Below are 55,887 nucleotides of genomic sequence, written 5' to 3' on the forward strand. Positions count from 1 at the left end.
GGCGCGCCGCCACCAGGTCTAGATTCCGTCGGCCACCCGCTCCAGGACCCGCAGCGAGCCCTCGGCGCGCACCTCGGTGAACGCGCCGGACTCCAGCGCGCGCCGGTAGACGCGGTAGGGCGCCTGCCCGCCGTCGGCCGGGTCGGGGTAGACGTCGTGGAAGACCAGGGCGCCGCCGATCACCACGTGCGGCGCCCAGCCCTCGTAGTCGCGGGTCACCGGCTCCTCGGAATGGCCGCCGTCGATGAACAGCATGCCCAGCGGCGTGGCCCAGAGCGCGGCCACCCGCTCGGACCCGCCGACGATCGCGATCACCTCGTCCTCCAGCCCGGCGGCGGCGATCGTGGCGCGGAAGGTGGGCAGCGAGTCCATCTTGCCGAAGCGCAGGTCGACGAGCGTGGGGTCGTGGTGGGCCCAGCCGGGCTGGATCTCCTCCGAGCCCCGGTGGTGGTCGACGGTGATGACCACGGACCCGGTCTGCCGGGCCGCCGCGCCGAGGTAGATGGCCGACTTGCCGCAGTAGGTGCCGATCTCGCAGATCGGCCCGCGCGGGCCGTAGACGCAGGCCGTCTCGAACAGCGCCAGGCCCTCCTGCGACGGCATGAATCCCTTGGCGTGCTCGGCTGCGTAACGCAGCGCGGGGGGCATCGTCATAGCCCTGCACCCTAGTCGAACCGAACAACATTCCGTCGCCCTCTTGCCCGGCATAATGCAACCTGTTCTACTGGCAGCGTGAATCAGCGCGCTCGCATCGCGATGCCGGACGACGAGGTCACCGCGTTGCTGGAGGGGGCCAGGAAGCTGCAACTGGCGACCATCAACCCCGACGGCACCCCGCACCTGGTGACCATGTTCTACGGGCTCGACGGCAAGGGCCGGATCACCTTTTGGACGTACGCCAAGTCGCAGAAGGCCCGCAACCTGGCGCGCGACCGCCGGGTGAGCTGCCTGATCGAGGCCGGCGAGGACTACGCCGAGCTGCGCGGGGTCCTGATCTACGGCGAGGCCGTGCGGCTGGACGACCCGATGGAGGTCGGCATGGCCGTCGCCCGCAGGACGACCCCGGGCGTGGCGGACGACCTCCTGCGCCCCTATGTCGAGCAGACCGGCCGGAAACGGTTCGCGTACGCCGTGGAGCCCGGCAAAGTGGTCTCATGGGATCACCGGAGGCTCACATGAAGATCAACGTCGACTACCTGGTCTGCGAGGCCAACGCCGTGTGCATGGGGCTCGCGCCAGAGGTGTTCGAGGTGGACGACAACGACGAACTCCACGTCCTGCTGCCCGAACCGCCCCCCGAGATGCTGGACCGCGTGCGTCACGCGGTGCGGTCCTGTCCCAAAGCCGCACTTTCCCTAGAGGAATAGCCCGACAGGAGGAATCCCCCATGCGCGCCGCGCTTCTGCACGCCGTAGGCGATGACAAGCTCGAGATCCGCGACGACGTGACCCTGGCCCCGGTGGGCCCGGCGGACGTCCGGGTGCGGATCCGGGCGACGGGCGTCTGCCATTCGGACCTGTCGGCCATGTCAGGCGTGCTGCCGCAGCCCGTGCCGCTCGTCCCCGGCCACGAGGGCGCGGGTGAGGTGGTGGAGGTCGGCGCCCACGTCACCTCGGTCGCCCCGGGCGACCACGTGGTGATCAGCTGGCGCCCCGCCTGCCAGGAGTGCGACCTGTGCCTGGGCGGCCAGCCGTTCCTCTGCCCGAAGTACATGATCGAGTCGTTCACCAAGGGCAACTTCCGGTTCGGCGGCGACACCACGGCCTTCGGCATGGCCGGCTGCGGCACCTGGGCCGAGGAGATCGTGGTGCCCTGGCAGGGCGCCATCAAGATCGACCCGGAGGTGCCGTGGGAGGCGGCGGCGCTGATCGGCTGCGGCATCACGACCGGCGTCGGGGCCGTGGTCAACACCGCCAAGGTGCGGCCCGGCTCCACGGTCGTGGTGATCGGCTGCGGCGGCGTCGGCCTGTCGGTCATCCAGGGCGCGCGGGTGTCCGGCGCCAGGACGATCCTGGCCGTCGACCCGCTGGAGTCCAAGCACGAGCTGGCCAGGAAGGTCGGCGCGACCCACGCGGTCACCCCCGAGGGCGTCCCCGGCGCGCTGGCCGAGCTCACCGGCGGCCAGGGCTTCGACTACGGCTTCGAGGTCGTCGGCAAGGCCGCCACGATCCAGAGCGCCTGGCAGCTCACCCGGCAGGGCGGCGACGTCGTCGTGGTGGGCGCGGGCGCCACGGACGACATGGTGTCGATCTCCGCCTTCAGCCTGCTGTTCGAGGGCAAGAACCTGCTGTCCAGCCTGTACGGCGAGGCCGACGTGCGGCACGACTTCCCCTACTTCGCCAAGCTCTACAAGGCCGGGCAGCTCGACCTGGAGTCGCTGATCAGCTCGCGGATCCGGCTGGCCGACCTCAACGACGCCGTGGCCGCGCTGCGGGGCGGCGAGGTGCTGCGCCAGATCGTGGTGATGGACTGACGGCTCAGCGGTGCGCCCACAGGTCGCGCAGCAGCGCGACCTCGGCGCCGTGGTGGATGACCTCCCGGTTGATGTGGAGCACCAGGGTGGCCAGCGGCCGGTCGGCGTACGGGCCCTCCGAGGGGCCGACGGGCCGCGCCAGGTCGCCCGGCCCGAGCGAGCGCACGCCGCTCGACCAGCGCTCGTACGCCTCGTCGAGCTGCTCCAGCGCGCCCGCCGCCGTCGTCGCGTACGGGAACGTGCCGTAGTCGACGGCGGGGCCGCCGAACTGGGCGGCCGTGCGGGCGCCGAGGACGCCCACGACGACGTGGGCCAGCCGCCAGGCGATCGTGGTGACCGGCGCGGGCTCCGGCGGCGGGTAGGCCCAGTCGATGACGCCGTCACGGATGCTCCAGGAGCCGGGGACCGGCTCCCAGAGATACTCCTCGTCGCTCAGGCCGTCGAGGCGGGGACGGAGCTGCCTGGTCCAGTGCCAGGAGAGCTGCTCGTGCAGCTCGGCGGTCCAGTCGAGATCCATCCCCCAGTCCTACCCGAGCTAGCGCCAGTAGACGACCGCCAGCGTGGGCGGCTTGACGCCCTGCTCCTTGTTCTCGGAGGCGGCGAACGCCCGCCAGTTCGTGGCCTCGCTCTCGTCGGCGCCGCGCAGCTGGATGCCGTGGTTGGGGGCGCCCTTGGCCCACGCCTGCGCGATGCCGGTCACGCCCCACGTCAGGAACCCGGGGCCGCCGGCGCAGGGCTCGGTCCAGGTGCGGCCAAGCCCGGCGCGCACGGTGGAGGAGCCCTCCTTGACCGTGGGGGGCTTGTTGTCCCAGTTGAGGTTGTTCTCGTCCCACGGGCCGGTGACGCGCTCGGCGGTGAGGCCGGAGCCGACGCGCAGGCCGCAGGCGTTGGTCTCGACGTTCCACATGCCGAGGCCCGCCCACAGCACCCGCTTGCCGGTGAACGCGCTGGTGTCGAACTTGACCAGGCTGCGCATCACGTCGCCGCCCTGGCCGTTCTCCCACGGCATGGTGCCCGCGATGATCATCGCGTCGCCGGGGTGCGAGGCCCAGGAGGTGGCCACGTCGGTGTCGACCTCCACGCCGGGCAGCGTGATCGTCGGGTCGACGGTCACCGGGTAGACCCGCTTCGGGTCCGACAGGAACTCCGCGTCCGGCGTCAGCACCAGGACCTTGGCGCCGTTCTCGGTCCGCACGGCGGCCTCGACCGGGGCGATGGCGTCGCCGCGCGGCTTGCCGCGCCCACTGGCGTCCCACATCACCGGCTTGGCGCCGGCCGCGACGACCTCGCCGGCGTCGCTCCTGAGCTCCAGCCGCCCGTCGGCGGCCTCGCCCAGCTCCACCCCTTCGGTCCGTACGGGGATCCGCAGCTCGATCGGCCCGGACGGCTTCGTACGGAGGACCACGTCGTGCCGGAAGCCCGTCGGCAGGACGGTCACCACCAGGTCGGCGCCCGGCCCGGCGGCGTCGGCGAACGTGGCGACGTTGCCCGCGACCTTGGGCGCGGGCAGCGCCTGCGGCCACTGGAGGGAGAACTTCCGCCCCTGCTCGTCGACCATCGTGGCCAGCGGGCCCTCGCCGCCGGCGGACACGGTGACGTCGGCCTTGGCGGCCTTCGGCTTGAGCACGCCGCCCTCGGCGACGAGCGTGGTGTCGATCGGCACCCACCGGTCGCCCTGCTTCACGTTGGACGGGCCGGAGGTGATGGTGGCGGTGAGGGTGCCGTCGGGGTTGGCGACGGTGGTGCTGTTCGCGTCGGTCAGGCTCGGCACGGGCACGGCCTGGCCGGTCTTGGCCGCCTGCGCGGAGGCGGCCTCCACGGCGGTGGGCGGCTCGGCCGCGTGGGCGGCGGGAACCCCCGAGAGAGCGGTTACGGCGGCGACCCCGAGCGCCAGTTTGCCGACAGTGCTCTTCATGACGGTGCGCAAATGGTTTCCTCACGTCAAGTGCCTGGCGACGTGCGACCGCGGAGGGGCGTAGTACGGTGTCACGCCCCTCCGTCCCCTGATCGCACGGCGTCACAGAAGTATCACGACCGCATATCAGGGTGAAATAGGAAAAAGAGAATGCGACCTAGATCACAAAGCGCTGAGTTACCAATTTAAGCGCACCGTCATAAAAAGGTTGGTGTTTAAAGCACTTTTTCCGAAATATCCGTAAAAAGCACGGGCCGCGCCCCCGTACTGGACGCGGCCCGTGCGGGGAGAGGTCGTCAGCCCGACGAGAACGCCGCGTCGAACGCCGTCGCCGGCGGCGTGATCGCGTTGAGGTCACGGATGTAGGCCAGCGCCTCCCGGGCGCCGTCCAGCCGGTCCATGCCCGCGTCCTCCCACTCGATCGAGATCGGGCCCGCGTAACCGATCGAGTTGAGCGCCCGGAAACAGTCCTCCCACGGCACGTCACCCCGGCCCGTCGAGACGAAGTCCCAGCCCCGGCGCATGTCCGCCCACGGCATGTGCGACGACAGCCGGCCCCGGCGGCCGTCGCCCACGCGCATCCGCGTGTCCTTGCAGTCGACGTGATAGATCCGGTCGGCGAAGTCCAGGATGAACGCCACCGGATCGAGGTCCTGCCACACCATGTGCGACGGGTCCCAGTTGAGGCCGAAGGCGGGCCGGTGGCCGATCGCCTCCAGTGTGCGGACAGTCGTGTAGTAGTCGTAGGCGATCTCGCTCGGGTGGATCTCGTGCGCGAACCGCACCCCCACCTCGTCGAACACGTCCAGGATCGGGTTCCAGCGGTCGGCGAAGTCCTGGTAGCCCGCGTCCACCATCGACGCCGGCACCGGCGGGAACATCGCCACCGTGTGCCAGATCGACGAGCCGGTGAAGCCCACCACCGTGTCGACCCCCAGCAGCGCGGCGGCCCGCGCGGTGTTCTTCAGCTCCTCGGCCGCCGCCTGGCGCACCGACTCCGGATCGCCCGACCCCCAGATCCGGGCCGGCAGGATCGCCTTGTGCCGCTCGTCGATCGGATGGTCGCAGACGGCCTGGCCAACCAGGTGGTTGGAGATCGTCCACACCTTGAGGCCGTGCTTGTCGAGCTGGGCGCGCTTCTGCTCCACGTACGACGGGTCGGCGACCGCCTGCGCCACGTCGAAGTGGTCACCCGAGCAGGCGATCTCCAGGCCGTCGTAGCCCCACTCGGCGGCCAGCCTGCACACCTCCTCGAACGGCAGGTCGGCCCACTGACCGGTGAACAGCGTGATGGGTCTCATGAGTCCTCCACAGCGGTGAAACGGCTCCCGTCGGCCGCGCTCCGCTCGACCGCCGCGAGCACGCGCTGCACCCGCAGCCCGTCGGCGAACGACGGCGAAGGGTCGCGCCCCTCGGCGATCGCCTCCAGGAAGTCCTTGATCTCGTGCGTGAACGTGTGCTCGTAGCCGAGCCCGTGACCCGGCGGCCACCAGGCTCCGACGTACGGATGGTCGGGCTCGGTCACGAGGATGCGCTCGAAGCCCCGGCCGCCCTCGCTGAACCACAGCTCGTTCATCGACTCGAAGTCGAAGGCGAGGCTGCCGAGCGAGCCGTTGATCTCGATGCGCAACGCGTTCTTGCGGCCCGTGGCGAACCGGGTGGCCTCGTACGAGCCCACCGCCCCGCCCGACAGCCGCGCGGTGAACAGGGCGGCGTCGTCCACCGTGACCGTCCCCCGGCCGGAGCCGCCCCCGGCCGACAGCCCCGACGACGACTCCGGCAGCGGCCGTTCCTTGACGAAGGTCTCCATCAGCGCGGACACCCCGACGATGTGCTGCCCGCTGATGAACTGCGTGGCGTCGATGATGTGCGCGCCGATGTCGCCGAGCGCGCCCGAGCCCGCCTTGTCCTTGCGCAGCCGCCACACCAGCGGGAAGTCCGGGTCGACGATCCAGTCCTGCAGATACTGGGCCCGCACGTGCCGGATCTCCCCCAGCCTGCCCTGCTCCACGAGCTGCCTGGCCAGCGCCACCGCCGGGACCCGCCGGTAGTTGAAGGCCACCATGCTGCGCCCCGTCGCCGAGGCGGCGGCCTGCACCATGGCCTCCGCCTCGGCCACCGTGTTGGCCAGCGGCTTCTCGCAGATGACGTGCTTGCCCGCGCGCAGGGCGGCGATCGCGATCTCGGCATGTGTGTCGCCGGGCGTGCAGATGTCGACCACGTCGACGTCCGCACGCGCGATCACCTCACGCCAGTCGGTCACCGCCTCCGCCCAGCCCAGCTGCTCGGCGGCCGCCTCGGTCGCCTCCTTCGACCGGCCGGCGATCACCCGCATCCGCGGCACGGCCGGCACGTCGAAGAAGGCGGCGACGCTGCGCCAGGCCTGGGAGTGGACGCGGCCCATGAAGGCGTAACCGATCATGCCGACGCCGACGGTTCTTGCTGACATGCAACCCCCGATCAGGATTCGAAGCCGAGGTCCAGATACTTCTCGACGTTCTCCTTGGTAATGGTCTCGGACGCGAGCGTGATGGACTGCGGAACCTGGTTCTCCACGAGGTCACTCATGCCCTTGCCTTGGGCGATCAGGCGCGCCAGTTTGATGGCCGAGGAGGCCATCGTGGGGCTGTAGGTGACCGTGGCCTGCAGCACCGACGTGCCCGACTGGATCTCCCGCATGGCGTTGGCCGACCCCGCGCCGCCCACCATGACGAACTCGTTCCGTCCCGCTTCCTTGATCGCCGCCAGCACGCCGACCCCCTGGTCGTCGTCGTGGTTCCACATCGCGTCGATCTTCTTGTGCGCCTGGAGCAGGCCGGTCGCCACCTGGTTGCCCGTCTCCACGGTGAACTTGGCGTCCTGCTTGGCCGTCACGCTGAACCCGTACGTCTTCAGCGCGTCCTCGAAGCCCTTGCTGCGGTCCTGGGTGAGCGGGAGCGTGGCGATGCCCTGGATCTCCACGATGACCGGGTTCGACACGCCCTTGTCCTTGAGCGCCTTGCCGATGTGGTGACCGGCGGCCACGCCCATGCCGTAGTTGTCGCCGCCGATCCACGTCCGGTAGGCGAGCTTGTCCGGGAAGACGCGGTCGAGGTTGATCACGGGGATGCCGGCCTCGGTCGCGCGCAGCGCGATCTGGTTGAGCTGCTGGCCGTCGTTGGGCAGGATGACCAGCGCGTTCACCTTGGCGGCGATGAGCGACTCGACGGCGGAGATCTGCTGGTTGATGTCGTTGGTCGGCTCGACCGGCTTGAACTCGATGTCGGGATACTGCTTGGCGGTGGCTTCGGCGTTCTTGGCGATGGCGGCGATCCAGCCGTGGTCGGCGGCGGGCGCCGAGAAGCCGATGACGACCTTGTCGCCGGGCTCGTCGTTGCCGCTGGCCGCCGGGGCGGGCTGCGGCGCGGCCGTGGTGGGCGAGGCCGACGGCTCGTTGCTGGTGCAGCCCGCCGCTAAGAGCGCGGCGCCGCCGAGACCGCCGACGAGGAATCCCCTGCGCGCGACGTTGTTGCTCATGGTGCTCTCTCCTTCAGGTTTCGCCGCTGGAGAAGGACGGCGACGACGATGATCAGGCCCTTGGCGATCAGCTGGTCGCTGGTGTTGAGGCCGTTGAGGATGAACAGGTTCGTGATGAGCGTGAAGATGAGCAGGCCCAGGATGGAGCCGATGATCGTGCCGCGGCCGCCGGTGAGCAGGGTGCCGCCGATGATGACGGCGGCGATGGCGTCGAGCTCGTACAGGTCGCCGTGGGTGGACGAGCCTGTGGTCGTGCGCGCCATGATCAGGATGGCGGCGATGCCGCAGCACAGCCCGGACAGGGCGTAGAGGAGCATCGTGTGCCGCCGGACGTCGATGCCGGCGAGCCTGGCGGCCTCCGGGTTGCCGCCGACGGCGTAGGTGCGGCGGCCGAAGGTGGTGCGGTTGAGCAGGATCCAGCCGAGCACCACGACCAGCGCGAAGATGTAGACGAGCAGCGGGATGCCGAGGATGCGGGTGGTCGACAGGGCGGCGATGGCGCCTTCGCCGTCGATGAGCTGGGTCTTGCGGTCCGACATGCGCTGGGCCAGCCCGCGTGCCGCCACCAGCATGGCCAGCGTGGCGATGAACGGCACGAGCCGCCCGTAGGCGATGAGCAGGCCGTTGACCAGCCCGGTGCCGGTGCCGACGAGGATGGCGCAGACGGCCATGACGACGGGCCCGAACTCCTGGGTGGCCACGGTGGTGGCCCAGACGGACGCCAGGGCCATGATCGCACCGACGGACAGGTCGATGCCGCCGCCGATGATGACGAAGGTGGCGCCGACGGTGATCACGCCGATGGTGGCGGCGAGCGAGAGGATGCTGACGAGGTTGGAGGCGGTGGCGAAGTTCTCCGGCCGGGTGACGAGGCCGACGACGACGAGCAGGCCGAGGGCCACGAGCAGGCCCAGGTGGCGGGCTCCGGTGAGGGAGTTCAGGGTGGCGCGGGCCGGTGGTGGCGCGGCTCCGCCGGTCTCGGGGACCGCCGCGGACGGTCTTCGGGCGTCGCTCATCAGGCCGCTCTCCCATTCATGATCATGTCGAGCACGCGGTGCTCGTCGAGTTCTCCGGCGGCGGCCTCGTGGATGACCGCGCCTTCGCGCACCACCAGCACGCGGTCGGCCAGGCCGAGCACCTCGGGCACCTCGCTGGACACCAGCAGGACGCCGATGCCCTGGTCGGCCAGGTCGCGGATGACCGCGTACAGCTCCGCCCTGGCGCCCACGTCCACGCCTCTGGTCGGTTCGTCGAGCAGGAGCAGGCGGCGGCTGCCGAGCAGCCAGCGGGCGAGCACCGCCTTCTGCTGGTTGCCGCCGGACAGGGTCTTGACCGGCCGTTCGGGGTCGGGCGGCCGGATGTCGAGCGCTTTGACCAGGCGTTCGGCTTCGGCGCGCTCGCGGGCCCGGTTCATCCAGCCGAACCTGGCGAAGCCCGGCAGGCTGCCCAGCGTGATGTTGGCGGTGACGCTCTGGTCGAGGAGGAGGGCCTGGGCCTTGCGTTCCTCGGGGGCCAGGCCCATGCCCCGGCGGACGCTGGTGACGACGCCGCCGCGGCGTAACCGCTTCCCGGCGAGCACGACGCTGCCAGAGGCGGGACGCGCGCCGTACACCGCTTCGAGGATCTCCGAGCGGCCGGAGCCGACCAGGCCGGCCAGTCCGACGATCTCGCCGGCGCGGACGCTGAAGCTGACGTCGTGGAAGGCGCCGGGCGAGGTCAGGCGCTCGACCTCCAGCACCTGGTCGCCGGGAGGCCGGGCGGCGCGGGGCGGGAAGACGTACTCGACGTTCCTGCCGGTCATCAGCGAGACGATGCGGGAGGTGGGGGTGTCGCGGGCGGGCAGGCCGACGGCGACGGTGCGGCCGTCCTTCAGCACGGTCACGCGGTCGCCGATCTCGCGGATCTCCTCCAGCCGGTGGGAGATGTAGACGACGGCCACGCCCTGGCCGGTGAGCTCGCGGATGATGCGGAAGAGGTTGGCGACCTCGTCGTGGGCGAGCGCGGCCGACGGCTCGTCCATGATGATCAGGCGGGCGTCGTGGGAGAGCGCCCGCGCCATCGAGACGACCTGCTTGGCCGCGGGTGAGAGCCTGCCGACCTCGGTGGAGGGGCGGATCTCGCCGTGGCCGAGGCGTTCGAGCACCTGGCGGGCGGCGCGGTGGCCGGCGCCGGTGTTGACGAAGCCGAGGCGGGCGTGCTCGTGGCCGAGGAAGATGTTGTCGGCGACGCTGAGCCCGTCGACCAGGTCGAGCTCCTGGTAGATGGTGGCGAAGCCGAGCCGGATGGCGTCCATCGGGCCTGACGGGCGCACCTGCGCGCCGTTGAACTCCACGGTGCCCTCGTCCGGCTGGTGGACGCCGGCCAGGACCTTGATCAGTGTCGACTTGCCGGCGCCGTTCTGGCCGAGCAGGCAGTGCACCTCGCCCGCCCGCACGTCCAGGTCGACCCCGTCCAGCGCGCGCACGCCGGGGAACTGCTTGACGATCCCCCTCATGACGAGCATCGGGCTCCCTTTCACACGGTTTCAGGCGTTGACGATGCGGTTGATGTTGTCCGGTGACAGGTAGTGCTCGATCGCGAGAATCCCGGCGCCCAGTGCGGCGGCGTTGATCCCCATGCGGCTCGGCACGATCGACAGGTGGTGGGTGGCCAGCGGCAGGGAGCGGCGGTAGACGGTCTCCCTGATGCCGGCGAGCAGGTGTTCGTGGACCCGCGAGAGGGCGCCGCCGATGACGATGACCTCGGGGTTGAAGAAGTTGACCAGGCTGGCCAGCACCTCGCCGATGAGCCGGCCGGCCTCTCTGACGAGCCGCAGCGCCTGGGTGTTGCCGGCCTGGACGAGCGCGACGACGTCGGCTCCCGACTCGGCGGCGACGCCCAGCTCGGTGAGGCGGCGGGCGACGGCGGCGCCGCCTGCCACGGCTTCCAGGCAGGCGCTGTTGCCGCAGCGACAGCCCGCCTCCTCGTGGCCGTTGACGCGGATGTGGCCGATGTCGCCGGCCGAGCCCTGCGCTCCCCTGTGGAGGGTGCCCTCGGCGACGATGCCGCAGCCGATGCCGGTGCCGACCTTGACGAACAGCAGGTGGCGGATGTCGCCGAAGGCGTTGCGGTGCTCGCCCAGGGCCATGACGTTGACGTCGTTGTCGACGAGGACGGCGGTGCCGCCGAAGTATTCAGGGATCGGGTACTCGTTCCAGCCGGGCATGATCGGCGGGTTGTTCGGCCGCCCGGTGGCGAACTCGACCGGGCCCGGCACGCCCATGCCGATGGCCCGCAGCGCCGCCCTGGGCCGCCCGGCCTCGGCGAGGAGCCGGTCGAGGCGGCCGTCGACGTGCGCGAGCACGGTCTCGGGGCCCTCCTCGATCAGCAGGGAGTCCTCGCACTCGGCGAGCACGTCGCCGGACATGTCCATGAGGGCGATGCGGCAGTGGGTCGCGCCGAGGTCGACGCCGGCGAAGGCGTGCTCCTCGGTGTGCAGGCGGAGCTGGCGGGGCGGGCGTCCGCCGGTCGACTCGCCGCTCTCGGTCTCCTCGACCAGGCCGCGCTCGATCAGCGCGTCGACGCGCTGGGAGATCGTGGATCGGGCCAGCCCGGTGAGCCGGGCGAGGTCGGAACGGGTCGTCGCGGAGCCTGCGCTGATCAGCGTCAGGACGTCGCCGGGCGAGCCCGGGGCGGGGGTCATGCCGCGACAATAAGATCACTCATCCGGCAATTCAAGAGTGCGAGCCGCCCAAACTCGCCGTACTTCTGTCGATGATCGAACAAAGCCCGATTTTTCGGCATAAAACAGGGCACCGACCCGTACGGATCGGCGCCCCCGAACGTGAACCCTCTGGAGCCCTGCCAGAGCCCTGCTAGAGCATCGCCTTCATCGAGTCGCCCGCCGTGAGCACGTACGGCTGCTCGGCCATGACGTACGCCCAGTTGTCCGCCAGCGCCTCCGGCGTGAGGTCGTCGCTCTTCCAGCCGGGCCCCTCGGCCACGAACACCCGCGCCACGCGCCCGCCGCCGACGCTGAAGACCTCGCCGCTCGCCTCGCACGAGTCGTGCACCAGGTAGGCGACGAGCGCGCTGACCCGCTCGGGCGTGAACTTCGCCTCGAACTCGGCGGGCAGCAGCGCCTCGGTCATGCGCGTCCAGGCGATCGGGGCGATGGCATTGGCCTTGATGCCGCTGCGCGCGCCCTCGATGCCGAGCGTCTTGGTGAGCCCGACCAGGCCCATCTTGGCGGTGGAGTAGTTGGCCTGGCCGAAGTTGCCGAACAGGCCGGCCGGGCTGGAGGTGTTGACGATCCGTCCGTAGCCGGCCTCCTTCATGAACGGGTAGGCCGCCTGGCTGACCAGGTAGGAGCCGCGTACGTGCACGGCGAGGACGCTGTCGAAGTCCTCGACGGTCATCTTGCCGAACGACTTGTCACGCAGGATGCCGGCGTTGTTGACGACGATGTCGATCTTCCCGAACGCGTCGACGGCGGCCTGCGCGATGGCCCTGGCGCCTTCGGGGGTGGCGACGTTGTCGGTGCTCGCGACGGCCTGGCCGCCGTTCTTGGTGATCAGCTCGACCACGTCGGCGGCCGGGCCGGTGGAGGCGCCGGTGCCGTCGAGCGCGCCGCCGAGGTCGTTGACGACGACCTTGGCGCCCCGCTCGGCCAGCAGGAGCGCGTGGGAGCGGCCGAGGCCGTGCCCGGCCCCCGTGACGATCGCGACCCTGTCATCGAACCGAAGCATCGAACCTCCAGCCAGGAGAACAACATTCTGGTAGGAGCACCATAACCCGAGCCGGGGCGTTCAGCCGAGCAGCTTGGCGACGGCCCGCAGCCCGTCGAGCACCTCGGCGGCGCTGGGCGCGCTGTCGGGGTCGCTCAGGCACTGCACCATCACGCCGGTCATCAGCGCGACCTGGACCGTGCCGAGCGTGCGCGCGGACCGCTCCGGCACCGCGTCCTCCGGCACGCTCTCCAGGATCGCCGCCATCCCGGCCCGCCCCTGCCGGGTGCCCTCGGCGAGCGCCGGGCGCAGCTCGGGCTGGCGCTGGGCCTGCATGAACAGCTCGACCGAGGCCAGCCACAGGTCCGGATGGGCACTGAAGTCGGCGAGCAGGCTCTCCCACATGCGCGCGTAGTGCTCGGCCGCCTCACCGCCGGACTCGGGCACGAGCGCCCGGCCCATGGCGTCGCCCCACTCGTCGAGGATCTCGAACAGCGCCTTGTTCAGCAGCGCCTCGCGCGACCCGTAGTGATAGCCGATGGCGGCCATGCTGACGCCGGCGGCGGAGGCGATGTCGCGCACGCTGGTGCGGTCGTAGCCCTTCTCGCGCAGGCACCGCTTGGCCCCGTCGAGCAGATCTTCCCGGTTTCCCATGCCGGGCAGCATAGCAAGCGTGTCATGCGAGCGCCTTAGGCGAACGACTTGCGCGATCGCCCAAATCCCCGTACCGTCCTCTGCAGATCACCACGAGACGGGAGAAACACCCAGATGACCCCCTCCTACGGACGGCTCGCGGGCGTGCTGGCCGCCGGCCTGCTCGCCACGGCGACCCCCGCCCTGCCCGCCGCCGCCGCGACCGCTCCCGTGGTGGTCGGCACGGCCACCGGCGAGGTGCGCGGATCGGCCGCCGCCGGCGTCCGCTCCTTCCAGGGCATCCCGTACGCCGCCCCGCCCGTCGGCGACCTGCGCTGGACCTCGCCCCGGCCGGCCGCGCCGTGGACCGGCGTGCGCGACGCCACCCGCCCCGGCCCGGCCTGCGCCCAGCCCACCGGCTACCCGATCGGCGTGCCCAGCGAGAACGAGGACTGCCTCTACCTCAACGTCACCACCCCGGCGAAGGCGAAGGGCAAGCTGCCCGTAGTGGTGTGGATCCACGGCGGCAGCCTCATGTACGGCACGGGCGACATGTACGGCCCGGCGCGGCTCGCCTCGGCGGGGGCGGTGGTCGTGTCGATGAACTACCGGCTGGGCGTCATGGGCTTCCTCAGCTCCCCCGCGCTCGGCGGATCGGGCGGCTTCGGCCTGGAGGACCAGCAGGCGGCGCTGCGCTGGGTCCGGGCGAACATCGGCGCGTTCGGCGGCGACCCCGGCAAGGTGACGATCATGGGCCAGTCTGGCGGCGGCTACGCCGTCTGCGGCCACCTGGCCTCGCCCGCGTCCAAGGGCCTGTTCCACCGGGCGATCGTGCAGAGCGCCCCCTGCGCGACGGGCGGATCGCGGACCCGCGCCGCCGCCGAGGCCGAGAGCGCCAAGGTGATCGAGAAGGTGGGGTGCGAGGAGGCCGGCGACGTCGCGGCCTGCCTGCGCGCGGTGCCGGCTGCCGACCTGCTCGCCGCCTACGGCGCCTTCGCCGAGCCGCGCCCGGTCGCGGGCACCGCGCTGCTGCCCCGCACCCCCGCGCGGGCTCTGCGCGATGGCCGGTTCAACCGGGTCCCGGTGCTGGTCGGCGTCAACCACGACGAGGAGCGCGGCATGGTCGCCGGCGCGGAGCTGGCCCCCGGCGGCCGGCCCATGCGCGCCGGGGAGTACAAGCCCGCGATCCGCGCGCAGTTCGGCGCCGACGCCGCCGCCGTGCTGAAGCGCTACCCGCTGCGGGCCCACGGCTCGGCCGGGGCGGCGCTGGCCGCCGTGCGCACCGACCACGCCTGGGCGGCGCCCACGCTCGACACCGCCCGGCTGCTGTCACGCTGGACGCCCACCCGGATGTACGAGTTCGCCGAGAAGGACACGCCCTGGTTCGCCGGCTACCCCGCCACGAGCTTCCCGGTGCGCGCCCAGCACATGGCGGAGCTGCCGTACCTGTTCGACCTGAAGCTGTTCGAGAAGCTGCCGCCCCGGCAGGCGCGGCTGGCCGAGCGGATGATCGGCGCCTGGGTGCGGTTCGCGGCCACCGGCGACCCGGGCTGGGCGCGGTTCGCCGAGCGCGACCGGCACGTGCGCTCGCTCACGGCCGGGACGTGGAAGCGCGCCGCGTTCGAGCGCGACCACGCGTACGCGTTCTGGACCGGGCTCAGCCGCTGACCCAGCGGTCCGGCTCGCCGGGCTCCCGGCGGGCCCGGCCGCGCGCCTCCAGCCACACCAGGTGGGCCAGCGTCTCGTTGTTGGCCGCCCGGCGCATGAACGCCGGGATCGACTCCCACGGCCGCGACCACGTCAGCCGGGTCGCCGCCTCCCAGCAGCTCACGCCGTCCGACGCGGCGAGCACGCCCTCGATCTCGGCCAGCCGCTCCTCGTGGTGGGCCATCACGTGGTCGACCCGCCCGGCCAGCTCCAAGAAGCGGTACTCGTGCGCGGGCAGCACCTCCTCCACGTCCAGGGCGCGCACGGCGGCCAGCGCGCCGAGGTAGTCGGCCAGCGGGTTCGGCCCCGACTGCGGGTGCACCGCGACGATCGGCGTGATCCTGGCCAGCACGTGGTCGCCGGAGAACAGCAGCTTCCTGGACGGCGAGGTGAAGCAGAGGTGGCCCGGCGAGTGCCCCGGCGTCCACAGCGCGCGCAGGTCCCAGCCGGGCAGGCCGAGCCGGTCGCCGTCCTCGATGAGCCGGTCGGGCTTGGCCGTCGACACCAGGTGCCTGATCATCATCGACGCCCCGGCCAGCTCGTCCAGCGTGGCCGGGGGCACGCCGCAGCGCGCCAGCAGCGCCCGCTCCCGGGCGACCAGCGACTCGATGGCGGCCTCGTCGTAGCGCTCGTGGACCAGCTCGGCGTCCGCCGGATGCAGCCCGATCCACGCCCCGGACGCCTCCCGGACGCGTCCCGCCAGGCCGTAGTGGTCGGGATGGATGTGGGTGACGAGCACCGCCTTGACGTCGGTGATCGCGTAACCGGCCACGGCGAGCCCGGCTACCAGCGCGTCGTACGCCTCGTCGGTGTTCCATCCGGCGTCGACGAGGGCCACGCCGTCGTCGCATTCGAGCACGTACACCAGGACGTAGCGCAGCGGGTTGATCGGGATGGGCACCGGCACCGACCACAGGCCCGGCCGCACCCGCTCCACCTCTGGGATCGTCCCGCCCGTCCATGCCGCACGCTGCTCCTCGCTGGAAGGAGTCACCACGAACTTCGCCATGCCCGAGATTCTGCCCGGCGTTCCGGAAGCATGTTCTACTGGGGGCATGAAACGTGAAATCGCCGATGACGGGCGCTTCGTCAGGCAGCCGAACCGTTTCACCGACCGCCTCGGCCCGCCCGAGCCCGGCCGCTACCGGCTCTACGCCTCCTACGCCTGCCCGTGGGCGCAGCGGGTGCTGATCGTGCGCCGGCTCCTGGGCCTCGAGGACCTGCTGGACGTGACGATCGTGGACCCGATCCGCGACGAGAAGGGCTGGCGGGTCCCCGGCGGCATCTACCTGTCGGAGCTCTACCTGGCCACCGACCCGGACTTCCGGGGCCGCTACACGGTGCCGTGCGTCTGGGACGCCAAGGAGGGGCGGATCGTCACCAACGACTTCCCGCGGATCACCCTCGACCTGGAGACCACCTGGAGCCGCACGCCCGACCTCTATCCCGAGGCGCTGCGCCCCGAGATCGACGAGATGAACGAGCGCGTCTACCACGGTCTCAACAACGCCGTCTACGAGGCCGGGTTCGCCACCGCCCAGGAGGCGTACGAGGAGGCCGTGGGCCGCGTCTTCGCCACGCTGGACTTCCTGGAGGAGCGGCTGACGGGCAGGGAGTTCCTGTTCGACGCGCTGACCGAGAGCGACGTGCGCCTCTACACGACGCTGGCCAGGTTCGACAGCGTCTACTACGGCCACTTCAAGTGCTCGGTGCGCCGCCTGACCGACTATCCGGCGCTGTGGTCGTACGCCAGGAGGCTGTACGCGATCCCGGCGTTCGGCGAGACCACCGACTTCGACCACATCAAGCGGCACTACTACGTCACCCAGACGAACATCAACCCGAGCCGGATCGTACCTGTGGGGCCGGAGCTGGACTGGTCCGCGGCATCCTGACGAACAGCAGCGCCGAGGCCATGATCAGGCAGGCGGCCACCGACCAGGCGGCCACCGTGCCCGCCCCGGTGGCCAGCGCGCCGAACCCCAGGTTGGACGCCGCGGCGCCGCCTTGCAGGGCGAGCGAGCTCGTCGAGGTGACGGTGTTGCGCCGCCCGGCGTCGACGGCCTTGTGCGTCATCTCCAGGCAGAGCAGGCCCGCGACGGCGAGCCCGGCGAACAGCACGACGTAGGCGGTCGCGGCGGTGATCAGCCCGGCCGCCCCGCCGAGGCCCGCGGTCGCGGCCAGCGCCCCGACGGAGGCCGAGGTCAGCACGGTCCCCGCCACGGCCCCGGCCACCGGCGACGGCCCTCCCGCACCGGTGACGCGGCCCGCCAGCCGGGCCGCCCGGGGCGCCATCGCGCTCCCGAAGGCGCTCCCGGCGAACCCGAGCGCCGCCACGATCGCGTACGCGGTGCTGCCTTCCTCGGCGGTCCCGGCGAGCTCGGCCAGCCGTCCGGGGGTGAGCAGCTCGACGGCGGTCAGCGCGACGCCCGACCCGGCGGCGACCAGCATGAGCCGGCGCAGCACCGGCGCCCCGGCCACCAGGCGCACGCCCTCGCCGACGGTCGCGGGCACGCCGCGCAGCAGCCCGCGCGCCGTCACGGCGGAGGCGTGCTCGCGGGCGGGCTCGGGCAGCGCGAGCAGCGCCACCACCAGCAGGACCGCGGCGGCGACGGCGCCGCCGGCGGCCGGGACGGCGAGCGGGGGCAGCGGTCCGGGCGGCACGAGGAGGGGGACGAACCCGCCCGCGAGCACGCCCGCGCAGAGCGCCACCGACTCCATCGCGCCGCCCCTGGCCAGCCCGCGCCCCAGGTCGGCGTCCGGCCCCTCCAGCTCGTGCAGCGTGTCGACGTACCAGGCGGTGGCGGGACCGCTGGACAGCGCCCGGCCCACGCCCTTGAGCACCGCCATCGCCAGGAACATCCACACCGTGGTGGAGACCGCCATCAGCGCGAGCGCGGCGAGCGTGAAGGCGGCGGAGGCGGCCAGCACGACGCGGCGGCCCGCGACGTCGGCCAGCCCGCCCGTAGGCAGCTCCAGCGTGATGGTGACGACGGAGAACACGGTCGTCACGAGTCCGACCTGGGCGAGGCTGAGGCCCCGCTCGGTCATGAGCAGGACCATGACCGGCAGCATGAGCCCTAAGGGCAGCCACGTCAGGAAGTTGACCAGCATGTAGCGCCGCAGCGCCGAGCGGGGGGTCACGTCTCGTCCTCCTCCTCCGGACGGCGCGGGAAGCCGCCCACCCACACGTGCACCTGCTCGGCGTCGGGCGCGCCGGAGTAGCGGGCTCCGAGCTCCTCCAGCAGCTCGTCCACCCGCTCGTGGAGCTCACGCAGGGCCGAGGCGGGCAGCCGGACCAGGCTGTCGCTCAGCCCGGCCGCGCGCACCCACGCGTCGGCCCACTCGCCCTCGTCGAACGCTCGGACCCGCTGCTCCAGCACCGCCACCTGGCGCAGCCGCATGATCTTGACGGCCTCGCGGCCCTCGGGGCTGGCCGACATCTCCAGGTTGTCCCAGGAGGTGTAGCGGTGGCGGGAGCGCCAGCGCCGCTCGCGGCCGTCGCGCCGGTCGGGGTCCTCCTCGATGAAGCCGTACTTGGCGAGCTCGCGCAGGTGGTAGCTGGTCGAGCCGGAGCTCTCCCCCACCACCCGGCCCAGCTCGCTGGCGGTGGCCGGCCCGTCGGCGCGCAGCAGGCCCAGCAGCCGCACCCGCAGCGGGTGCGCCACGACCTTGAGCACCTGCGGATCGCTGATCTTGAACTCGTCCTCCATGCCCCGACGATAAACCGCAAAGACAATTTTGCAAAGAGCTTTTTGCGGTACGGCCCGCCTTCTAGACTGAGGCGCATGCTTGACGACATCACGGTGGACGAGGCGGTCCTGGCGCTGCGCCCCGACTTCGCCGTCCTGGCCATGACGGCCCACGGCCTGAGCAACGGCCCCACCGACGACCTGACCCGCGGCTGGCTGGCCGAGGCGTCCGCGCACGAGGTCCAGCCGGACAAGATCGACGCCTGGAAGGACGCCTACCGCGCCTTCGGCGCCAAGCCGCAGCGCACCCGGCCCTCGGTCGACGCGCTCACCCGCAGGCTCCCGCTGCCGGAGATCAACCAGGTCGTCGACGCGTACAACTCGATCAGCGTGAAGCACGCGCTGCCCATCGGCGGCGAGGACCTCGACCGCTATTCCGGTCCGCCCCGGCTCGTCAGGGCGACCGGCGAGGAGGCGTCGGAGGAGGCGCTGGGGCAGCCCGAGCCCGGCGAGGTGATCTGGCGCGACGACCTGGGCGTCACCTGCCGCAGGTGGAACTGGCGCCAGGTGGTCCGCACCCGGCTCACCGAGGAGACCACCAACGCGATCTTCCTGCTGGAGCGGCTGGAGCCGATGTCGCTGGAGGAGCTGAAGGAGGCGGGCGAGGAGCTGGCCGATCTGCTCACCCGGCTGTCCCCCGACGTCCGGATCGCCTCCAGGCTCGTCGTAGGCGGGAACTAAACCTCCGTTCCCGCTGTTGATACCAAACGGTAATGTTGACGGCACCACCTGGATTGACTGGGGGCGCGTGACCTCTCGGGACACTCCTGAGAGGATCAGGCGAGGCGGCAGCGGCTCGCGGGCGCGCGCCGTCGGTCCGGGCGAGTAGCCTTGGACAGGTTCTCTAACATCAACGCCGATCTGCGGAAGAGGGCGATTTGCGCCGTGTCGTCTGAGTCGTCGCGGACAAACCCGCTGGCAAGCTTTGGTCAGAATGAGTGGCTTGTCGACGAGCTGTACCAGAAGTATCTCCAAGATCCCGAGTCTGTCGACAAGGCTTGGTGGAACTTCTTCGCTGACTACAACCCTGATTACGGACCGGGCCGTACCCCGGTCAGGGAGGCGGCGAACGGCACTGCAACCGCGCCCGCTTCCGCTCCGGTCAAGGCGCCGCCACCGGCGCCCGCCGCGAAGCCCGCCGAGAAGCCCAAGCAGCCCGTCACCCAGGTGCCCAAGGGCGCCGAAGAGGTGAAGCTGCGCGGGGCGGCGGCCCGCACGGCCGCCAACATGGACACCTCGCTGACGGTCCCCACCGCCACGAGCGTCCGGGCCATCCCGGCCAAGCTGCTCATCGACAACCGCATCGTGATCAACAATCACCTCAAGCGGGGTCGCGGCGGCAAGGTCTCCTTCACGCACCTGATCGGCTTCGCGATCGTCAAGGCGCTGAAGAGCATGCCGGAGATGAACTACTCCTACGCCGAGGTCGACGGCAAGCCGACGCTGGTCAAGCCCGAGCACGTGGGCTTCGGCCTGGCCATCGACGTCCAGAAGAGCAACGGCGAGCGCCAGCTCCTCGTGCCGTCCATCAAGGCCGCCGAGGACATGGACTTCCGGCAGTTCTGGATGGCCTACGAGGAGGTCGTCCGCAAGGCCCGCGCCGGCAAGCTCGGCGTCGACGACTTCACCGGCACCACGATCTCGCTGACCAACCCCGGCACGATCGGCACGGTCCACTCCGTCCCGCGCCTGATGCCCGGACAGGGCACGATCATCGGCGTCGGCGCGATGGAATACCCGGCCGAATACCAGGGCGCGTCCCCCGACACGCTCTCGCGCCTGGCCGTCTCCAAGGTCATGACGCTCACCAGCACCTACGACCACCGGATCATCCAGGGCGCCCAGTCGGGCGACTTCCTGCGCACGATCCACCGGCTGCTGCTGGGCGAGGACGGCTTCTACGACGAGATCTTCGAAGACCTCCGGATCCCGTACGAGCCGGTCCGCTGGGTGCGCGACATCTCGGCCTCCCACGACGAGGACGTGGCCAAGTCGGCGAGGGTGATAGAGCTCATCCACGCCTACCGGGTGCGCGGCCACCTCATGGCCGAGACCGACCCGCTGGAGTACAAGCAGCGCAAGCACCCCGACCTCGACATCCAGTCGCACGGCCTCACGCTGTGGGACCTGGAGCGCGAGTTCGCCACCGGCGGCTTCGGCGGCCGGCCGCTGATGAAGCTGCGCGAGATCCTGGGCGTGCTGCGTGACTCCTACTGCCGCACCGTCGGCATCGAGTACATGCACATCCAGAACCCCGAGGAGCGGGCCTGGATCCAGGCGCGGGTGGAGAAGCCCTACGCCTCCCCCGAGCGTGACGAGCAGCTCAACATCCTGAGCAGGCTCAACACCGCCGAGGCGTTCGAGACGTTCCTGCAGACCAAGTTCGTCGGCCAGAAGCGGTTCTCGCTGGAGGGCGGCGAGTCGCTCATACCGCTGCTCGACTCCGTCATCAGCGACGCCGCCGACGAGGGCCTCGACGAGGTCGTCATCGGCATGGCCCACCGCGGCCGCCTCAACGTGCTCGCCAACATCGTGGGCAAGTCCTACGCGCAGATCTTCGGCGAGTTCGAGGGCAACATCGACCCGCGCACCGCGCACGGCTCCGGCGACGTGAAGTACCACCTCGGCGCGACCGGCACGTTCACCGCGCCCAGCGGCAAGACGATCACCGCCTCGGTGGTCGCCAACCCGTCGCACCTGGAGGCGGTGGACCCGGTCCTGGAGGGCGTCGTCCGCGCCAAGCAGGACCTGCTGGAGCGCGGCGAGGAGGGCTTCACCGTCCTGCCCGTGCTCGTCCACGGCGACGCGGCCTTCGCCGGCCAGGGCGTCGTGGCCGAGACGCTCAACCTGTCGCAGCTGCGCGGCTACCGCACCGGCGGCACCGTGCACGTGGTGGTCAACAACCAGGTGGGCTTCACCACCTCGCCGGCCTCCTCCCGGTCCTCCGTCTACGCGACGGACGTGGCCCGGATGATCCAGGCGCCGATCTTCCACGTCAACGGCGACGACCCCGAGGCCGTGGTGCGCGTGGGCGAGCTCGCCTACGAATACCGCCAGGCGTTCCGCAAGGACGTCGTGATCGACCTCATCTGCTACCGCCGCCGCGGCCACAACGAGGGCGACAACCCGGCCTTCACCCAGCCGCTGATGTACGACCTGATCGACGCCAAGCGCTCCACGCGCAAGCTCTACACCGAGGCGCTGATCGGCCGGGGCGACATCACGGTCGAGGAGGCCGAGTCGGCGCTGCGCGACTACCAGGCCAAGCTGGAGCAGGCGTTCACCGAGACCCGCGAGGCGGCCAAGAAGCCGCTGGAGGCGGGCGCGATGCGGGTGCCGCCGACCGAGGTCGTCAAGTGGTCGCACGCCGACACGCCGACCGCGATCAGCGACGAGACGCTCAAGCGCATCGTCGACACCCAGCTCAACCTGCCGGAGGGCTTCACCGTCCACCCGCGCCTGGCTCCGGTGCTCCAGCGCCGCGGCCAGATGGTCGAGCAGGACGCGATCGACTGGAGCATGGGCGAGACGCTGGCCTTCGGGTCGCTGCTCATCGACGGGCACCCGGTCCGCCTGGTGGGCCAGGACTCCCGCCGCGGCACCTTCACCCAGCGCCACGCGGTGCTGGTCGACCGGGTGACCGGCGCGGAGCACACCCCGCTCAAGTCGTTCAACGAGGGCACCACGAAGTTCTACATCTACGACTCGCTGCTCAGCGAGTTCGCGGCGCTGGGCTTCGAGTACGGCTACAGCGTCGTGCGTCCCGACGCCCTCGTGGCGTGGGAGGCGCAGTTCGGCGACTTCGTCAACGGCGCCCAGACGATCATCGACGAGTTCATCTCGTCGGGCGAGCAGAAGTGGGGCCAGCGCTCCGGTGTCGTGCTGCTGCTGCCGCACGGCTACGAGGGCCAGGGTCCCGACCACTCCTCCGCCCGCATCGAGCGGTTCCTCCAGGTCTGCGCGCTCGACAACATGACGGTCGCGCAGCCCACCACCCCGGCCAACTACTTCCACCTGCTGCGCTGGCAGGTCGAGTCGGGGCGGCACAAGCCGCTGGTCGTCTTCACGCCCAAGGTGCTGCTGCGGCACAAGCGGGCCACGTCCAAGGCGTCGGACTTCACCTCCGGCACCTTCCAGCCGGTGATCGGCGACACCACGGTCGACCCGGCCAAGGTGACGAAGGTCGTGATGTCGTTCGGCAAGATCTACTACGACCTGCTCGCGGCCCGGGAGAGCGCCGGCCGTGACGACGTCGCGCTGGTCCGGATCGAGCGGCTCTACCCCTACCCGGCCGAGGAGCTCGACGCCGAGCTGGCCCGCTACGGGGCCCAGGCCGAGCTGGTGTGGGCGCAGGACGAGCCGGTCAACATGGGCGCCTGGCCCTACCTGTCGCTCAAGCTGGCCGAGGACCCGCAGCTGCTGGGCGGCCGCCCGCTGCGGCGCGTCTCGCGTACCCCCAACAGCTCGCCCGCGGTCGGCTCGCACGCCGCCCACGACGCCGAGCTCGAGGAGATCGTGAAGCAGGTCTTCGGCTGACCGTCGCCGACCGCCTGAGTGAGCCCCCGCCCCGGCGGGGGCTCACTGCTCGATAGGGTCGGAGCGCGGGCGTGCGGACGCCCGGATTCCGGCCGCGGATCTCGCTTCGCGGCTGACGAGTTGACTGAACGGGAGCACCATGTATTTCACTGATCGGGGGATCGAGGAGCTGGTCGAGCGGCGGGGTGAGGAAGAGGTCAGCCTGCTGTGGCTGGGCGAGCGGCTGCGCGAGTTCGTCGACCTCAACCCGGAGTTCGAGACCCCGGTCGAGCGGCTGGCGACGTGGCTCGCCCGGCTGGACGACGAGGACTGACCTCGCCGCACAACGCGATACATCTTGAGTTTTCGACAGACGCGACATATCGTGTCTGTCGGTAGGAGTGTGTCGCCAGAGAGGCGGGATCATGCAGCAGCGGACGATTGAGGGCCCCGAACAGCTCACGTTCGGGGCGGTGGACTCGCTCGACGTGCGCATCGTGGCGGGCAGGCTGGCCGTGCTGGCGAGCGACGGGCCGCCGGCCCTGGAGGTGGCGGAGTTCGACTCGGCCTCCCCGCTGATCGTCACGTACGACGAGGACACCCGCGAGCTGAGCGTCGCCTACAAGGACCTGACGTGGGACGGGCTGCTCGGCTGGCTGCGGCGCGACCGCCGCCGCACGGTCGCGACGCTCGCCGTGCCGCGCCACTGCCGCGTCAGCGCCGGGGTGGTCACGGCGTCCGCCGTGGTGGCCGGGTTCGAGCGGACGACGCTGGTCAAGAGCGTGTCCGGGGCGATCGTGCTCGACGGCGTGAGCGGCGAGGTGAGCGCCACGACCGCCTCCGGCGACGTGGAGAGCCGGGCGATGGAGGGCGACCTGTCGTTCAAGAGCGTCTCCGGCGAGCTGACCGTGGCCGGCGGCACGCCGCGCAGGCTGCGCGCCAACACCGTCTCCGGCCGCATCACCGCCGACCTGCGGCTGCGCCCGACCGGGCACGTCACGCTCAGCACCGTCTCGGGCGCCATCCTGGTCAGGCTGCCCGAGACAGCGCAGGCCGACGTCAGCATGAGGTCCACCTCCGGACGGCTGGTCAGCGCGTTCGACGAGCTGGCCGGCACGAACGGGCCCGGCATGAAGACGATGTCCGGGCGGCTGGGCGGCGGCATGGCGTCCCTGAGCGCGACGACCGTGTCCGGCGAGGTCACGTTGCTCAAGGGGGAGAAGCGATGAGTCCCGTCTTCGGTCATGGCCGGCTCCGGCTCTACCTGCTCAAGCTGCTGGAGGAGAGCCCGCGCCACGGCTACGAGGTGATCCGGCTGCTGCAGGACCGCTTCCTCGGCGTCTACTCGCCCTCCCCCGGCACCATCTACCCCCGCCTGGCGCGGCTGGAGGAGGAGGGCCTGGTCACCCACGAGGTGGTCGACGGCAAGAAGGTCTTCTCCATCACCGACAAGGGCCGCGAGGAGCTCAACGACCGCCTCGACGAGCTCGACGACCTGGAGGAGGAGATCGCCGCCTCGGTGCGCGACATCGCCCGCGAGGTCAAGGAGGACGTACGCGACACCGTCAGGTCGCTCCGCGAGGAGCTGACCAGGATGGCCAAGGACGTCCGGGTCGACGCGCGGGTCGACGTCCGCCGCCAGCAGGCCGAGTTCAGGCGCCTGCGGGAGGAGCAGGCCCGCCAGTGGCGCGAGCACGCCCAGCACTGGCAGGACGAGAGCGGCCGCCTCACCGGCGAGTGGCGGCGCATCTGGAGCGAGGTGTGGAGCACGCTCGGCGGCGCGCCCCCGTCGCGGGCCAAGCTCGACAACGAGCTCGGCGAGCTGCTCGCCGACTTCGTCGGCGGCGTGCGTGAGGAGGCCTCGCAGGCCAGCCTCACGCGCGAGAAGATCGACGAGCTGCGCACGGCGCTCGACGAGGCCGCCACCCGCGTCCGCGACACCCTCCGGTCATGATCAGGTACGGCCTGCGCCCACCGCTGCAGCGCCTGTCAGCCAGTAAAGACGATCTTGCCGAACACGTCGCCCTCGTCCATGGCGGCGAACCCCTCGCGGGCCCGCGTCATGGGCAGCGTCCGGTCGATCACCGGCCGGACGCCGGTCTGCTCCAGGAAGACGGCCAGCCGCTGGAGCTGGTCGCGGGTGCCCATCGTGGAGCCGACCACCGAGAGCTGCAGGAAGAAGACCCGGTTCAGGTCGGCGGGCGGCACGGCCCCGCTGGTCGCGCCGGAGACCACGATCCGGCCGCCCGGCCTGAGCGACTTGAGCGAGTGGTCCCAGGTGGCCTGGCCGACGGTCTCCATCACCGCGTCGACCCGCTCGGGCAGCCGGGCGCCCGGCTCGAAGACCTGGTCGGCGCCGAGCTCGCGAGCCCGCTCCCGCTTGTCCCCGGACCGGCTCGTAGCCCAGACGCGATAGCCGCCCGCCCGGCCGAGCGCGATCAGCGCGGTCGCCACGCCGCCGCCCGCGCCCTGCACGAGCACGGTCGCGCCCGGCTCCAGCCCGGCCTTGTCGAACAGCATCCGGTAAGCGGTCAGCCAGGCCGTCGGCAGGCACGCGGCCTCCTCGAAGCTGAGCGCGGCGGGCTTGGGCACGAGGTTGCGGCGCGGCACGGCCACCCGCTCGGCGAACGTGCCGTCGTAGGTCTCTGACAGCAGCGACCGCTTCGGGTCCAGCGTCTCGTCCGCGCCGGAGCCGATCACGGCGTGCACGATCACCTCGTTGCCGTCCTCGTCGACGCCGGCCGCGTCGCAGCCGAGCACGATCGGCAGCCGGTCCTGCCGGATGCCGACGCCCTTGAGCGTCCACAGGTCGTGATGGTTGAGCGCGGCCGCCCGCACCGAGACGGTCGTCCACCCGTCGGGCGCCTTCGGCTCCGGGTGGTCGCCGAGCGTCAGCCCGGCGAGAGGATTGTCGGGGTCGGTCTGTGTGGCGGTAACGGCGAACATGGCCGCACCCTACTTCAGAGTGATCCTGATCCCGTCGAGCGCCGCCTTCACGAACCCCGGGTCGCCCGCCGCCGCGATCCGCACCCCGCCCCGGCACACGCTGCTGACCGGACGGCCACGCCCCCGCACCCCGCGGGGCAACCGGTCCACCTCCGCGCACGAGGGAATCAGCACCACCATGTCGCTGATCCCACCGCCGAACCACAGCTGCGGCCCCACCGGCTCACCCCGCACCCGCTCCCCCGGCTCCGCCATCCGCACCCGGTCCGTGCCCGACAGCGTCAGATAGCCGCCGGTCACCTCCCCGCGCACGTCCCCGGCCACCGCCACCCGCTGCGCGTAGTCGAGCCCGCCCGGCCTGTCGTACATCGCCATCCGCCACCGCCCGAACCTGAACAGCAGCACCTGCCCGTACGCGCCGCTGCCCGCCTGGCGCGGCCAGAGCGTCACATGCGGGGCGAACGACCGGATCGGCTCCCCGCCCCTGGTCACCTCGATCTCGCCGTTGTAGGGAGCGACGAGCTCCCGGTAGTCGCCGTCGACCCACACGCCCTGGAACGGCCGCACCCCCAGCCGGTCGAGCCCCAGCCGGGCCGGATAGCGCACCTCGGCCCGCACCCCGTGCGGGAACACCACCTCGATCGTCTCGCGCCCGTCCCGCTCCCGCGCCTGCGGGTGCAGCACGTTCGGCGCGCTCTCCACCCGCTTCAGCGACCGGATCGGCGCCGTCTCGCGGATCGGCTCCGGCATCGGGTCGCGGCTGGCCAGCAGGCTGACCACCGGCGCCACCAGCAGCGCCAGCACCACCACGAGCCCGACCCAGCGACGCCGGCCGCGCTCGCCCGCCTCGATGACATCGAACTGATCGGCCACGACGGACCTCGCCGGGGGGTGGGCGCCTCTTGTTGTCCTCCAGTTCAGTTGAGCGGCGACCGCCAGCGCAACCCCTCGAACCTGGCGAAATCCTTGTCACAGGTCACGAATTCACAACCGTGTGCGGCGTCGGGCGGCATCTCGAACGGGGCAAGCCTGACCACCGATGTGCCGCCGCTCTGTCGGTAAAGGATTTGCTACACTCTCCATCGTGGAGGAGTGGGAGATCCGCGTCACCGACGAGATCCTGACCTGGATCAACGCCCTGGACGAGCGGTCCCGGGCGCAAGTCGTCGATGCGATCGACCGACTGGCCGAAGCCGGTCCGAGCCTGGGCCGCCCGCTGGTCGACACCCTGGAGGGCTCCCGGGTTCACAACCTGAAGGAACTGCGCCCTGGTTCGGCAGGCCGCTCCGAGATCCGGGTCTTGTTCGTGTTCGACCCGTGGCGGTCGGCCATCCTGCTGATCGGCGGGGACAAGTCCGGTGACTGGTCGGGCTGGTATCGCCGGGCCATCCCCCGAGCCGAAGAGCTGTATGCGAAGTACTTGGCCGAACGCGAGGCGGAGGAGAAGGACCGATGACGAGTTTCCCCAAGTGGAGCGACGTCCGCGCCGATATCGTGGCCGCCTCCGGCGGCGAGGAGGCCGTGGCCGAGGCCCGGCGGCGCAATCAGGCCTACATCGACGGCTACCGGCTGGCCGAACGGCGCAAGAGCCTGGGACTGTCGCAGACCGACGTCGCCGACCTGATGGGAGTGACCAAGAGCCGGGTCTCCCAGATCGAACGCGGCGAGGTGTCCACCGTGGAGGTCATCGCCCGTTACGTACAGGCCCTGGGCGGGAGCCTTCAGATCTCGGCCGTGTTCGGCGACGACCTGTACATCCTGCGCGGCACAGACACCCACGCCGCATAATGCTCTTGAAATCCTGGTGAGCGGAAACGCGGCCGGCTCGTCACCTGTGGGGAGGACTGCCGGACCTCTTCAGTTGAGCGGCGACCGCCAGCGCAACCCCTCGAACCTGGCGAAATCCTTGTCACAGGTCACGAATTCACAACCGTGCTCAATGGCCAGCGCGGCCAGGTAGGCGTCAGGCACCAGCTTCCCCACCGCCCCGGCCTCCCGGCACAGGCGGGTGAAGATCTCCCAGTGCCGTGGCCCCGCCTCGATCAGCGAGGCGTGCGGCTGGTTGCGATAGGTCTCCGCGAACGCCAGCGCCCGATCGAGGGGGTCAGGATTGACGAAGATCCGGTCGTTGGTGACGATGCGGACGAACGCGTTGACGACGAAGTCGCTCACCGCATAGCTCGACTCGCCGTCGATCATCGCGTGCACGAACGCCTGGTAGCGCTTGCGCTCCTTCATCTCGGCCCGGAAGGCGTTGACGAGGACGTTGACGTCAAGAAGCAGCATCGTGCGCCCTCTCCCAGTCGTCCAGGTCGAGCGCGAGGTGCTCGAGCTTCTCGCCCGCGTCGAGCCTGACCTGCATCCAAGGGTGCAGGCCCGGCTCCTGGTCGGAGACGATCAGCTCCACGGCGGGCCGTCCGGCCGCCTCCGCGGAGCGGTTGAGCAGTTGTCGCAAGGCATCCTCCATCACCGAGTTGAGACTGCGCCCGTTGCGGGCTGCGTACGCCTTCGCCTCGTTGAGGAGCGTTTCGTCGATGCGCACCGTGGTCCTCCGCATGACTCCAGCGTCCGCCGGTGACATAAAAATGTCAACAGCACAGAGTAGCCACACGCTTACGATTTTTGCATCGGCTTTGCGGAATCACCACCGAGCGACATTCACCTTCCCGTCCGTCGTCACCCGGACGGCCTGCCCCACGAGCTCCCGCGACTCGGCGTCCGCCATCAGCTCCTCCTCCAACACATGCGCGTACGCCCGCCCGCCGCCCGGCAGCTCGACCACCGCGTACCCCCGCTCGACACCCCCGTCCCGCCCGTGCGCGACCGTGTACCCGGCCACCACCGCAGCCCCCTCGTACGTGTCGACCACCGGCACCGGCTCCGCCGTGAACACCGGCGCCCCGTCCCCCAGCACGCCCCCCGGCTCGGTGGACCACACCGCGTACGCGTGCTTCGTCAGGTGCATGCCGACCCCGGTGACGAGCCCGTGTCCCGGCCAGGCACGCAGCAGCCCGGCCATGGTGGCGGTCGAGTGCAGCACGTAACCGCTGGCCGGCCCGCCCGCGTACGGCAGCCCGCCGGTGACGGTGAGCCCGCGCGCGTCCATCGGATCGAGCCCGATCGCGTCACACGCCTGCCGCAGCGCGACGGCGAAACAGCTGTACACGTCGAGCGCGTGCATGTCGTCCAACCCCAGCCCGGCCCGCTCGAACGCGACGCCGGCCGCCCGCCCGATCGCCTCCGACGACCCCAGCGCCGGCCGCGCCGCGACCTCCCAGGTGTCCTCCGCGTACGCCCAGCCCCGCAGATACACCCGCTGATCGGCTGGCACCCCGAGCCGATCGGCCAGCGCCGTGCTGACGAGAACGACGGCCGCCGCCTGATCGACCTCCAGCACCGCCACGGTGTTCCTGGTGTACGGCCACCCGACGAACCGATTGCCCGTCACCAGCTCCTCCGGGCCGCGCACGTTCTGCCGCCACGCGTACGGGTTCGCGGCGGCGACCTCGGTCATCGGCGCCATCATCCGGCCCCGCTCGCGCATCTCCTCCTCGACGGACTGACCGCGCGCCGCCCGCCGGGCCGTCTCCATGATCGCGTACGTGTGCACCGGCAGGAACAGCTCATGCGCGAACTCAGCGGGATGCGGCGGCCGTTCCCAGCCATAGGGCGGCTTGGGATCGGCGGCATGACTCCACGGCACCCGCTCCCCGGCCAGCCGGTACGCCCGGCGCGTGGCCAGCGCCTCGGCCCCCACGACAAGCGCCGAGTCGAGTCGCCCCTGCGCGATCTCGTTCGCCGCGGCCCCGATGAGCAGCTGCGGCGCCGTGCCGCTGACCTTGGAGTACACCTGGTGCCGCGGCGCCGCACCGAGACGCTCGGCAAGCCTGCCGGTGGGCGAGTCGTACTGCCAGGAGTCGGTGTAGACGATCTGGATCGAATCCAGCCGCCCGACAGGCAACCGCGCCTCCCGGGCGGCGGCGCGGGCCGTTTGCTCCCAGAGGTCAAGCGGTTCGGGGCCGGGCTGCTCGCGCACGGTGCACTGCGCGACGCCCACAAGGCAGGGGGTGCGTGGATCCATGCCATCATCTAACCAGAACAAGGTTCGGTTGATAAGAAGTGACGTTTGGTAAGTGCTGTTACCACTACCTTTCACAAACAGAGGCGATTTCGCTGGCCCTCAACAAGCCGTAACCGCTCCACCCCATTTACCGCCGCCTCCTGGCCGACTCACCGAGTTGACGATCCAGCTCTGGAAACCCGGACCGGCTCGAGGCTGCAACCGATCACGACGCCCGCATCAACAGCCTGCGCCCGACCAGGGCCGCAAGGGGTGCCCAACAGCGTGGGCCGCGTCCTCTCCGCAGAGTTTGGGCATCTACTGGATTTTCGCCTTACGCGCGCCGGAAACACCAATTCCCGCAACGGAGGCACCCAAAAGCAATTACGCCGCCCAACCGTTCAACATGCACGGCGACTTCACAGCGATGGATGCCTTAGCCAAGCATCACGGTCGACTGAAAGAAGGACCGGCGCGAACGCCGACCGTCTCGACGTCGGTGTCGACGGCCAGGGCTTCACCTGGAACCGCGATGCCAGGGCGACGATGTTCTCCTTCGGCTACCCGCCGGTGGCAACCCTCGCACCGGCAGCACGACGGAATGCGGCAAGGCCGAGCCGCTGCCCGCCTCGGTGGCCAGCACGTCAGCCGCGTTGCTCGTTCACCGTCCGACGCCGGCAGCAGGCAACCGCCGGACCGGCAACATGTCGCAACCAATCAGTATGCCCAGGGGTCCCCGTCACGTCTGGACCGGGGCCTTCAGGTGGTGCCGGAAACCGCAGTCGACCTGGGGTGACGCGGTCCAATAAATGATCATTGGTGGCATGTTTGACATGCTCCTTATAGGACACGGGTCACGCTTGATCAGATAACGAATCTCCATCCGAGCTGCAATAAGGGCTGTTGATCTGGAAAAATCCACCCTTACAACCCCAAGAAAGGCAATTCATGATCCCCCGGGCCAGGCATCTGGCGGCCGCCGCGCTCAGCGGCGTGCTGCTGACGCTGCCTGCCCTCACCGGGGTCGCGCCCGCCGCCCAGGCCGCGTCGGCCAGCAAGGTGCAGACCGTCACGCTGGCCAGGACCAAGGCGGACGTGCAGAAGGTCGCCGACTACTGGAAGCCGGACAAGCTCAAGGACGCCGACAGCTACAGTCCCGCCGCGCCCGCCTCCGAGGCCGCGCCCGCCTCGTCGAGCGGCGCCGTGAGCGTGTCGAACCAGGCCATCGCCGCCCTCCGTAAGGCGCAGGGCACCCAGAACGTCGCCCCCGTCGCCCCCAGGCAGGGCGCGGCCAAGACCATGGGCAAGGTCTTCTTCCGTTTCGGCGACAAGGAGTACTGGTGCTCGGCCAGCTCCGTCGCCGCCAGGAACCTCAGCGTGGTCGCCACCGCCGCGCACTGCGCTTACGACCCGCGACAGGGCAAGGCCGCCGATTACTGGATCTTCGTCCCGAACCCCACCAACAGCGGCGAGATGCCCGACGGCATCTACGTGGGCTCCTCGATCAGCATCCACGAGGACTGGGTCGGCAAGAACGACTACGACTACGACTACGCGTTCGTCACCGTTCACCGGGGCTTCACCTGGGAGAAGCAGGGCGCCAAGTACGTCGCCAAGGACGTCGGCCGACTACAGGAGAACGTCGGCGGCCAGGGCCTGGAGCTGGGCAAGAAGGCGCCCGTGGCGCGGGTCGACGCCTTCGGATACCCGGCCGGCCCGCAGCCCGACGGCACCCGCCCGTTCAACGGCACGACACTTCAGACCTGCGTCGGCAGCACCCGCAAGGCCGTCGCCCCCAGCCTGGAGCTGAACTTCGGCGTCCAGCTCGCCCCCTGCAACTTCAGCAAGGGCGCCAGCGGCGGCCCCTGGCTCGTCGACTGGCAGTCCGCGAGGAAGCTCGGCAACCTTGTCGGAGTCAACAGCCTCACCTGGAACCGTGACGCCAAGGGTGAGTTCGACGCGGTGTCGTCCCCGTACTTCGGAGCCGTGACCGGCGACGTCTACCGCCACGCCGCCGCACAGAAGATCCTGTCAAATGTGATGTAAGTCATATGCAACTCCCCAGTAACGGGGGGTGATCAGCTCATACCTGGATCTCGGTACGATCACGGCAACCATTCAGAGGTTTACCTGATCTTCTTTCCGCCCGCATGGCCCGGGTTGGCCCTGTACGGTTCCGGACTGTCCGTTTGCTGACAATCAAAGCGCACGAAGGCGCCGCGTCAGCGTAAGGGAAAGCCTGGAGTTACCTTGAAGCGAATCCTTCTCCCCGTCGGCGGCGCCGCTCTGGCCACCGGCCTGCTGGCGACCGGCCTCACCGGCACCGCAGGGGCCAGCGCCGACGTGGCGATCGACCCCATGGCCAGGAACACGAGTCAGGCGGCCTCCGTCGCGTCCTTCTGGCTGGCCTCGAACGGTGCCGCCCTCCGCCGCGCGACCGCCTACACGTGGGACTCCAAGCAGGTCCGCAAGGTCGTCTCCACCGGCGGTTACAACCCTGACGGCCGTCCCGCCAGCGTCGCCCCCACGAGCAACGGAGGCGGCGGCAGCTCCTCCAACGTGAACCTGCCCAAGACCATCGGCAAGGTCTTCTTCGTCGACGGCAGCGGCAAGTTCCGCTGGTGCTCCGCCACGTCGATCCAGTCGAACTACCGCAACCTGGTCGCCACCGCCGGCCACTGCGTGTACGACACCGACGCCAACCGCGACACGATGGACTACTGGGTCTTCGTCCCCGGCTACTACCAGGGCAAGGCGCCGTGGGGCATCTACGTCGGCAAGACCGCGTACACCCACTACGACTTCGGCGTGTACGAGGACTACGACCGCGACTACGCGTTCGTCACCGTCTACAACGGCATCCAGTTCGAGGGCGCCAAGCGGGTCAGCAAGTCGGAGTACAACCGGTTCAGCGGGCCGAAGCGTTCCTGGGGCGGCCACCACTACATCCTGCTGTCCAAGGACGCCGGCCGCCTCGGCGACAACGTCGGCGGCCAGGGTGTCGCCTGGAACCAGCCGCCGAACCGCACCGTCCGCACCTTCGGCTACCCCTCCGCCCCGCACCCCGACGGCGACAAGCCGTACAGCGGTGTGACGCCGAAGCACTGCTACGGCAAGACCACCTCCAAGACGGTCGGCGCCTCCTGGCTCAAGATCGACGAGCACATCGGCCTCAAGTGCGCCGTGACCCCCGGGTACGACGGCGGTCCCTGGCTGTCGCAGTACAACAACGGCAAGCGCCTCGGCTACGTGAACGGTGTCACCAGCACCTTCGCCGACCAGGACGCCAACGACCGCATCGACTACATCACCTCGCCGTACTTCGACGGTGAGACGGCTTCGATCTACAACGAGGCCAAGAACAAGTGGTCCGGCAAGATCGTCGGCCGCAACGGCGAGCTGTACAAGTAAGCCCCTCCTCGAAAGGCCCGGCCCTCAACGGCCGGGCCTTTCGGCATTCCCGGCCTCCCTCTTCTTGGTACGTCGCCCTACGGCCGCATGGTCCTCGCCCATCAGGCGCTCCGCGCCGCGCCCTGCTCGGGCAGCGCTCCTGGGGGCTCCGCCCCGGACGAGGGGCTCCGCCCCTCGCGCACCCCGCCCCCACGTGGGCCCTCTGGCCACGGACGGAGGCGAGCCATCGATGCCACCGCCGTGACCAGGCAGCTGGAGCGGAACACCCGCATTCCCTGGGTGAGGCCACAAGCCAGGCAGCGTCGTGCCACCCGAGAGGCTGTCAGGCCCTATGGGCAGCCCATAGGCGGCAAGCACTCCACCAAGCGCCACCGCGCATGCCGGCTCCCGGATGTGGTCCCGCCGGCCTCGCAGGGTGTCCCTCCTCCCCTGCTTGACCAGGGGGCGGGGTGGAGGAGAGGCGGCACCTAGCCAGACGCCCCGTGGGCTCCGACCCGTCCCGTCCGCCCATGCAGGACTTCCATCGCGCCTAACGGTCCAGCTGCGACTGGGAGATCGGCCACCACTGCCCGTTGCATCGGCCGCGTCGCCGAGCAGCCACCCCGCATTGACGTACTCCCCGGCAGGCCCAGCCGACCACGAGGGTCACCGCCGATGGCCGCGGCGTCACCAGGCCGAGCTCCCAGACCTCCAGCACACGAGCAAGCGCGTCCCGAACCGCCCATTCCCTGCCCTGGATGGCCGCTAAAGCGCGCTCGAAACGTACGCACGGGCCGGTCACACGACTTCCGGTCAGGCCGAGTTGCACCGGCCCGTACCTCCAACGCGCAGTCGCCCAAGTAGAGGTGACCTGGCCGCCGAGTCTGGCCTGCGCCAGAAGCTCACAGGCCCGATGCACGAGGCCGAAGGGTGATCAGCCCCCATGCTCGGTCCGAACGCCCCTTCAGCAGCCGAATGCAGCCAGATCCGAGACAGCACTCAATGCGGCGGCACACGGCACGCACACGTCGGACGCCACTACGGGCGGCCTAAACCCTCGGCACCCGCGGCCGGTGCACGAGATCCGCCACCGGCACCCACCGTCTCCGCCCCACCCGCACCCCCGAACGCCCGGAACGGAAGGGAAAGCCGCCACCCCCAAACGGACAAACCGACACGCATCTCCGACCCCGAAACCCGAACCTGAACGTTCCCTGTGAAGATCAGAGCGAATTAGACGGAGCACACGCCAATCCGGTTCCTGTGATCTGAGTCACATTTGACTGGCCACCCTATGCACATGCCCGTTAACGGAACTTCGGCACCATCTGCCACAACCCCGCCATGCCCTGCAAAAACGCATCCAATCGATCACTCGCCGCATTCGACCTTGACTGGTAACAGAATGGTAACGCGAGTCGGGGCCCCAACCGATCGGGTCATTTCGGCTTTCACCTGCGGAGATCACCGCGCTATGTTCCTTGCTATCCCTTTACTGACGCATGGGTCGCACGTTGCGGCCCACGACAGACCAAGGAGCAGTTCCCTTGAAGCGCATCCTCATCCCCGCCGGCGGCGCCGTCCTCGCCACCGGCCTTCTCGCTGCCGGCCTCGCCGGCTCGGCGACGGCCACGAGCGACATCGCCAAGGACCCGATGGCGACGAGTGCGGCCAACGCCAAGGCCATCGCGGACTTCTGGGCGGACAACAACAACGCTGCCCTCAAGGCCGCTACCCAGTCCAACATCTGGGACAACGCCGACGTCGCCAAGCTGAAGACCGCCGGCGGCTACAGCGCCGACACCAAGCCCGGCTCCGCCGCGCCGATCGGCGAGGAGAAGAAGAGCTCCTCGAAGTCCCAGAACGTCAACATGCCGAAGACCATCGGCAAGGTGTTCTTCGTCAACAAGAAGGGCGAGAAGAAGTGGTGCTCCGCCACTTCTATCCAGTCCAAGTACCGCAACCTGGTCGCCACGGCCGGTCACTGCGTGTACGACACGGCCAACAACGCCGACACGATGGACAAGTGGGTCTTCGTCCCGGGTTACTACCAGGGCAAGACGCCGTACGGCATCTACGTCGGCAAGCAGGCCTTCACCCACTACGACTTCGCCGTCTACGAGGACTACGACCGCGACTACGCGTTCGTGACCGTCTACAACGGCGTGTACCTGGGTGGTGGCAAGGCCAAGCAGGTCTCGAAGTCCGAGTTCGAGAAGCACCAGGGCATCAAGGAGGCCAAGGACGTCGAGATCAGCCGGGCCGAGTTCCGGCAGTGCAAGCTCGACCCCACCTCCACGGTCGCCTGCTGGGTGAAGCGTGGCAGCAAGGCTGAGCCCACCGGTCCCGACTACCCCGGCGCCCAGGTCGCCAAGGTCGAAGTCAGCGCCGACAAGTACAAGGACGCCCGCGTCGGCAAGGGCAACGGCTTCAAGTTCGGCGAGCCGGTCACCGACATCGTGACCGACTCCGAGGCGGCTGCTTACAAGAAGAAGCAGGAGCAGAACGCCGAGAAGTACCCGGCGACCGTGAAGCAGGACGCTCGCGGCAACTGGACCATCACGCACTACTACGTGCAGCAGTGGTACAAGCCGGGTTCGGACACGAAGTTCTACAAGACCGTCTTCACGATCATCGAGGGCTACGTCAAGGACGCCGGCCGCCTCGGTGACGTCGTGGGCGGCCAGGGCTTCGCCTGGAACCAGCCCACCGGCAAGTACGTGCGCGTGTTCGGCTACCCGGCCTCCGCGCACCCTGACGGCCACAAGAACTACACCGGCATCACGCCGAAGTGGTGCTACGGCAAGACCACCAAGAAGCTGGTGGGTTCCGCGGCCAAGAAGATCGAAGAGCACGTCGCACTCAAGTGCGCGATGACCGAGGGCGCCGACGGTGGTCCCTGGCTCTACAACTACAAGAACAGCAAGCGTCTCGGTTACGTGAACGGTGTCACCAGCACCTTCAACGACCAGGACGGCAACAACCGCGTCGACTACATCTCCTCGCCGTACTTCGACGGTGAGACGGCGTCCATCTACAAGGCCGCGGCCAACTCCTGGTCCGGCAAGGTCGTCTAAGTAGTCAGCTCGTCACTGTTCGACACTGTTTGACCCGAAGGGCCCGGCATCCGCCGGGCCCTTCGGCATTCCGGCGGGAAAGTGTTGGGCGTTTGGACGCACGGGAGGCTCAGACGGTGCCATCGAAACAGTGTGATGTGCGCCACATCGCATCAGGAGAGGGATCGGCGGCGACACCGGAGGCCCGGTTGTCACGCCAGTATCGCACGGCAAGTGATCTGCGGTTATGCGCCGTAGACGGCCTTTGCCCAGATGATCCGGCACGCTCGTTCAAACATCACAGAACGGTCACGCCCGCCATGTCCCATCTTTTCCTGTCAGATCAGCTACCGGTTCCCAAGATCGACACTGTATGTTCCTGGCTATCCCTTTACTGACGCATGGGACGCAAGAGGCGTTCCACGACAGCGCAAGGAGTTAAAAGTGAAGCGCATCCTCCTCCCCGCCGGTGGCGCCGTTCTGGCCACCGGTCTGCTGGCCGCCGGCCTCGCCGGTTCCGCCACTGCCGCTGCGCCCGACTGGGCGTACGACACGATGGCCAAGGACGCCCCGGCCGCCATCGAGGTGGCCCAGTTCTGGCTGGCCGCCAACGAGCACACCAACAACCTCGCCAAGGCGACTCCCTACACCTGGGAGAACAAGGCGACCTCGAAGCTCAAGGTGAGCGGCGGCTATTCGCCCGACACCAAGGCGACGACGGTTGCGCCGATCGGCGAGGAGAAGAAGGTCGCCTCCAAGACCAAGAACATCAACCTGCCGAAGACCATCGGCAAGGTGTTCTTCGTGGACTCCGAGGGCGACCTCAAGTGGTGCTCCGCGACCTCGATCCAGGGCAAGTACAAGAACCTGGTCGCGACCGCCGGTCACTGCGTCTACGACGAGGGCAAGAACGCCTCCGTCATGGACAACTGGGTCTTCGTGCCGGGCTACTACCAGGGCAAGACGCCTTACGGCATCTACGTTGGTAAGACCGCCTACACGCACTACGACTACGCCGTGTACGAGGACAACGACCGCGACTACGCGTTCGTGACCGTCTACAACGGTATCCAGATCGGTGGGGGCCAGGCCAAGCAGGTCTCCAAGTCCGACTGGGACAAGTACCAGGGCGTGAAGGACTTCAAGACCGTCGAGGTCTCGAAGGAAGAGTACGAGAAGGGCAAGCTCGACCCCGCCAAGACCGACTACTACGACATCGACCCCGGCACCGCTGCCGAGAAGGTCGGCCCGGACTACCCCGGCGCTGTCGTCGAGAAGGTCGAAGTCACCGAGGACGCCTACAAGGCGGCCAAGGTCGGCAAGGGCAACGGTTACAAGTTCGGTGAGCCCATCACCGAGATGGTGACCAAGGCCGAGTGGCAGGCCTACAACGGCAAGGGCAAGAAGTGGAAGGACGCCTCGGGCGGCAACTACCTCATCACGCACTACTACGTGCAGGCGTGGTACAAGCCGGCCAAGGACACCAAGTACCTCCGCACCGACTTCTTCATCGTTGAGGGCTTCCTCAAGGACGTCGGTCGCCTCGGTGACAACGTCGGTGGCCAGGGCATCGCCTGGAACCAGAAGACCGGTTCCAAGGTGTTCGTCTTCGGTTACCCGGCGGACGCCCACCCCGACGGCCACAAGGCCTACACGGGTGTCACGCCGAAGTGGTGCTACGGCGCCACCTCCGGCAAGACCTACGCCTCCGCTGCGTACAAGGCTGAGGAGCACATCGCTCTGAAGTGCGCCATGACCCCGGGTGCCAACGGCGCTCCGTGGCTCATCAAGTACAGCAACGCGAAGCGTCTGGGCTACGTCAACGGTGTTACCAGCCTGTTCCACGACCAGGACGGCAACAACCGCTACGACTACAGCTCCTCGCCGTACTTCGACGGCGAGACCGGTGCGGTCTACGCGCAGGCCGAGAAGAACTGGTCCGGCTCGCTCAAGTAAGCCTTGAGAGAGTCATGAGGGCGGGGGTCCAAACCCCGCACTCACCCCTTGCATCACCCGAAAGGCTCGGCATCTGCCGGGCCTTTCGGCATTTGGAACGGAATCCAGAAGATCCCTTATCGTGTGACGAGAGTGGCGATAGGGTTCTTACGCCCGTTTTGTAAACTTCGTGGAGCACCCCAGTGAAGCGCCTCCTCATCCCCCTCGCCCTCGCCGGACTGAGCGCGGCCACGCTCAGCGCCCCGGCCAACGCCACCGCACCCACCTGGGCCAAAGACCCGCTCGCCCCCAAGCCCGCCGACGCCTACAGCAACGCCTTCTTCTGGCTGGACGCCAACGGCGCCGCCCTGCGCAAGGCCACCCAGTACCGCTGGGACGCCAAGAAGGTGGAGAAGCTCGTCGCCACCGGCAGCAAGACGCCGGACGACGGCAAGCCCGGCATGGTCGCCCCGCCGACCAAGGCCCCCACGCTCAAGGTCAAGAACGTCAACCTGCCGCGCACGATCGGCAAGGTGTTCTTCATCGACCACAAGGGCGAGTACCGCTGGTGCTCGGCCACGTCGGTCCAGTCCCGCCACCGCAACCTGGTCGCCACCGCCGGCCACTGCGTGTTCGAGAACGGCAAGGACGACGTCTTCGACAAGTGGGTCTTCGTGCCCGCCTACTACCAGGGCAAGGCCCCGTACGGCATCTACGCCGGCGCGTACGCCTTCACCTCCTACGACCTCGACACCTACGACGACTACGACGGTGACTTCGCCTTCGTCGCGGTGCACAACGGCTTCCAGTTCGACGGTGAGAAGCGGGTCACCAAGGCCGAGTTCGACAAGTGGCTGGGCGACAAGTGGATCAAGCCGCGCGAGATCGACCGCAAGGAGTTCGAGAAGTGCCTGCTGAACATGGGCGACTGCTACTCGGAGGGTGAGGACAAGCCGTCCGACCTGGTGGGCCCCGACTACCCGGGCGCGGTCCTGGAGAAGGTCGAGGTCAAGCAGGAGACCTACGACGACGCCAAGGTCGGCAAGGGCAACGGCTACAAGTTCGGTGAGCCCGCCGTCGAGCAGGTCACGAAGGACCAGTGGGACGCCTACAAGGGTCCCGGCAAGAAGGGCACCGACCAGGCCGGCAACTACACCATCACCCACTACTACACGCAGAAGTGGGTCAAGCCCGGCACGTCCCGTAAGTACTACGAGCCGCAGTACATCGTCGGGATCGCCAAGGACACCGGGCGGGTCGGGGACGTCGTCGGCGGCCAGGGCATCGCGTGGAACCAGCCGCTCGGCGGCAAGGTCATGGCCTTCGGCTACCCGGCCGACCCGCACCCCGACGGTGACAAGCCGTTCACCGGCGTGACCCCCAAGTGGTGCTACGGCAACACGGCCAAGAAGACCTACCAGGCCAACATGTTCCGGGTCGAGACGCACCAGGTGCTCAAGTGCTCGATGACCGGTGGCGCGGACGGCGGCCCCTGGCTGCTGCGCTACAACAACAGCAAGCGCACCGGCTACCTCAACGGCGTGACGAGCATGTTCCACGACCAGGACGAGAACAACCGCGTGGACTACATCAGCTCGGCCTACTTCGACGGTGAGGTCGCCGACGTCTACAACAAGGCGAACTACGCCGAGACGAAGAAGATCGTCGGCCCGAACGGCGAGCTCCTCAGCTAGACCAGTGCCTGAGGGAGCCCGCCGCACGGGGGCTCCCTCAGACCGGCAAAACCTCAGGCCGGCGAAACCTCAGACCGCCGCCAGCTCCCGCGTCCGCTCGTTCAGCGCCCGGACCGCGGGTTCGTTCTTGTACGGCTCCAGCCGCCGGCGCAGGTCGGCCACGTAGGACCGGGACCGGACGGACTGCAGCTCCCCGGCCAGCGTCATGGCGCCGCTCGCCGCCGTGCACGCCTCCTCCAGCTCGCCGCACTGCAGCAGCCCGGCGGCCAGCAGCGACAGGTTGAACATCCGCCCGCGCACGAACCGCCCGTCCATGTCGAGGGAGCGCCGCGCCTGCCGTACGGTGCGCTCGCCCTCCCCCAGGTCGCGGAAGCAGTGGGCGAACTTGGCCGACAGGTAGGCCTCGTCGAAGTAGCCCAGCCAGCGCGGCTCGTCGCCCGGGTTGCGGGTGTCGAAGGCGCGTTCGGCCTCGTGCAGCGACGCGGCGCAGGCGCGGGCGTCGCCGAGCCCGGCGTGCGCGTGCGCCTCCAGGACGTGGCCCGAGGAGGCCAGCGTGGAGACGCCCGCGCGGCGGGCTGAGAGCTGGGCGGCGCGCGCCAGGTCGAGCGCGTGCGCCGGCTGGCCCATGTAGATGGCCTGGTGGGCCATCCCGGCGAGGATCTCGCCGCCGAGCGCGTGGTCGTCGGCGCCCCTGGCCAGGCGCAGCGCCTGGATGAGGTAGCGCTGGGCGAGCCCGTGCTGCTCCATGTCGTAGGCCATCCAGCCGGCCAGCCGGGTGAGCTCGGCGGCGGCCGCGGCGAGCTGCCTGCCGGTGGCGTCGCCGTAGGAGCCGTCCTTCAGCAGCGGCGTGACCGCCGTGTCCAGATATTTGACCACGGAGGAGCGGACCCGGCCGCTCCCGAACCTGTTGTCGAGCTCACCGAATGATCGGGTGACCTCGTGGATGGCGGCGATGTCCGCCCTCCCCACGCGGCGGGGGCCCGAGCTGCTCGGGCGCCCCTCCTGTGGTGAGGTCAGCCACCGCACGGCTCCCACGGAGCCCGCGCCGATCGCGAACGTCGAGTCGATCAGGAATCTTCGTCTCTCCACATCGGCCCGCCACAGCGCCGTCACGGTCGCGACCCCCTCCTGCCACGTGTGCGTGAACTCCTGCCCGAGATCGAGGGGTGTAGTGATGACCGGCATGCCCAGATCCTCAGAACTGATGGGCCTGCCCAGCCGTAGTGCGAATATCTCGGTAAGGAGGCACGGCACCGGGTCGCGCGGGCGCTGGCCACCGATCCAGCGCAGCACGGAGCTGTGGTCGTACTTCAGCCCGGGGGTGCCGCGGGCGGCACCCAGATCGTTGAGGCGCCTGGCCAGTCCCTTGTGGGAGAAGCCAGCCTCCGCGATGAGCTGCTGTAGCAGTCGGTTGGGCTCGCGTTCCATCGCTCTCCTCATAACGGGAGCCGGCGCCCGCATCCTTACAGAGAGCTATGTTTATAGCACGCCGAGTAAAGAGAGTTTGGTGTTTCCCGGAGCTCGTTTTGACGGATGCGGGCGCCGCGAGGTCAGGCGCGGGCGACGCCGTCGATTCTGGCCTGGGCGGCGACGGCTGCCGTGACGGCGGGGGCGACCCGGGCGTCGAAGGGGCTGGGGATGACGTACTCGGCGGTGAGGTCGTCGCCGACGACGGCGGCGAGCGCGTCGGCGGCGGCCACCTTCATGTTCTCGGTGATCGCGGTGGCGCGGACGTCGAGTGCGCCGCGGAAGACGCCGGGGAAGGCGAGCACGTTGTTGATCTGGTTGGGGAAGTCGGAGCGGCCGGTGGCGACGACGGCGGCGTGCCGGGCGGCGACCTCCGGCAGGACCTCGGGCGTGGGGTTGGACAGGGCGAAGACGATGGCGCCCTCGGCCATGGAGGCGATGGCCTGCTCGGTGACGGTGGAGCCGGACAACCCGACGAACACGTCGGCGCCGGCCAGGGCCTCCTCGGTGGAGCCGGTGTGGCCGGCCTTGTTGGTGTCGCGGGCCAGGGCCTGCTTGACGGGGTTGAGTCCGTCGCGGCCGTCGTAGATGAGGCCCTTGGAGTCGGAGACGGCGATGTCGCCGATGCCGGCCTCCAGCAGGATGCGGGTGACTGCGACGCCGGAGGCGCCCGCGCCGGCCACGACGGCGCGCAGGTCGCCGAGCGAGCGGCCGGTGAGGCGGGCGGCGTTCTTCAGCGCGGCGAGGGTGACGATGGCGGTGCCGTGCTGGTCGTCGTGGAAGACCGGGATGTCGAGCAGCTCGCGCAGCCGGTCCTCGACCTCGAAGCAGCGCGGCGCGCTGATGTCCTCCAGGTTGATGCCGCCGAACGAGGGCGCGAGCCGGGCGACGGTCTCGACGAGCTCGTCGACGCCGGTGCAGGCCAGGCAGATGGGCACGGCGTCGACGCCGGCGAACTCCTTGAACAGCAGGGCCTTGCCCTCCATGACGGGCATGGCGGCCGACGGGCCGATGTCGCCGAGGCCGAGGACGGCGGTGCCGTCGCTGACGACGGCGACGACGTTGGAGACCCAGGTGTAGTCGTCGGCGAGCGCGGGCGTCTCGGCGATGGCGGTGCAGACGCGCGCCACGCCGGGCGTGTAGGCGAGCGACAGGTCGCCGGCGTCGCGGACGGGGATGGTGGAACGGATTTCGATCTTGCCTCCGCGGTGCAGGGCGAAGGCGGGATCCTGGTCGAGAGATGTCGGTGTGGCAGTCACTGTGACCCCTGTAAGTCGGCGGACGGAAGTGAACCTTCGGCGGACGTGCACGAGGGCTGGCTTCGGTAGGCGCCAGGATCCCCTCGTCAGATCGTCTCGGTGAGGGGTTACGGGGGTCACCCGTTTCTCCATACTGCCACATGCTGAGACGGACACACCCGGTGATCGTGCCCTGGTATCAGGGCCGACGCCGTTCCGTTGACGCATTGTTGCTCACCAGATGACGGACTGCTGCAAAAGCCCATCTAAACTGCACGAAACCCCAACATTCTTGGCATAAACACTGAGGAGGCCACCCATGGCCCTCTGGCCCTTGAACCGCCGAGCCTCCGCCGCCGGCGCGCTCGCCCTCACCGCCGCCCTGGCGCTGTCCGGCTGCGGCAGCGAGTCGTCGTCGAGTGGCGGCACGACCTCCGCCAGCGCCTCGGCGGCCGGTGGCGCCCAGCTGGTGAAGCCCGGCAAGCTCACCGTCTGCACGAACATCCCCTACGAGCCCTTCCAGTTCAAGCAGGGCGCCGACATCGTCGGCTTCGACGTGGACATCGTCGACCTGGTGGCCAAGAAGCTCGGCGTCGAGCAGGAGATCGTCGACATCGACTTCGCCGTGATCAAGAGCGGCGCCGCCATGGCCACCAACAAGTGCGACCTGGCCGCCGCCGGCATGACCATCACCGAGGAGCGCAAGGCCAACATCACCTTCTCGGACCCGTACTTCGACGCCACGCAGGCGCTGCTGGCCAAGAAGGGCACCGGGGCCGCCTCCCTGGAGGACGTCAAGGCCAAGGGGCTGAAGCTGGGCGCCCAGGCCAGCACCACCGGCCTCACCTACGCCACGGAGAAGGGCTTCAACCCGACCGAGTACGCCGACTCGGCCAAGGAGCTGCTCGCCCTCCAGGCCGGCCAGGCCGACGTCATCATCCAGGACCTCCCGGTCGTGCTCACCTGGCTGAAGAAGCCGGAGATCGCCGAGAAGTTCGAGCTGATCGCCAGCCTCGACACCGGCGAGCAGTACGGCCTCGGTCTGAAGAAGCAGGCGGACCCGGTCCTGCTCAAGACCATCAACGAGGAGCTCGCCAAGGCCAAGTCGGACGGCACGTACGAGAAGATCTTCGTGAAGTGGTTCGACAAGAAGCCCGGCGAGCTGGGCTGACCCCATGGCGGACGAGCCGAAGACGGCTGAGCCGGGACGCGCCCGGCTCAGCCCCCGCAAGAGACAGCGGATCAGCCGCGGCGTCCAGTACGCCGTCCTGACCATCGCCTTCGTCGCCCTGGTCGTGTACGCCGACTGGGGCAGCCTGGCGCAGAACTTCGCCCAGCCGGACGTGGCCGGGCAGATGCTGCCCGAGCTGTTCACGATCGCGCTCATGAACACGGTCATCTACTCAGTCGGCGGGTTCGCGTTCGCGTTCGTGTTCGGCCTGATCGTGGCGCTGATGCGGCTGTCCACGGTGGGCCCGTACCGGTGGCTCGCGACCCTGTACATCGAGATCTTCCGCGGCCTGCCGGCGCTGCTGGTCTTCCTGATGATCGTCTTCCTGCCGCTGGCGCTGCCCGGCTTCGAGGTGCCCGGCGGCACGTACGGGCAGGCCATCCTCGGCCTGGGCCTGGTCGGCACCGCCTACCAGGCGGAGATCTTCCGGGCGGGCCTGCAGGCGGTCCCCAAGGGACAGACCGAGGCCGCCAGGTCGCTCGGCATGTCGGCGGCCCGGGCGCAGATCACCGTGGTGATCCCGCAGGCGATCCGGATCGTCATCCCGCCGACGACCAACCAGTTCGTGGCCCTGCTCAAGGACTCCTCGCTGGTGCTGTTCCTGGGCGTCTCGGGAGAGTTCGTGGAGCTGACGAAGTTCGGCAACGACATGGCGTCCACGCACGCCAACGCCACGCCCATCCTGGTCGCCGGCCTGACGTACCTGATCGTCACCATCCCGCTCGGCTACCTGGCGGGACGGCTGGAGAAGCGCAAGGGGACGGCCCGATGACCGAAGCCATCGAGATCGAGGACCTGCACAAGCACTTCGGCCAGAACGAGGTGCTGCGCGGCATCGACCTGACGGTCGGCACCGGCCAGGTCGTCTGCGTGATCGGGCCGTCCGGCTCGGGCAAGTCGACGCTGCTGCGCTGCGTGAACCTGCTGGAGCAGCCCACCAAGGGCACGGTGCGGGTGCGGGGCGTCGAGGTCACCGACCCGGACGTGGACATCGACGAGGTCCGGCGGACCATCGGCATGGTGTTCCAGCAGTTCAACCTCTTCCCGCACATGACCGCGCTGCAGAACGTGATGATCGCCCAGCAGCGGGTGCTGAAGCGGGGCAGGAAGGAAGCCGAGGTCGTCGCCAGGGAGAACCTGGAGAAGGTCGGTGTCGGGGCCAAGTGCGACGCCTTCCCGGCGCAGTTGTCCGGCGGGCAGCAGCAGCGGGTGGCGATCGCCAGGGCGCTCGCGATGAACCCCGACCTGATGCTGTTCGACGAGCCCACCTCGGCGCTCGACCCGGAGCTGGTCGGCGACGTGCTGGCGGTCATGCGCAAGCTGGCCGAGGAGGGCATGACCATGCTGGTCGTCACCCACGAGATGGGCTTCGCCCGTCAGGTGGCCGACCGGGTGGTGTTCATGGACGGCGGCGTCGTGGTCGAGGACGGGCCGCCGGCCCAGGTGATCGGCGATCCGCAGCACGAGCGGACCCGCGCGTTCCTGCACCGGGTGCTGCACCCGGAGGGCTGAGCGTGAGCGGGGCGTCCGGGGATTCCGGGCGCCCCGCCGTTTCGTGTAATACTCCGGCATGGACCTGACCTCTTACGCCGAGTGGGCGGTCCGCCTCGTCAACGATCCCGCTCCCCCGCCCGAGCTGGTGCGGCTGCGGGACGAGCTGGCGGCCGTGTTCGACGCCGCGGCCGACGCCGAGGAGCTGGCCGCCCTGCTCAACGCGCTGCTCGTGCGCTATCCCGTACGCCCGCAGCTCACCGACCACGACGGCCGGGGCTGGCACCTGCACCTGGCCGACCACTCCGGCGCGGCCGCGGTGATGGGCCTGGCCGCGGTCGTGGCCACGCTGGGCGCCGACCGGCTCGGCCGCTGCCTGGAGCCGCGCTGCTCGCGAGCCTTCCTCGACACCTCCTCCAACCGCTCGCGCCGCTACTGCTCGGCCCGCTGCGCCAGCCGCGCCAACGTCGCCGCCTACCGGGCCCGGCGCCGCAGCGGCCAGTAGCGCAGCACGACCCGCCCGACGACGTCCTCGACCGGCCCGAAGTCCCAGCTGTCGCGCCGGCCGCCGGCCCGCTGGTTGTCGCTCTCCAGCCACCAGCCGCCCTCGCCGTGCCACTGCGCCCGCTTCACGATCAGCCGGCTCGGGTCGCCGGGCAGCCTCGCCACCACGACGTCGCCGGGGCGCACCCGCGCGCCCCGCCGCACCAGAAGCCAGTCGCCCGGCTCCAGACCCGGCCGCATCGAATCCCCTTCGACACGCACTCTCATCGCCGAGACCCCCTCCTCCACAGGCGTTTGGACCCGAGTAAGGTCGGTACAGGACCAAGCTGATTCGGCATCAAGGAAGGATTTTCTGATGCTTGCACGACTGCTACGACCCAAGCATGTCGCTTCCGCACACTGCGACCTGCCCTGTGGGGTCTACGACCCCGCCCAGGCCCGGATCGAGGCGGAGTCGGTCAAGGCGATCATGGAGAAGTACGCGGGCAACGAGGACCCGGTGTTCCGCGCCCGCGCCATCAAGATCAAGGAGGAGCGGGCCGAGCTGGTCAAGCACCACCTGTGGGTGCTGTGGACCGACTACTTCAAGCCGCCGCACCTGGAGCAGTACCCGCAGCTGCACCAGCTCTTCTGGGAGGCCACCAAGCTGGCCGGGGCCGCGGGCGCCAAGGGCACCGTCGAGGTCGCCAAGGCTGAGGACCTGCTCGGCAAGATCGACGAGATCTCCAAGATTTTCTGGGAGACCAAGGCCGCCTAAAGCGGCACAAAGGCTCTGTGCGGCTACCGCCCGCACAGAGCCTTTTTCGCTGATGGCGAGTCTGAATCCGCCAAGCACCTCCCGGGGGCGGTAAGTTGCAGTAGGCGTCGTATACGCGAGGAGGAACGTGACCGAGGAAACCGAGACGCGTGCGACAGGCGAGGCCGCCATCCGCGACGTGGTGAGCATCAGGCTCCCCGCCGACAGCGCCTACCTGTCCGTGTTGCGTACGGCCACCGCCGGGTTGGCCGCCCGGCTCGACTTCACGCTGGACGAGATCGAGGATCTGCGGATCGCGGTCGACGAGGCGTGCGCCATGCTGCTCAACGAGGCCGTGCCGGGCACCGACCTGACCGCCGAGTTCGAGCTGACCGGCCAGGAGATGCAGGTTCGCGTCGAGGTGGCCACGGTCGGGAGCTCCGCGCCCAAACGCGATGACTTCGCCTGGATGGTGCTGACCGCCCTGGCCGACGACGTCGACGCGGTGACCGACTCCCCCGATCGCATGGCGATCGTCCTGCGTAAGCGCCGAGGCGCGGCGAGGCCGGCGTGACGGAAAGGACTGGAGCCATGGCCACCAGCGAACACGCCGTGCCCGACAGGGTGCGGGCTCGCATGCTCTTCGCCGAGCTGTCCGAACTCGGCCCTGACGAGCCCCGGCGCCAGCGCATCAGGGACGAGCTGGTCGAGCTTCACCTTCCGCTGGTCGAATACCTCGCGCGCCGCTTCCGCAACCGCGGCGAATGGCTCGACGACCTGACCCAGGTCGCCACGATCGGCCTGATCAAGTCCATCGACCGGTTCGACCTCAACCGTGGCGTGGAGTTCTCCACCTACGCCACGCCCACCATCGTCGGCGAGATCAAGCGGCACTTCCGCGACAAGGGCTGGGCGGTGCGCGTGCCGCGCCGCCTGCAGGAGCTCAAGCTCTCGCTGACGAAGGCCATCAGCGAGCTGTCGCAGCGCGAGGGCCGCGCGCCCACCGTGGCCGAGCTCGCCACCTACCTCAAGATGACCGAGGAGGAGGTGCTGGAGGGCCTGGAGTCGGCCAACGCCTACTCCACCGTGTCCCTCGACGCGCCCGACTCCGGCGACGACGACGCCCCCGCGGTGTCCGACTCGCTGGGCATCGTGGACGAGTCGCTGGAGGGGGTCGAATACCGCGAGTCGCTCAAGCCGCTGCTGGAGCGGCTGCCGCCGCGCGAGAAGCGCATCCTGCTGCTGCGGTTCTTCGGCAACATGACCCAGTCGCAGATCGCCACCGAGCTCGGCATCTCGCAGATGCACGTCTCGCGGCTGCTGGCCCGCACCCTGGCCCAGCTCCGCGAGGGCCTGACGGCCGACGACTAACCCGCGGAAGCGGCTTCGGCCGCTTCCGTTCTTCTCGCTCCCGCCCGCGCCGCCACGGCGAGCACGAGCAGCAGCGCGGCCACCGGCCAGCCCGCGCCCCATTCGGCGCCGGACGCCGGCGCGAACGTGCTGCCGAGCCCGGCCCGATCGATCACCGCCGCCGTGGCCGTCCTGGTCAGCCAGGGACCGGCGACGACGGCCACAGTCACCGCGAGGGCGATCCAGCCGAGTCGCGCCGCCTCCCCCCTCCCCAGCGGCCGTCCCGCCATGAGGGCGCGCAGCACCGCGGGCAGCAGCAGCGCGGCCACTCCCGCGCTCAGCCCGGCGAGCAGCACGTCGGCCCGTGACAGGAACTGCTCCGCCAACGTGGAGCCCCAGACGTCCAGCACGCTCTCCCTCCGCCGGACGGCGGAGCTCCCGGCGAGCGGCACGCCTGTGCGCAGCGACAGCACCGTGACGGTGACGTAGCCGCCGGTCCTGGTCATCGCGTTGATCGTGTACGCGACTGCCCCGATCGCCGCGATCGCCCCGGCGAACCTCGTCAGATGTACGACCAGACGGCCCATGGCCGCATTATGGGCGCCGTGGCCGCGCCCGTACAGGTCAGGACTCGTCGCCGTAGAGCGCGCGGGTGGTGGGCGGGGCGAGCAGGCCGACGAGGCCGATCAGGGCCACCACCAGGAGCGGGATGCCGAGCTCGGGACGGCCGGAGTCGAAGAGCGTGACGGAGATGGGGATCAGGAAGATCTGCGCGAGCACGGCCGGCGCCCGCCCCCAGCGCTCGGCGGCCAGCAGGCCGCCCCAGGCGACCCAGAGCAGCCCCGCGCCGATCAGCAGCCCGAAGGCGGCCTCGGCCAGCGCGGCGGTCAGGTTGGCCGGGGTCCCGGACACCGTCTCCACCCCGACGTAGACGCCCAGCCCGAGCGCGATCAGCCCTTCGAGGGCGACGACGAGGGCGGCGGCAACCAGGCTCCACGGACGCTTCGACACACCCCGCACCCTATCCGCCGCCACCGCTGCCCCGTTCGCCGCCGTACACACCCGATGAATGGGATTTTTCACGACAATATCGACAGGCACCACCGGTTACGCTGGCCATATGCGCGCGATGCTCCTGGTCAACCCCAAGGCCACCACCACCAACGCCCGCACCCGCGACGTGCTCATCCGGGCGTTCGGCGCGGCCGTGGACCTCAGCGTCGAGGAGACCGCCTACCGGGGGCACGCGGCGATGCTCGCGGCCACCGCGCGGGCCAAGGGGTTCGACATGGTGGCCGTGCTGGGCGGCGACGGGACGATCAACGAGACCGTCAACGGGCTGCTGAACCCGGTCGACGGCGACGACACCGGCCGCCCGGCGCTCGTCGTCATCCCGGGCGGCAGCGCGAACGTGTTCGCCAGGGCGCTCGGGCTGCCCAACGATCCGGTCGAGGCCACGGGCGCGGTGCTGGAGGCGCTGCGCGACGGGCGGCGGCGCGGCGTGGGCCTGGGGCAGGCGCTGTGGGACGGCGAGAGCCGCTACTTCACGTTCTGCTCGGGGATGGGCTACGACGCCGAGGTCGTAAGGGCCGTGGAGGGCCTGCGCGGGGCCGGGCGGAAGGCTACCCCTGGCCGGTATGTGAACACGGCCCTGAGGCACTATCTGGCCACGGACAAGAGGCATCCCGCGATGACGCTGACGGGTCCCGGCATCCCGGCGGCCGAGGGGCTGTTCATGGCGATCGTGTCCAACACTTCGCCGTGGACGTACGTGGGCACGCGGCCGGTCCGGCCGACCCCGTGGGCCTCGTTCGAGACGGGGCTCGACCTGCTCGGGCTGCGCCGGATCGGTCCGCTGACGCTGGCCCCGGTGATCCGTCACATCCTCACGGAGAGTGAGCGCCTTCCGGGCGGCCGGCACCTCGTCCAGCTGCACGACGAGGCCGAGTTCACGCTCACCGCGGCCCGCCCGGTGGCCTTCCAACTGGACGGGGACTACCTGGGAGAACGCGAATCCGTAACGTTCCGGTCTATCCCGAACGCATTACAAGTTCTGGTCTAGCTGGTTACATTCGGTCATTGTGTGACGCATCCGACATCCATTACCGCCAAAACTTCGGCCGTACCCTCTTGCGTGCACTCTCCGTGGCTGAAAAGCTCAACACTGACGTCGGAACGTAGGACCTTTAACAACCCCCAAGGGTCCTCCGCCGTCCGCGGGCATCCCCGGTTCACCTGATCCGGGGACTTGTTCGCACGGGTTAGTGAAACCTTTCACAAAGGATGCCGCACGGAGCCCATCTCAGGCTCCATCTACTAAGGAGTGGACGCATGGACTGGCGCCACCGAGCTGCCTGCCGTGACGTGGACCCCGAGCTGTTCTTCCCGATCGGGAACACCGGACCGGCACTCATGCAGATCGAAGAGGCCAAGCAGGTCTGCCGTTCCTGTTCGGCCATGGAAGCCTGCCTGAAGTGGGCGCTGGAGTCCGGCCAGGACGCGGGCGTCTGGGGCGGCCTCAGCGAGGACGAGCGTCGCGCGCTCAAGCGCCGCAGTGCCCGTGCCCGCGCCCGCGCGACTGCCTGAGCCCGCCAGAAGGAGACCCGCCTGAAACCCGCAGCGAGCCGAACCGCCTGGTGCGATCGACTGTCCGCCAGGACCACGCCGCGTCCCTGATCGAAGGGACGCGGCGTTCAGCTCATCTGGCGCTCATGAAGCGGGCAGCGGGATCGACAGCGTGACCTCCGTGCCGCCGCCCTCGCGCGGCAGGACCGACAGCTTGCCCGACAGCTCCCCCTCGACGAGCGTGCGCACGATCTGCAGCCCGAGGCTGGTCGAACTGTCGAGGTCGAAGTCCGCGGGCAGCCCCTGACCGTCGTCCCAGACGACCACGTGCAGGCGCTCCGGCCCCGGCTCCACCATCACCTGAAGCCGCTCCGGCCGGCCGTGCTGCAACGCGTTCTGCAGCAGCTCGGTGAGCGCCATGGCCAGCGGCGTGGCGATGAGCGACGGCAGCACGCCGAACGCCCCCACCCGGCGCGGCGTCACCGCCGCCTCCGGCGCCGACACCTCGCCCGCCATCGCGATCACCCGGTCGGCGATGTCGTCGAAGTCGACGAACTCCTCGGGCGCGTGCGAGAGCGTCTCGTGCACGATCGCGATCGAGCCGACCCGCCGCACCGCCTCCTCCAGCGCCTCGCGGCCCTCCGGCACCCGCAGCCGCCTGGCCTGCAGCCGCAGCAGCGCGGCCACGGTCTGCAGGTTGTTCTTCACCCGGTGGTGGATCTCGCGGATCGTCGCGTCCTTGGTCATCAGCTCGCGCTCGCGCCGCCGCAGCTCGGTCACGTCGCGGATGAGCACCAGTGCGCCGATCCGGCCGCCGCCGACGATCAGCGGGATCGCCCGGAGCTGCACGATCGTGCCGCCGGACTCCACCTCGGTCTCCTTGGCCGCCCGCCCGCTGGCCACGATCATCAGGTCTTCGTTGATCGGCTCGTCGGAGTAGCACAGCGTCGCGGTCACCCGGCCGAGCTCGGCCCCCACCAGGTCGGCGTGCAGCCCCAGCCGCCGGTAGGCCGACAGCGCGTTGGGCGAGGCGTAGGTCACCCGCCCGGCCCGGTCGAGCCGCAGCAGCCCGTCGCCGACGCGCGGCGAGCGGACCAGGATCGGCTCCTCGCCCGAGAACGGGAACCGCCCCTCGGCCACCATCTGCGCCAGGTCGGAGGCGCTCTGCAGATAGGTCAGCTCCAGCCGCGACGGGGTGCGCGCGGACGACAGGTTCGTCGAGCGCTGGATCACCCCGAGGAACCGGGCCTCGCCGTCGGGGACGGCACGCCGTACGGGGATCGTCTCCTCGCGCACGGGCACGCCCGTGGACCAGTCGGGGTCGCCCTCACGGCAGATGCGCCGCTCGTCCCAGGCCGTGTCGATCAGCGGGCGCTCGCCCTTGGCCACCACCGTGCCGACGACGTCGTCGTGGTAGACCGTCGGCCCGGTCGTGGGCCGCATCTGCGCGATCGCGATCCAGCCGCCCTCGCCCAGCAGCGGCGCCCACAGGATGAGGTCCGCGAACGACAGATCGGCCAGCAGCTGCCAGTCGGAGACCAGCGAATGCAGCCAGTCGAGATCCGCCCCGTCGAGCGCGGTGTGGCGGACGACGAGGTCGCTGAGAGTCGGCACGAGTGCATCATGCGTGCTGTCGGGGCCAACAGCCAAACCGCCGCCGCCTTTTCGGGCGGGTCAGGGGCTGTGAAGACCATCACAGCGGTTGCGGCCTGGCCTGCCGCAGCGGTTATCCTTCACCATCAGCCTGAGCTGCCCGGATTGGCGCTCGGCAGAAGTGAAGGTGAGAGCGTGACAGACGACGGCCCTCGCGTACCGAAGTACTACGACGTGAAACGGGCCCTGCTCGAGCTGACCAAGACGCTCGCGCCGGGTTCCGCGCTGCCGCCCGAGCGGACGCTCGCCGTACGCTTCGAGACCTCGCGCACCACGGTCAGGCAGGCGCTGACCGAGCTGGTCGTGGAGGGCCGGCTGCTGCGCATCCAGGGCAAGGGCACGTTCGTCGCGCAACCCAAGGTCGCGCAGGTGCTGCAGCTCACCTCCTACATCGGCGACCTGCGCACGGCCGGCCTGGAGCCCGACACCAAGATCCTGGAGATCGGCTACATCACCGCCGACGAGGCGCTGGCCCGCCGCCTGGCGATCAACCCGGGCGGCCGCGTGCTGCGCATCCACCGGCTGCGGCTGGCCAACGGCGAGCCGGTCTCGGTCGACACCACGCACCTGTCGGCGCGGCGCTTCCCGCGCCTGCGCCGCGAGCTCGAGGTGCACTCCTCCCTGTACGAGACGCTGCACAACGCCTACAACGTACGGCTCACCGACGCCGAGGAGATCATCGAGACCGTCCTCGCCACGCCGTACGACGCGAAGCTGCTGGGCGTGGACGTGGGGCTGCCCATGCTGCTGCTGACCCGCCACGCCTTCGACGCCGACGGCAATCCGGTGGAGTGGGCGCAGTCGCTCTACCGGGGCGACCGCTACAAGTTCGTCACCAGGCTGCGCCGCCCCTGACTACGCTTGGCCGCGTGAGCGTGATCGTGGTCAGCGGGACCGACTCCGGGGTGGGCAAGACGGTCGTGTGCGCCGCCCTGGCCGTGCTGGCGCGGGGCCGGGGGGCGAGCGTGGCCGTGGTGAAACCCGCCCAGACCGGCGTCGCCCCCGGCGGGCCCGGCGACGTGGACGAGGTCATCCGGATGTCCGGGGTGACGACCACGTTCGAGCTCGCCCGCTTCGACGCGCCGCTGTCGCCGGCCGCCGCGGCGCGGGCCGCCGGGCTGCCCCCGGTGTCGATGCCGCAGGCCGCCCGCCGGATCCGCGAGCTGGCCGAGAGCAACCGGCTGGTCGTCGTGGAGGGCGCCGGCGGGCTGCTGGTGCGCTACGACGAGGACGGCGCGACGATCGCCGACCTGGCCAGACTGCTGGGCGCGCCGGTGCTCGTGGTGGCCCCGGCCGGGCGCGGCACGCTCAACCACACCGCGCTGACGCTGGAGGCGCTCGCGCACCGCGGCCTCGACCTGGCGGGCGTGGTCATCGGCGCGTGGCCGGCCGAGCCGGGGATCGCCGAGCGGAGCAACGTGACCGACCTGGAGATGCTGGCCGCCCGGCCGCTGGCCGGCGCGCTGCCCGAAGGGGCCGGGCGGCTGTCCGGCGACGCCTTCGCCGACGCGGCGCGGCGCGGGCTCGCCGTGACGCTCGGCGGCGCCTTCGACCCCGCCGCGTTCCGGGGGACCTTGCGCTGAGCCGCCGGATGTGGCAAGTTCTGTTGCTCTTTCCGGGATGCTGGAGACGTCATGGACAACATCGCCGCGATCGAAGAGGTGCTCGCCCAGGTCGGCCCGCGGCTCAAACGGCTGCGCGCCGAGCGCGGCCTGACGCTGTCGGCGCTGGCCGAGGCCACCGGCATCTCCACGAGCACGCTGTCGCGCCTGGAGTCCGGGCAGCGGCGGCCCAGCCTCGAGCTGCTGCTGCCGGTCGCCCAGGCCTACCAGGTGCCCCTGGAGGAGCTGGTGGGCGCGCCGGAGGTGGGCGACCCGAGGGTGCGCGCCGTGCCGCGCAAGATGCACGGCCGCACCGTCCTGCCGCTGACCCGCCAGCCCGGGGCGCTGCAGGCGTTCAAGATGGTCATCATGCCGGAGCCGGGCGTCCCCGAGCAGCAGACGCACGAGGGCTACGAGTGGATGTACGTGCTGTCCGGGCGGCTGCGGCTGCTGCTGGCCGACCGTGACCTGGTGATGAAGGCGGGCGAGGCCGCCGAGTTCGACACGCGGCTGCCGCACTGGTTCGGCAGCGCCGACGACCAGCCGGTGGAGATCCTCAGCCTGTTCGGCCGCCAGGGCGAGCGGATGCACGTGCGCGCCCGGCCGGCCAGCCGCGCCTAGCGTCGGGGGGTGGGGCTAGCCCCACCCTGGTCGCGCACACCAGGCCCATGTCCGGCAGCTCCCAGGAGTCAATACCGTGGAGGCATGAAACGACCCCGGGTGGCCACGGCGTGGCTCGACACGGCCCACGTGATGACCGGGCTGCCCGTCGCGTTCGCGCTCGCGGTGCTGACGCTCGCGTCGGCCGTGGCCCCGCCCGTGCTGCGGCGCGGCGTGCCCTGGTTCACGCGGGTGCAGCGCTCCCGGTTCGAGGCGTTTCTGGGCGAGCGCATCCCGCCGGTGCCGCCCGCGCGCAGCTGGCGCACCTCCAGCCTGTGGCGGCAGATCGCCTACCATCTGCTGTCGCCGCTGGTCAGCGGGCTGGCGGTGTTCCTGGTCGCGGCGACGTGGGGCGCGGCGCTGGTGGGGCTGCTGGCCTTCCTGCCGCCGCTGATCCAACCGCCGCCGCTGACCTTCCTGTTCGACCTGCGCGACCCGAACGTGGTCACCACCTACATCGTGGCGGGGGCCGTACTCCTGCTGATCGCGCCCGTGCTGGCGCGCGGGATGGCGATGCTGGACCTGTCGGTGGCGCGGGCGCTGCTCGGCCCCAGCCGCGACGAGCTGGGGCGGCGCATCGAGACGCTGACCGAGAGCCGCGCCGGCGTGATCGACGCCGCCGATGCCGAGCGGCGGCGCATCGAGCGTGACCTGCACGACGGCGCCCAGCAGCGGCTGGTGTCGCTGGCGATGAACCTGGGCCTGGCCCGCGCCACGCTCACCGACCTGCCGGAACCGGCCCGCGAGGCCATCGAGCACGCGCACGAGGAGGCCAAGCAGGCGCTCAAGGAGCTGCGCGACTTCGTCCGCGGCCTGCATCCGGCCGTGCTCAACGACCAGGGCCTCGACGCGGCGCTGTCCGGCGTGGCCGCGCGGGCCCCCATCCCGGTGCGGTTGCGCGTCGACATCGAGCGCCGCGCCACTCCGACGATCGAGGCGGTGGCATTCTTCATCGTGTCCGAGGCACTGACCAACATCGCCAAGCACGCCGCGGCCACCAAGGCCGAGGTGAGCGTGCGGCGCGAGCGCGACCGGCTGCACGTGCTCGTCTACGACGACGGCTGCGGCGGGGCCCGCCTCGACAGCGGCACCG

At 70.1% G+C, this 55,887-nt stretch carries 56 protein-coding genes (2 of these 56 only partly in view); 31 read left to right on the forward strand and 25 right to left on the reverse strand.

The features are described from left to right. Positions 1–22: the final stretch of a DUF1702 family protein gene (locus tag ACBI99_RS03435; protein ID WP_375071642.1), read on the forward strand. 887 nt of this gene lie to the left of the window's left edge; 22 of the gene's 909 nt are visible here — the last part of the coding sequence; its start codon lies beyond the left edge, outside the window; it ends in the stop codon at positions 20–22. On the opposite strand, the gene ACBI99_RS03440 is transcribed toward ACBI99_RS03435, so the two are convergent. After that, positions 19–648: a class I SAM-dependent methyltransferase gene (locus ACBI99_RS03440; RefSeq protein WP_357590334.1), complete on the reverse strand. Its 630-nt coding sequence runs from the start codon at positions 646–648 to the stop codon at positions 19–21. The two genes, ACBI99_RS03435 and ACBI99_RS03440, sit on opposite strands and share 4 nt — an antisense overlap. An 84-nt stretch (positions 649–732) precedes the next feature. On the opposite strand from ACBI99_RS03440, the gene ACBI99_RS03445 reads away from it, so the two are divergent. From ACBI99_RS03445 to ACBI99_RS03455, 3 genes are read left to right on the forward strand one after another with little or no spacing between them, the layout of a single operon-like run. Next, complete coding sequence (locus ACBI99_RS03445) at positions 733–1,179, forward strand: pyridoxamine 5'-phosphate oxidase family protein (RefSeq protein ID WP_375071643.1); 447 nt, start codon at positions 733–735, stop codon at positions 1,177–1,179. After that, positions 1,176–1,367 carry a ferredoxin gene (locus ACBI99_RS03450; protein ID WP_219500917.1) on the forward strand — a complete coding sequence of 64 codons (192 nt, stop codon included), beginning with the start codon at positions 1,176–1,178 and terminating at the stop codon, positions 1,365–1,367. Before ACBI99_RS03445 ends, ACBI99_RS03450 begins: the two co-directional genes overlap by 4 nt. Positions 1,368–1,387: 20 nt before the next feature. Continuing rightward, positions 1,388–2,473: a zinc-binding dehydrogenase gene (locus tag ACBI99_RS03455; protein ID WP_219500916.1), complete on the forward strand. Its 1,086-nt coding sequence runs from the start codon at positions 1,388–1,390 to the stop codon at positions 2,471–2,473. Positions 2,474–2,477: 4 nt separating this feature from the next. Here the strand turns inward: ACBI99_RS03455 and ACBI99_RS03460 are convergent, their stop codons facing one another. The 10 genes from ACBI99_RS03460 to ACBI99_RS03505 form a co-directional block, all read right to left on the reverse strand. Further along, positions 2,478–2,990, reverse strand: coding sequence for a DinB family protein (locus ACBI99_RS03460; RefSeq protein ID WP_219500915.1), 513 nt, complete (start codon positions 2,988–2,990; stop codon positions 2,478–2,480). 18 nt (positions 2,991–3,008) lie between these two features. After that, positions 3,009–4,388 (reverse strand): DNRLRE domain-containing protein, encoded by a 1,380-nt coding sequence (locus ACBI99_RS03465; RefSeq protein ID WP_375071644.1) that lies wholly within the window; start codon positions 4,386–4,388, stop codon positions 3,009–3,011. Between the two features lie 296 nt (positions 4,389–4,684). Next, complete coding sequence (locus ACBI99_RS03470) at positions 4,685–5,689, reverse strand: sugar phosphate isomerase/epimerase family protein (RefSeq protein ID WP_357590269.1); 1,005 nt, start codon at positions 5,687–5,689, stop codon at positions 4,685–4,687. Continuing rightward, the gene (locus tag ACBI99_RS03475; protein ID WP_219500913.1) at positions 5,686–6,837 is read right to left on the reverse strand and encodes a Gfo/Idh/MocA family protein; all 1,152 of its coding nucleotides are present in this window, start codon (positions 6,835–6,837) and stop codon (positions 5,686–5,688) included. The genes ACBI99_RS03470 and ACBI99_RS03475 overlap by 4 nt, the downstream gene beginning before the upstream one ends. 11 nt (positions 6,838–6,848) lie before the next feature. Further along, positions 6,849–7,904, reverse strand: coding sequence for an ABC transporter substrate-binding protein (locus ACBI99_RS03480; protein WP_219500911.1), 1,056 nt, complete (start codon positions 7,902–7,904; stop codon positions 6,849–6,851). Further along, complete coding sequence (locus tag ACBI99_RS03485) at positions 7,901–8,920, reverse strand: ABC transporter permease (protein ID WP_375071645.1); 1,020 nt, start codon at positions 8,918–8,920, stop codon at positions 7,901–7,903. Before ACBI99_RS03485 ends, ACBI99_RS03480 begins: the two co-directional genes overlap by 4 nt. Next, a complete protein-coding gene (locus tag ACBI99_RS03490; RefSeq protein WP_364175800.1) occupies positions 8,920–10,407 on the reverse strand; it encodes a sugar ABC transporter ATP-binding protein in 1,488 nt (495 codons plus the stop codon). The genes ACBI99_RS03485 and ACBI99_RS03490 overlap by 1 nt, the downstream gene beginning before the upstream one ends. A gap of 21 nt (positions 10,408–10,428) precedes the next feature. Next, positions 10,429–11,586, reverse strand: coding sequence for an ROK family transcriptional regulator (locus ACBI99_RS03495; RefSeq protein WP_219500909.1), 1,158 nt, complete (start codon positions 11,584–11,586; stop codon positions 10,429–10,431). A 172-nt stretch (positions 11,587–11,758) separates the two neighbouring features. Continuing rightward, a complete protein-coding gene (locus ACBI99_RS03500; RefSeq protein WP_375071646.1) occupies positions 11,759–12,631 on the reverse strand; it encodes an SDR family oxidoreductase in 873 nt (290 codons plus the stop codon). 60 nt (positions 12,632–12,691) lie between these two features. Further along, entirely contained in the window at positions 12,692–13,264 is a 573-nt protein-coding gene (locus ACBI99_RS03505; protein WP_357590265.1) for a TetR/AcrR family transcriptional regulator, read from the reverse strand. Positions 13,265–13,378: 114 nt separating this feature from the next. Between ACBI99_RS03505 and ACBI99_RS03510 the strand changes: the two genes are divergently transcribed. Further along, positions 13,379–14,911 carry a carboxylesterase/lipase family protein gene (locus ACBI99_RS03510; RefSeq protein ID WP_375071647.1) on the forward strand — a complete coding sequence of 511 codons (1,533 nt, stop codon included), beginning with the start codon at positions 13,379–13,381 and terminating at the stop codon, positions 14,909–14,911. Here the strand turns inward: ACBI99_RS03510 and ACBI99_RS03515 are convergent. Beyond that, positions 14,901–15,959, reverse strand: coding sequence for an MBL fold metallo-hydrolase (locus tag ACBI99_RS03515; RefSeq protein ID WP_219500903.1), 1,059 nt, complete (start codon positions 15,957–15,959; stop codon positions 14,901–14,903). The two genes, ACBI99_RS03510 and ACBI99_RS03515, sit on opposite strands and share 11 nt — an antisense overlap. Before the next feature lie 46 nt (positions 15,960–16,005). Between ACBI99_RS03515 and ACBI99_RS03520 the strand changes: the two genes are divergently transcribed. After that, positions 16,006–16,845 carry a glutathione S-transferase family protein gene (locus tag ACBI99_RS03520; RefSeq protein ID WP_375071648.1) on the forward strand — a complete coding sequence of 280 codons (840 nt, stop codon included), beginning with the start codon at positions 16,006–16,008 and terminating at the stop codon, positions 16,843–16,845. Here ACBI99_RS03520 and ACBI99_RS03525 read toward each other — a convergent pair. Both ACBI99_RS03525 and ACBI99_RS03530 read right to left on the reverse strand, forming a co-directional pair. Then, entirely contained in the window at positions 16,787–18,094 is a 1,308-nt protein-coding gene (locus tag ACBI99_RS03525) for an MFS transporter (protein WP_375071649.1), read from the reverse strand. The two genes, ACBI99_RS03520 and ACBI99_RS03525, sit on opposite strands and share 59 nt — an antisense overlap. After that, positions 18,091–18,663 carry a winged helix-turn-helix domain-containing protein gene (locus tag ACBI99_RS03530; protein ID WP_375071650.1) on the reverse strand — a complete coding sequence of 191 codons (573 nt, stop codon included), beginning with the start codon at positions 18,661–18,663 and terminating at the stop codon, positions 18,091–18,093. Before ACBI99_RS03530 ends, ACBI99_RS03525 begins: the two co-directional genes overlap by 4 nt. A 75-nt stretch (positions 18,664–18,738) precedes the next feature. Between ACBI99_RS03530 and ACBI99_RS03535 the strand changes: the two genes are divergently transcribed. From ACBI99_RS03535 to ACBI99_RS03555, 5 genes are all read left to right on the forward strand, one after another. Then, positions 18,739–19,383, forward strand: a complete 645-nt coding sequence (locus ACBI99_RS03535) for a B3/4 domain-containing protein (protein WP_375071651.1) — start codon at positions 18,739–18,741, stop codon at positions 19,381–19,383. Positions 19,384–19,587: 204 nt separating this feature from the next. Next, positions 19,588–23,238, forward strand: coding sequence for a multifunctional oxoglutarate decarboxylase/oxoglutarate dehydrogenase thiamine pyrophosphate-binding subunit/dihydrolipoyllysine-residue succinyltransferase subunit (locus ACBI99_RS03540; protein WP_219500893.1), 3,651 nt, complete (start codon positions 19,588–19,590; stop codon positions 23,236–23,238). A 139-nt stretch (positions 23,239–23,377) separates the two neighbouring features. Further along, the gene (locus ACBI99_RS03545) at positions 23,378–23,551 is read left to right on the forward strand and encodes a DUF6104 family protein (RefSeq protein WP_193318541.1); all 174 of its coding nucleotides are present in this window, start codon (positions 23,378–23,380) and stop codon (positions 23,549–23,551) included. 91 nt (positions 23,552–23,642) lie between these two features. Then, on the forward strand, positions 23,643–24,446 hold the full coding sequence (locus ACBI99_RS03550) for a DUF4097 domain-containing protein (protein WP_375071652.1): 804 nt from the start codon (positions 23,643–23,645) through the stop codon (positions 24,444–24,446). Continuing rightward, on the forward strand, positions 24,443–25,171 hold the full coding sequence (locus tag ACBI99_RS03555) for a PadR family transcriptional regulator (protein ID WP_219500889.1): 729 nt from the start codon (positions 24,443–24,445) through the stop codon (positions 25,169–25,171). The genes ACBI99_RS03550 and ACBI99_RS03555 overlap by 4 nt, the downstream gene beginning before the upstream one ends. A 35-nt stretch (positions 25,172–25,206) precedes the next feature. On the opposite strand, the gene ACBI99_RS03560 is transcribed toward ACBI99_RS03555, so the two are convergent. Together ACBI99_RS03560 and ACBI99_RS03565 are read right to left on the reverse strand one after the other, a co-directional pair. After that, positions 25,207–26,163 carry a zinc-binding dehydrogenase gene (locus ACBI99_RS03560; protein WP_219500887.1) on the reverse strand — a complete coding sequence of 319 codons (957 nt, stop codon included), beginning with the start codon at positions 26,161–26,163 and terminating at the stop codon, positions 25,207–25,209. 9 nt (positions 26,164–26,172) lie between these two features. Beyond that, positions 26,173–27,036, reverse strand: coding sequence for a hypothetical protein (locus ACBI99_RS03565; RefSeq protein ID WP_375071653.1), 864 nt, complete (start codon positions 27,034–27,036; stop codon positions 26,173–26,175). 211 nt (positions 27,037–27,247) lie between these two features. On the opposite strand from ACBI99_RS03565, the gene ACBI99_RS03570 reads away from it, so the two are divergent. Together ACBI99_RS03570 and ACBI99_RS03575 are read left to right on the forward strand one after the other, a co-directional pair. After that, positions 27,248–27,619 (forward strand): type II toxin-antitoxin system RelE/ParE family toxin, encoded by a 372-nt coding sequence (locus ACBI99_RS03570; protein ID WP_375071654.1) that lies wholly within the window; start codon positions 27,248–27,250, stop codon positions 27,617–27,619. Further along, positions 27,616–27,951 (forward strand): helix-turn-helix transcriptional regulator, encoded by a 336-nt coding sequence (locus ACBI99_RS03575; protein WP_357590251.1) that lies wholly within the window; start codon positions 27,616–27,618, stop codon positions 27,949–27,951. Before ACBI99_RS03570 ends, ACBI99_RS03575 begins: the two co-directional genes overlap by 4 nt. Before the next feature lie 69 nt (positions 27,952–28,020). Here ACBI99_RS03575 and ACBI99_RS03580 read toward each other — a convergent pair whose 3' ends face one another. From ACBI99_RS03580 to ACBI99_RS03590, 3 genes are all read right to left on the reverse strand, one after another. Next, positions 28,021–28,449, reverse strand: coding sequence for a type II toxin-antitoxin system VapC family toxin (locus ACBI99_RS03580; protein ID WP_375071655.1), 429 nt, complete (start codon positions 28,447–28,449; stop codon positions 28,021–28,023). Continuing rightward, on the reverse strand, positions 28,436–28,705 hold the full coding sequence (locus tag ACBI99_RS03585) for a hypothetical protein (RefSeq protein ID WP_375071656.1): 270 nt from the start codon (positions 28,703–28,705) through the stop codon (positions 28,436–28,438). The genes ACBI99_RS03580 and ACBI99_RS03585 overlap by 14 nt, the downstream gene beginning before the upstream one ends. A 99-nt stretch (positions 28,706–28,804) precedes the next feature. Further along, a complete protein-coding gene (locus ACBI99_RS03590; RefSeq protein WP_375071657.1) occupies positions 28,805–30,244 on the reverse strand; it encodes an acetyl-CoA synthetase in 1,440 nt (479 codons plus the stop codon). Between the two features lie 927 nt (positions 30,245–31,171). Here ACBI99_RS03590 and ACBI99_RS03595 point away from each other — a divergent pair. From ACBI99_RS03595 to ACBI99_RS03615, 5 genes are all read left to right on the forward strand, one after another. Then, a complete protein-coding gene (locus ACBI99_RS03595; protein ID WP_375071658.1) occupies positions 31,172–32,269 on the forward strand; it encodes a trypsin-like serine peptidase in 1,098 nt (365 codons plus the stop codon). 204 nt (positions 32,270–32,473) lie between these two features. Beyond that, a complete protein-coding gene (locus ACBI99_RS03600) occupies positions 32,474–33,634 on the forward strand; it encodes a serine protease (RefSeq protein ID WP_219500875.1) in 1,161 nt (386 codons plus the stop codon). Positions 33,635–35,160: 1,526 nt separating this feature from the next. Continuing rightward, on the forward strand, positions 35,161–36,690 hold the full coding sequence (locus tag ACBI99_RS03605) for a trypsin-like serine peptidase (protein ID WP_375071659.1): 1,530 nt from the start codon (positions 35,161–35,163) through the stop codon (positions 36,688–36,690). 423 nt (positions 36,691–37,113) lie between these two features. Next, positions 37,114–38,625 carry a hypothetical protein gene (locus ACBI99_RS03610; RefSeq protein WP_219500871.1) on the forward strand — a complete coding sequence of 504 codons (1,512 nt, stop codon included), beginning with the start codon at positions 37,114–37,116 and terminating at the stop codon, positions 38,623–38,625. 182 nt (positions 38,626–38,807) lie between these two features. Next, positions 38,808–40,298, forward strand: a complete 1,491-nt coding sequence (locus ACBI99_RS03615) for a trypsin-like serine peptidase (protein ID WP_375071660.1) — start codon at positions 38,808–38,810, stop codon at positions 40,296–40,298. 69 nt (positions 40,299–40,367) lie between these two features. Here the strand turns inward: ACBI99_RS03615 and ACBI99_RS03620 are convergent, their stop codons facing one another. Further along, positions 40,368–41,726: a hypothetical protein gene (locus ACBI99_RS03620; RefSeq protein WP_219500868.1), complete on the reverse strand. Its 1,359-nt coding sequence runs from the start codon at positions 41,724–41,726 to the stop codon at positions 40,368–40,370. 122 nt (positions 41,727–41,848) lie between these two features. Next, complete coding sequence (locus tag ACBI99_RS03625; protein WP_219500867.1) at positions 41,849–43,024, reverse strand: NADP-dependent malic enzyme; 1,176 nt, start codon at positions 43,022–43,024, stop codon at positions 41,849–41,851. Between the two features lie 298 nt (positions 43,025–43,322). Here ACBI99_RS03625 and ACBI99_RS03630 point away from each other — a divergent pair, with 298 nt between their 5' ends. Genes ACBI99_RS03630 through ACBI99_RS03645 form a run of 4 tightly spaced genes read left to right on the forward strand, consistent with a single transcriptional unit; the run spans position 43,323 to position 46,230 of the window. Then, entirely contained in the window at positions 43,323–44,174 is an 852-nt protein-coding gene (locus tag ACBI99_RS03630) for an ABC transporter substrate-binding protein (protein WP_219500866.1), read from the forward strand. Between the two features lie 4 nt (positions 44,175–44,178). Further along, entirely contained in the window at positions 44,179–45,006 is an 828-nt protein-coding gene (locus ACBI99_RS03635; protein WP_375071661.1) for an amino acid ABC transporter permease, read from the forward strand. Then, positions 45,003–45,746 (forward strand): amino acid ABC transporter ATP-binding protein, encoded by a 744-nt coding sequence (locus ACBI99_RS03640; RefSeq protein ID WP_219500864.1) that lies wholly within the window; start codon positions 45,003–45,005, stop codon positions 45,744–45,746. Before ACBI99_RS03635 ends, ACBI99_RS03640 begins: the two co-directional genes overlap by 4 nt. A 58-nt stretch (positions 45,747–45,804) precedes the next feature. Continuing rightward, positions 45,805–46,230 (forward strand): CGNR zinc finger domain-containing protein, encoded by a 426-nt coding sequence (locus ACBI99_RS03645; protein WP_219500863.1) that lies wholly within the window; start codon positions 45,805–45,807, stop codon positions 46,228–46,230. Here ACBI99_RS03645 and ACBI99_RS03650 read toward each other — a convergent pair. After that, on the reverse strand, positions 46,200–46,517 hold the full coding sequence (locus ACBI99_RS03650) for a S24 family peptidase (protein ID WP_308125621.1): 318 nt from the start codon (positions 46,515–46,517) through the stop codon (positions 46,200–46,202). The two genes, ACBI99_RS03645 and ACBI99_RS03650, sit on opposite strands and share 31 nt — an antisense overlap. A gap of 67 nt (positions 46,518–46,584) precedes the next feature. On the opposite strand from ACBI99_RS03650, the gene sodN reads away from it, so the two are divergent. The 3 genes from sodN to ACBI99_RS03665 all read left to right on the forward strand — a co-directional run bounded on the left by sodN (position 46,585) and on the right by ACBI99_RS03665 (position 48,336). Then, positions 46,585–46,986 carry a superoxide dismutase, Ni gene (gene sodN / locus ACBI99_RS03655; protein WP_082310527.1) on the forward strand — a complete coding sequence of 134 codons (402 nt, stop codon included), beginning with the start codon at positions 46,585–46,587 and terminating at the stop codon, positions 46,984–46,986. A gap of 127 nt (positions 46,987–47,113) precedes the next feature. Then, positions 47,114–47,539, forward strand: a complete 426-nt coding sequence (locus ACBI99_RS03660) for an anti-sigma factor (RefSeq protein WP_049569269.1) — start codon at positions 47,114–47,116, stop codon at positions 47,537–47,539. Between the two features lie 17 nt (positions 47,540–47,556). Next, positions 47,557–48,336 (forward strand): RNA polymerase sigma factor SigF, encoded by a 780-nt coding sequence (locus ACBI99_RS03665; RefSeq protein ID WP_219500859.1) that lies wholly within the window; start codon positions 47,557–47,559, stop codon positions 48,334–48,336. On the opposite strand, the gene ACBI99_RS03670 is transcribed toward ACBI99_RS03665, so the two are convergent. After that, complete coding sequence (locus ACBI99_RS03670; protein ID WP_375071662.1) at positions 48,333–48,902, reverse strand: hypothetical protein; 570 nt, start codon at positions 48,900–48,902, stop codon at positions 48,333–48,335. The two genes, ACBI99_RS03665 and ACBI99_RS03670, sit on opposite strands and share 4 nt — an antisense overlap. A gap of 37 nt (positions 48,903–48,939) precedes the next feature. Next, positions 48,940–49,326 carry a hypothetical protein gene (locus ACBI99_RS03675; protein ID WP_219500855.1) on the reverse strand — a complete coding sequence of 129 codons (387 nt, stop codon included), beginning with the start codon at positions 49,324–49,326 and terminating at the stop codon, positions 48,940–48,942. A 109-nt stretch (positions 49,327–49,435) separates the two neighbouring features. On the opposite strand from ACBI99_RS03675, the gene ACBI99_RS03680 reads away from it, so the two are divergent. Further along, a complete protein-coding gene (locus tag ACBI99_RS03680) occupies positions 49,436–50,377 on the forward strand; it encodes a diacylglycerol kinase family protein (protein WP_219500853.1) in 942 nt (313 codons plus the stop codon). A 269-nt stretch (positions 50,378–50,646) separates the two neighbouring features. Continuing rightward, the gene (locus ACBI99_RS03685) at positions 50,647–50,901 is read left to right on the forward strand and encodes a WhiB family transcriptional regulator (RefSeq protein WP_049569263.1); all 255 of its coding nucleotides are present in this window, start codon (positions 50,647–50,649) and stop codon (positions 50,899–50,901) included. Between the two features lie 123 nt (positions 50,902–51,024). Here ACBI99_RS03685 and ACBI99_RS03690 read toward each other — a convergent pair whose 3' ends face one another. Next, a complete protein-coding gene (locus ACBI99_RS03690) occupies positions 51,025–52,494 on the reverse strand; it encodes a histidine kinase N-terminal domain-containing protein (protein WP_357590230.1) in 1,470 nt (489 codons plus the stop codon). A 174-nt stretch (positions 52,495–52,668) separates the two neighbouring features. On the opposite strand from ACBI99_RS03690, the gene ACBI99_RS03695 reads away from it, so the two are divergent. The 4 genes from ACBI99_RS03695 to ACBI99_RS03710 all read left to right on the forward strand — a co-directional run. Continuing rightward, on the forward strand, positions 52,669–53,388 hold the full coding sequence (locus tag ACBI99_RS03695; protein WP_049569261.1) for a GntR family transcriptional regulator: 720 nt from the start codon (positions 52,669–52,671) through the stop codon (positions 53,386–53,388). A gap of 14 nt (positions 53,389–53,402) precedes the next feature. Next, positions 53,403–54,116: a dethiobiotin synthase gene (bioD, locus tag ACBI99_RS03700; protein ID WP_357590228.1), complete on the forward strand. Its 714-nt coding sequence runs from the start codon at positions 53,403–53,405 to the stop codon at positions 54,114–54,116. A 51-nt stretch (positions 54,117–54,167) separates the two neighbouring features. After that, the gene (locus ACBI99_RS03705; RefSeq protein ID WP_219500846.1) at positions 54,168–54,755 is read left to right on the forward strand and encodes a helix-turn-helix domain-containing protein; all 588 of its coding nucleotides are present in this window, start codon (positions 54,168–54,170) and stop codon (positions 54,753–54,755) included. An 84-nt stretch (positions 54,756–54,839) separates the two neighbouring features. Beyond that, positions 54,840–55,887 carry the 5' portion of a sensor histidine kinase gene (locus ACBI99_RS03710; RefSeq protein WP_219500844.1) on the forward strand. 107 nt of this gene lie beyond the right edge of the window, so 1,048 of the gene's 1,155 nt are visible here — the first part of the coding sequence; its start codon is at positions 54,840–54,842; the stop codon falls past the right edge of the window.

Source organism: Nonomuraea sp. ATR24 (assembly GCF_041950485.1).
Lineage (GTDB): Bacteria > Actinomycetota > Actinomycetes > Streptosporangiales > Streptosporangiaceae > Nonomuraea > Nonomuraea ceibae.

Coding starts and splice junctions, on each gene's coding strand:
- ACBI99_RS03440 (WP_357590334.1), bottom strand. CDS start 648: ATGCCCCCCGCGCTGCGTTACGCAGCCGAGCACGCCAAGGGATTCATG.
- ACBI99_RS03450 (WP_219500917.1), top strand. CDS start 1,176: ATGAAGATCAACGTCGACTACCTGGTCTGCGAGGCCAACGCCGTGTGC.
- ACBI99_RS03455 (WP_219500916.1), top strand. CDS start 1,388: ATGCGCGCCGCGCTTCTGCACGCCGTAGGCGATGACAAGCTCGAGATC.
- ACBI99_RS03460 (WP_219500915.1), bottom strand. CDS start 2,990: ATGGATCTCGACTGGACCGCCGAGCTGCACGAGCAGCTCTCCTGGCAC.
- ACBI99_RS03465 (WP_375071644.1), bottom strand. CDS start 4,388: ATGAAGAGCACTGTCGGCAAACTGGCGCTCGGGGTCGCCGCCGTAACC.
- ACBI99_RS03470 (WP_357590269.1), bottom strand. CDS start 5,689: ATGAGACCCATCACGCTGTTCACCGGTCAGTGGGCCGACCTGCCGTTC.
- ACBI99_RS03475 (WP_219500913.1), bottom strand. CDS start 6,837: ATGTCAGCAAGAACCGTCGGCGTCGGCATGATCGGTTACGCCTTCATG.
- ACBI99_RS03480 (WP_219500911.1), bottom strand. CDS start 7,904: ATGAGCAACAACGTCGCGCGCAGGGGATTCCTCGTCGGCGGTCTCGGC.
- ACBI99_RS03485 (WP_375071645.1), bottom strand. CDS start 8,920: ATGAGCGACGCCCGAAGACCGTCCGCGGCGGTCCCCGAGACCGGCGGA.
- ACBI99_RS03490 (WP_364175800.1), bottom strand. CDS start 10,407: ATGCTCGTCATGAGGGGGATCGTCAAGCAGTTCCCCGGCGTGCGCGCG.
- ACBI99_RS03495 (WP_219500909.1), bottom strand. CDS start 11,586: ATGACCCCCGCCCCGGGCTCGCCCGGCGACGTCCTGACGCTGATCAGC.
- ACBI99_RS03500 (WP_375071646.1), bottom strand. CDS start 12,631: ATGCTTCGGTTCGATGACAGGGTCGCGATCGTCACGGGGGCCGGGCAC.
- ACBI99_RS03505 (WP_357590265.1), bottom strand. CDS start 13,264: ATGGGAAACCGGGAAGATCTGCTCGACGGGGCCAAGCGGTGCCTGCGC.
- ACBI99_RS03510 (WP_375071647.1), top strand. CDS start 13,379: ATGACCCCCTCCTACGGACGGCTCGCGGGCGTGCTGGCCGCCGGCCTG.
- ACBI99_RS03515 (WP_219500903.1), bottom strand. CDS start 15,959: ATGGCGAAGTTCGTGGTGACTCCTTCCAGCGAGGAGCAGCGTGCGGCA.
- ACBI99_RS03520 (WP_375071648.1), top strand. CDS start 16,006: ATGAAACGTGAAATCGCCGATGACGGGCGCTTCGTCAGGCAGCCGAAC.
- ACBI99_RS03530 (WP_375071650.1), bottom strand. CDS start 18,663: ATGGAGGACGAGTTCAAGATCAGCGATCCGCAGGTGCTCAAGGTCGTG.
- ACBI99_RS03535 (WP_375071651.1), top strand. CDS start 18,739: ATGCTTGACGACATCACGGTGGACGAGGCGGTCCTGGCGCTGCGCCCC.
- ACBI99_RS03545 (WP_193318541.1), top strand. CDS start 23,378: ATGTATTTCACTGATCGGGGGATCGAGGAGCTGGTCGAGCGGCGGGGT.
- ACBI99_RS03550 (WP_375071652.1), top strand. CDS start 23,643: ATGCAGCAGCGGACGATTGAGGGCCCCGAACAGCTCACGTTCGGGGCG.
- ACBI99_RS03555 (WP_219500889.1), top strand. CDS start 24,443: ATGAGTCCCGTCTTCGGTCATGGCCGGCTCCGGCTCTACCTGCTCAAG.
- ACBI99_RS03560 (WP_219500887.1), bottom strand. CDS start 26,163: ATGTTCGCCGTTACCGCCACACAGACCGACCCCGACAATCCTCTCGCC.
- ACBI99_RS03575 (WP_357590251.1), top strand. CDS start 27,616: ATGACGAGTTTCCCCAAGTGGAGCGACGTCCGCGCCGATATCGTGGCC.
- ACBI99_RS03580 (WP_375071655.1), bottom strand. CDS start 28,449: ATGCTGCTTCTTGACGTCAACGTCCTCGTCAACGCCTTCCGGGCCGAG.
- ACBI99_RS03590 (WP_375071657.1), bottom strand. CDS start 30,244: ATGGATCCACGCACCCCCTGCCTTGTGGGCGTCGCGCAGTGCACCGTG.
- ACBI99_RS03595 (WP_375071658.1), top strand. CDS start 31,172: ATGATCCCCCGGGCCAGGCATCTGGCGGCCGCCGCGCTCAGCGGCGTG.
- ACBI99_RS03620 (WP_219500868.1), bottom strand. CDS start 41,726: ATGGAACGCGAGCCCAACCGACTGCTACAGCAGCTCATCGCGGAGGCT.
- ACBI99_RS03630 (WP_219500866.1), top strand. CDS start 43,323: ATGGCCCTCTGGCCCTTGAACCGCCGAGCCTCCGCCGCCGGCGCGCTC.
- ACBI99_RS03635 (WP_375071661.1), top strand. CDS start 44,179: ATGGCGGACGAGCCGAAGACGGCTGAGCCGGGACGCGCCCGGCTCAGC.
- ACBI99_RS03640 (WP_219500864.1), top strand. CDS start 45,003: ATGACCGAAGCCATCGAGATCGAGGACCTGCACAAGCACTTCGGCCAG.
- ACBI99_RS03645 (WP_219500863.1), top strand. CDS start 45,805: ATGGACCTGACCTCTTACGCCGAGTGGGCGGTCCGCCTCGTCAACGAT.
- sodN (WP_082310527.1), top strand. CDS start 46,585: ATGCTTGCACGACTGCTACGACCCAAGCATGTCGCTTCCGCACACTGC.
- ACBI99_RS03665 (WP_219500859.1), top strand. CDS start 47,557: ATGGCCACCAGCGAACACGCCGTGCCCGACAGGGTGCGGGCTCGCATG.
- ACBI99_RS03670 (WP_375071662.1), bottom strand. CDS start 48,902: ATGGGCCGTCTGGTCGTACATCTGACGAGGTTCGCCGGGGCGATCGCG.
- ACBI99_RS03680 (WP_219500853.1), top strand. CDS start 49,436: ATGCGCGCGATGCTCCTGGTCAACCCCAAGGCCACCACCACCAACGCC.
- ACBI99_RS03685 (WP_049569263.1), top strand. CDS start 50,647: ATGGACTGGCGCCACCGAGCTGCCTGCCGTGACGTGGACCCCGAGCTG.
- ACBI99_RS03705 (WP_219500846.1), top strand. CDS start 54,168: ATGGACAACATCGCCGCGATCGAAGAGGTGCTCGCCCAGGTCGGCCCG.